General features: G+C 57.7%; 57 protein-coding genes, 2 tRNA genes and 4 pseudogenes (1 of these 63 cut by a window edge). 34 read left to right on the top strand and 29 right to left on the bottom strand.

Annotated elements, in window-relative coordinates; translation table 11 throughout:
- Both HY30_RS15200 and HY30_RS15195 read right to left on the bottom strand, forming a co-directional pair.
- Positions 1-460: pseudogene (locus tag HY30_RS15200) on the bottom strand (4-hydroxy-2-oxovalerate aldolase); the annotation flags it as partial.
- A pseudogene (locus HY30_RS15195) lies at positions 460-711 on the bottom strand (acetaldehyde dehydrogenase (acetylating)); the annotation flags it as partial. The pseudogenes HY30_RS15200 and HY30_RS15195, both read right to left, overlap by 1 nt.
- Before the next feature lie 137 nt (positions 712-848).
- On the opposite strand from HY30_RS15195, the gene HY30_RS15190 reads away from it, so the two are divergent.
- A complete protein-coding gene (locus HY30_RS15190; RefSeq protein ID WP_051615547.1) occupies positions 849-2,390 on the top strand; it encodes a carboxylesterase/lipase family protein in 1,542 nt (513 codons plus the stop codon).
- Between the two features lie 47 nt (positions 2,391-2,437).
- On the top strand, positions 2,438-3,733 hold the full coding sequence (locus tag HY30_RS15185; RefSeq protein WP_034742467.1) for a hypothetical protein: 1,296 nt from the start codon (positions 2,438-2,440) through the stop codon (positions 3,731-3,733).
- 62 nt (positions 3,734-3,795) lie between these two features.
- Here HY30_RS15185 and HY30_RS15180 read toward each other — a convergent pair whose 3' ends face one another.
- Both HY30_RS15180 and HY30_RS19460 read right to left on the bottom strand, forming a co-directional pair.
- On the bottom strand, positions 3,796-6,051 hold the full coding sequence (locus tag HY30_RS15180) for a TonB-dependent receptor (RefSeq protein WP_034742465.1): 2,256 nt from the start codon (positions 6,049-6,051) through the stop codon (positions 3,796-3,798).
- Between the two features lie 148 nt (positions 6,052-6,199).
- Positions 6,200-6,970, bottom strand: a complete 771-nt coding sequence (locus HY30_RS19460; protein WP_051615546.1) for a GntR family transcriptional regulator — start codon at positions 6,968-6,970, stop codon at positions 6,200-6,202.
- 88 nt (positions 6,971-7,058) lie between these two features.
- Here HY30_RS19460 and HY30_RS15170 point away from each other — a divergent pair, with 88 nt between their 5' ends.
- Positions 7,059-8,099: a serine hydrolase domain-containing protein gene (locus HY30_RS15170; protein ID WP_162176959.1), complete on the top strand. Its 1,041-nt coding sequence runs from the start codon at positions 7,059-7,061 to the stop codon at positions 8,097-8,099.
- Between the two features lie 757 nt (positions 8,100-8,856).
- On the opposite strand, the gene HY30_RS15165 is transcribed toward HY30_RS15170, so the two are convergent.
- The 4 genes from HY30_RS15165 to HY30_RS15150 all read right to left on the bottom strand — a co-directional run bounded on the left by HY30_RS15165 (position 8,857) and on the right by HY30_RS15150 (position 12,826).
- Complete coding sequence (locus tag HY30_RS15165; RefSeq protein WP_034742462.1) at positions 8,857-9,927, bottom strand: acyl-CoA dehydrogenase family protein; 1,071 nt, start codon at positions 9,925-9,927, stop codon at positions 8,857-8,859.
- A 17-nt stretch (positions 9,928-9,944) separates the two neighbouring features.
- On the bottom strand, positions 9,945-11,156 hold the full coding sequence (locus HY30_RS15160) for an acyl-CoA dehydrogenase family protein (RefSeq protein WP_034742459.1): 1,212 nt from the start codon (positions 11,154-11,156) through the stop codon (positions 9,945-9,947).
- Between the two features lie 67 nt (positions 11,157-11,223).
- A complete protein-coding gene (locus HY30_RS15155; protein ID WP_034742456.1) occupies positions 11,224-11,550 on the bottom strand; it encodes a 2Fe-2S iron-sulfur cluster-binding protein in 327 nt (108 codons plus the stop codon).
- Between the two features lie 28 nt (positions 11,551-11,578).
- Complete coding sequence (locus HY30_RS15150) at positions 11,579-12,826, bottom strand: cytochrome P450 (protein ID WP_241765744.1); 1,248 nt, start codon at positions 12,824-12,826, stop codon at positions 11,579-11,581.
- A 204-nt stretch (positions 12,827-13,030) separates the two neighbouring features.
- On the opposite strand from HY30_RS15150, the gene HY30_RS15145 reads away from it, so the two are divergent.
- The 10 genes from HY30_RS15145 to HY30_RS15100 are packed head-to-tail and all read left to right on the top strand — an operon-like array spanning position 13,031 to position 24,049.
- The gene (locus HY30_RS15145; RefSeq protein ID WP_034742452.1) at positions 13,031-13,771 is read left to right on the top strand and encodes a FadR/GntR family transcriptional regulator; all 741 of its coding nucleotides are present in this window, start codon (positions 13,031-13,033) and stop codon (positions 13,769-13,771) included.
- Positions 13,772-13,815: 44 nt separating this feature from the next.
- Positions 13,816-14,958, top strand: a complete 1,143-nt coding sequence (locus HY30_RS15140; RefSeq protein ID WP_034742450.1) for an NAD(P)H-dependent flavin oxidoreductase — start codon at positions 13,816-13,818, stop codon at positions 14,956-14,958.
- A gap of 23 nt (positions 14,959-14,981) precedes the next feature.
- Positions 14,982-15,761 (top strand): Coq4 family protein, encoded by a 780-nt coding sequence (locus tag HY30_RS15135; RefSeq protein ID WP_206741485.1) that lies wholly within the window; start codon positions 14,982-14,984, stop codon positions 15,759-15,761.
- Complete coding sequence (locus HY30_RS15130; protein ID WP_034742449.1) at positions 15,758-16,948, top strand: thiolase C-terminal domain-containing protein; 1,191 nt, start codon at positions 15,758-15,760, stop codon at positions 16,946-16,948. The genes HY30_RS15135 and HY30_RS15130 overlap by 4 nt, the downstream gene beginning before the upstream one ends.
- A complete protein-coding gene (locus tag HY30_RS15125; protein ID WP_081812282.1) occupies positions 16,945-17,406 on the top strand; it encodes a Zn-ribbon domain-containing OB-fold protein in 462 nt (153 codons plus the stop codon). The genes HY30_RS15130 and HY30_RS15125 overlap by 4 nt, the downstream gene beginning before the upstream one ends.
- Positions 17,407-17,413: 7 nt before the next feature.
- Positions 17,414-18,664, top strand: a complete 1,251-nt coding sequence (locus tag HY30_RS15120) for an acyl-CoA dehydrogenase family protein (protein ID WP_034742447.1) — start codon at positions 17,414-17,416, stop codon at positions 18,662-18,664.
- Positions 18,664-19,755 carry an acyl-CoA dehydrogenase family protein gene (locus HY30_RS15115; protein ID WP_034742445.1) on the top strand — a complete coding sequence of 364 codons (1,092 nt, stop codon included), beginning with the start codon at positions 18,664-18,666 and terminating at the stop codon, positions 19,753-19,755. The genes HY30_RS15120 and HY30_RS15115 overlap by 1 nt, the downstream gene beginning before the upstream one ends.
- A gap of 57 nt (positions 19,756-19,812) precedes the next feature.
- Positions 19,813-21,426: an acyl-CoA synthetase gene (locus HY30_RS15110; protein WP_034742442.1), complete on the top strand. Its 1,614-nt coding sequence runs from the start codon at positions 19,813-19,815 to the stop codon at positions 21,424-21,426.
- Positions 21,423-23,060: a flavin-containing monooxygenase gene (locus HY30_RS15105; protein ID WP_034742439.1), complete on the top strand. Its 1,638-nt coding sequence runs from the start codon at positions 21,423-21,425 to the stop codon at positions 23,058-23,060. The genes HY30_RS15110 and HY30_RS15105 overlap by 4 nt, the downstream gene beginning before the upstream one ends.
- Complete coding sequence (locus HY30_RS15100; protein WP_034742436.1) at positions 23,057-24,049, top strand: alpha/beta fold hydrolase; 993 nt, start codon at positions 23,057-23,059, stop codon at positions 24,047-24,049. Before HY30_RS15105 ends, HY30_RS15100 begins: the two co-directional genes overlap by 4 nt.
- On the opposite strand, the gene HY30_RS20310 is transcribed toward HY30_RS15100, so the two are convergent.
- Together HY30_RS20310 and HY30_RS20090 are read right to left on the bottom strand one after the other, a co-directional pair.
- Complete coding sequence (locus tag HY30_RS20310; RefSeq protein WP_199286285.1) at positions 23,971-24,411, bottom strand: hypothetical protein; 441 nt, start codon at positions 24,409-24,411, stop codon at positions 23,971-23,973. The two genes, HY30_RS15100 and HY30_RS20310, sit on opposite strands and share 79 nt — an antisense overlap.
- 57 nt (positions 24,412-24,468) lie before the next feature.
- Positions 24,469-24,585: pseudogene (locus tag HY30_RS20090) on the bottom strand (transposase); the annotation flags it as partial.
- A gap of 430 nt (positions 24,586-25,015) precedes the next feature.
- Here HY30_RS20090 and HY30_RS20725 point away from each other — a divergent pair.
- Positions 25,016-25,480, top strand: a complete 465-nt coding sequence (locus HY30_RS20725; protein WP_051615544.1) for a MarR family winged helix-turn-helix transcriptional regulator — start codon at positions 25,016-25,018, stop codon at positions 25,478-25,480.
- A gap of 50 nt (positions 25,481-25,530) precedes the next feature.
- Here the strand turns inward: HY30_RS20725 and HY30_RS20530 are convergent.
- Positions 25,531-26,108 (bottom strand): annotated as a pseudogene (locus HY30_RS20530) (integrase core domain-containing protein); the annotation flags it as partial.
- 615 nt (positions 26,109-26,723) lie between these two features.
- Between HY30_RS20530 and HY30_RS15080 the strand changes: the two are divergent.
- Positions 26,724-29,183, top strand: a complete 2,460-nt coding sequence (locus tag HY30_RS15080) for a TonB-dependent receptor (protein ID WP_034742432.1) — start codon at positions 26,724-26,726, stop codon at positions 29,181-29,183.
- A 548-nt stretch (positions 29,184-29,731) separates the two neighbouring features.
- Here the strand turns inward: HY30_RS15080 and HY30_RS19450 are convergent.
- Positions 29,732-30,229: a MarR family winged helix-turn-helix transcriptional regulator gene (locus tag HY30_RS19450; RefSeq protein ID WP_051615541.1), complete on the bottom strand. Its 498-nt coding sequence runs from the start codon at positions 30,227-30,229 to the stop codon at positions 29,732-29,734.
- A gap of 76 nt (positions 30,230-30,305) precedes the next feature.
- Between HY30_RS19450 and HY30_RS15070 the strand changes: the two genes are divergently transcribed.
- The 10 genes from HY30_RS15070 (at position 30,306) to HY30_RS15035 (ending at position 38,430) form a co-directional block, all read left to right on the top strand.
- Entirely contained in the window at positions 30,306-31,175 is an 870-nt protein-coding gene (locus HY30_RS15070; RefSeq protein ID WP_034742430.1) for an alpha/beta fold hydrolase, read from the top strand.
- Positions 31,172-31,591 carry a PaaI family thioesterase gene (locus tag HY30_RS15065; RefSeq protein ID WP_034742427.1) on the top strand — a complete coding sequence of 140 codons (420 nt, stop codon included), beginning with the start codon at positions 31,172-31,174 and terminating at the stop codon, positions 31,589-31,591. The genes HY30_RS15070 and HY30_RS15065 overlap by 4 nt, the downstream gene beginning before the upstream one ends.
- Entirely contained in the window at positions 31,588-32,706 is a 1,119-nt protein-coding gene (locus tag HY30_RS15060; RefSeq protein WP_034742424.1) for an efflux RND transporter periplasmic adaptor subunit, read from the top strand. Before HY30_RS15065 ends, HY30_RS15060 begins: the two co-directional genes overlap by 4 nt.
- On the top strand, positions 32,703-35,846 hold the full coding sequence (locus tag HY30_RS15055; RefSeq protein ID WP_081812280.1) for an efflux RND transporter permease subunit: 3,144 nt from the start codon (positions 32,703-32,705) through the stop codon (positions 35,844-35,846). The genes HY30_RS15060 and HY30_RS15055 overlap by 4 nt, the downstream gene beginning before the upstream one ends.
- Before the next feature lie 350 nt (positions 35,847-36,196).
- A protein-coding gene (locus tag HY30_RS19815) for an IS630 family transposase (protein WP_155839360.1) occupies positions 36,197-37,128 on the top strand; the annotation gives its coding sequence in 2 pieces (ribosomal slippage) (positions 36,197-36,536 and positions 36,536-37,128; 933 coding nt in all).
- A gap of 41 nt (positions 37,129-37,169) precedes the next feature.
- Positions 37,170-37,355 carry a HipA N-terminal domain-containing protein gene (locus tag HY30_RS20720; RefSeq protein WP_081812279.1) on the top strand — a complete coding sequence of 62 codons (186 nt, stop codon included), beginning with the start codon at positions 37,170-37,172 and terminating at the stop codon, positions 37,353-37,355.
- Complete coding sequence (locus tag HY30_RS20715) at positions 37,324-37,449, top strand: hypothetical protein (protein WP_418887178.1); 126 nt, start codon at positions 37,324-37,326, stop codon at positions 37,447-37,449. The genes HY30_RS20720 and HY30_RS20715 overlap by 32 nt, the downstream gene beginning before the upstream one ends.
- Positions 37,434-37,703, top strand: coding sequence for a type II toxin-antitoxin system HipA family toxin (locus HY30_RS20220; protein WP_162176954.1), 270 nt, complete (start codon positions 37,434-37,436; stop codon positions 37,701-37,703). Before HY30_RS20715 ends, HY30_RS20220 begins: the two co-directional genes overlap by 16 nt.
- Positions 37,624-37,815 carry a HipA domain-containing protein gene (locus HY30_RS20710; RefSeq protein ID WP_051615539.1) on the top strand — a complete coding sequence of 64 codons (192 nt, stop codon included), beginning with the start codon at positions 37,624-37,626 and terminating at the stop codon, positions 37,813-37,815. The genes HY30_RS20220 and HY30_RS20710 overlap by 80 nt, the downstream gene beginning before the upstream one ends.
- 54 nt (positions 37,816-37,869) lie before the next feature.
- Positions 37,870-38,430 (top strand): YbbN family protein, encoded by a 561-nt coding sequence (locus HY30_RS15035; RefSeq protein ID WP_045693612.1) that lies wholly within the window; start codon positions 37,870-37,872, stop codon positions 38,428-38,430.
- 26 nt (positions 38,431-38,456) lie between these two features.
- On the opposite strand, the gene nrtS is transcribed toward HY30_RS15035, so the two are convergent.
- The 9 genes from nrtS to HY30_RS14985 all read right to left on the bottom strand — a co-directional run bounded on the left by nrtS (position 38,457) and on the right by HY30_RS14985 (position 47,377).
- On the bottom strand, positions 38,457-38,645 hold the full coding sequence (nrtS, locus tag HY30_RS15030; RefSeq protein ID WP_034742410.1) for a nitrate/nitrite transporter NrtS: 189 nt from the start codon (positions 38,643-38,645) through the stop codon (positions 38,457-38,459).
- A gap of 50 nt (positions 38,646-38,695) precedes the next feature.
- Positions 38,696-40,705 (bottom strand): putative bifunctional diguanylate cyclase/phosphodiesterase, encoded by a 2,010-nt coding sequence (locus HY30_RS15025; protein WP_034742408.1) that lies wholly within the window; start codon positions 40,703-40,705, stop codon positions 38,696-38,698.
- Between the two features lie 53 nt (positions 40,706-40,758).
- Positions 40,759-42,093 carry an alpha/beta hydrolase gene (locus HY30_RS15020; protein ID WP_162176958.1) on the bottom strand — a complete coding sequence of 445 codons (1,335 nt, stop codon included), beginning with the start codon at positions 42,091-42,093 and terminating at the stop codon, positions 40,759-40,761.
- A 394-nt stretch (positions 42,094-42,487) separates the two neighbouring features.
- Positions 42,488-43,159, bottom strand: coding sequence for a DUF6796 family protein (locus tag HY30_RS15010; RefSeq protein WP_034742399.1), 672 nt, complete (start codon positions 43,157-43,159; stop codon positions 42,488-42,490).
- Positions 43,156-44,790 carry a CRTAC1 family protein gene (locus tag HY30_RS15005; protein ID WP_051615538.1) on the bottom strand — a complete coding sequence of 545 codons (1,635 nt, stop codon included), beginning with the start codon at positions 44,788-44,790 and terminating at the stop codon, positions 43,156-43,158. The genes HY30_RS15010 and HY30_RS15005 overlap by 4 nt, the downstream gene beginning before the upstream one ends.
- A 17-nt stretch (positions 44,791-44,807) precedes the next feature.
- Positions 44,808-45,341 carry a DoxX family protein gene (locus tag HY30_RS15000; protein WP_034742394.1) on the bottom strand — a complete coding sequence of 178 codons (534 nt, stop codon included), beginning with the start codon at positions 45,339-45,341 and terminating at the stop codon, positions 44,808-44,810.
- Positions 45,307-46,122, bottom strand: a complete 816-nt coding sequence (locus tag HY30_RS14995) for an HvfC/BufC family peptide modification chaperone (protein ID WP_034742391.1) — start codon at positions 46,120-46,122, stop codon at positions 45,307-45,309. The genes HY30_RS15000 and HY30_RS14995 overlap by 35 nt, the downstream gene beginning before the upstream one ends.
- Entirely contained in the window at positions 46,112-46,969 is an 858-nt protein-coding gene (gene bufB, locus HY30_RS14990; protein ID WP_034742387.1) for an MNIO family bufferin maturase, read from the bottom strand. Before bufB ends, HY30_RS14995 begins: the two co-directional genes overlap by 11 nt.
- A 36-nt stretch (positions 46,970-47,005) precedes the next feature.
- Positions 47,006-47,377 (bottom strand): BufA1 family periplasmic bufferin-type metallophore, encoded by a 372-nt coding sequence (locus HY30_RS14985; protein WP_045693610.1) that lies wholly within the window; start codon positions 47,375-47,377, stop codon positions 47,006-47,008.
- A 211-nt stretch (positions 47,378-47,588) separates the two neighbouring features.
- On the opposite strand from HY30_RS14985, the gene HY30_RS14980 reads away from it, so the two are divergent.
- The 3 genes from HY30_RS14980 to HY30_RS19435 all read left to right on the top strand — a co-directional run bounded on the left by HY30_RS14980 (position 47,589) and on the right by HY30_RS19435 (position 49,437).
- Positions 47,589-48,146, top strand: a complete 558-nt coding sequence (locus HY30_RS14980; protein ID WP_034742384.1) for a carboxymuconolactone decarboxylase family protein — start codon at positions 47,589-47,591, stop codon at positions 48,144-48,146.
- An 86-nt stretch (positions 48,147-48,232) separates the two neighbouring features.
- On the top strand, positions 48,233-48,793 hold the full coding sequence (locus HY30_RS14975) for a carboxymuconolactone decarboxylase family protein (protein WP_034742382.1): 561 nt from the start codon (positions 48,233-48,235) through the stop codon (positions 48,791-48,793).
- An 89-nt stretch (positions 48,794-48,882) separates the two neighbouring features.
- Positions 48,883-49,437, top strand: coding sequence for a TetR/AcrR family transcriptional regulator (locus HY30_RS19435; RefSeq protein ID WP_051615537.1), 555 nt, complete (start codon positions 48,883-48,885; stop codon positions 49,435-49,437).
- 15 nt (positions 49,438-49,452) lie between these two features.
- Here HY30_RS19435 and HY30_RS20525 read toward each other — a convergent pair whose 3' ends face one another.
- Positions 49,453-49,692: a hypothetical protein gene (locus HY30_RS20525; RefSeq protein WP_241765747.1), complete on the bottom strand. Its 240-nt coding sequence runs from the start codon at positions 49,690-49,692 to the stop codon at positions 49,453-49,455.
- A 145-nt stretch (positions 49,693-49,837) separates the two neighbouring features.
- On the opposite strand from HY30_RS20525, the gene HY30_RS20705 reads away from it, so the two are divergent.
- Positions 49,838-50,086 carry a DUF2840 domain-containing protein gene (locus HY30_RS20705; RefSeq protein ID WP_155839367.1) on the top strand — a complete coding sequence of 83 codons (249 nt, stop codon included), beginning with the start codon at positions 49,838-49,840 and terminating at the stop codon, positions 50,084-50,086.
- Here the strand turns inward: HY30_RS20705 and HY30_RS14965 are convergent.
- Complete coding sequence (locus HY30_RS14965) at positions 49,982-50,197, bottom strand: hypothetical protein (protein WP_034742379.1); 216 nt, start codon at positions 50,195-50,197, stop codon at positions 49,982-49,984. The genes HY30_RS20705 and HY30_RS14965 overlap by 105 nt on opposite strands.
- 115 nt (positions 50,198-50,312) lie before the next feature.
- Complete coding sequence (locus HY30_RS19800; protein WP_081812274.1) at positions 50,313-50,561, bottom strand: helix-turn-helix transcriptional regulator; 249 nt, start codon at positions 50,559-50,561, stop codon at positions 50,313-50,315.
- Between the two features lie 89 nt (positions 50,562-50,650).
- Between HY30_RS19800 and HY30_RS14960 the strand changes: the two genes are divergently transcribed.
- The 4 genes from HY30_RS14960 to HY30_RS19430 all read left to right on the top strand — a co-directional run bounded on the left by HY30_RS14960 (position 50,651) and on the right by HY30_RS19430 (position 52,480).
- Positions 50,651-51,139 carry a hypothetical protein gene (locus tag HY30_RS14960; protein ID WP_034742376.1) on the top strand — a complete coding sequence of 163 codons (489 nt, stop codon included), beginning with the start codon at positions 50,651-50,653 and terminating at the stop codon, positions 51,137-51,139.
- Between the two features lie 69 nt (positions 51,140-51,208).
- Complete coding sequence (locus HY30_RS20700; RefSeq protein WP_034742373.1) at positions 51,209-51,463, top strand: DUF3363 domain-containing protein; 255 nt, start codon at positions 51,209-51,211, stop codon at positions 51,461-51,463.
- A gap of 301 nt (positions 51,464-51,764) precedes the next feature.
- Entirely contained in the window at positions 51,765-52,340 is a 576-nt protein-coding gene (locus HY30_RS20695; RefSeq protein WP_081812272.1) for an RES domain-containing protein, read from the top strand.
- The gene (locus tag HY30_RS19430; protein ID WP_051615536.1) at positions 52,262-52,480 is read left to right on the top strand and encodes an RES family NAD+ phosphorylase; all 219 of its coding nucleotides are present in this window, start codon (positions 52,262-52,264) and stop codon (positions 52,478-52,480) included. Before HY30_RS20695 ends, HY30_RS19430 begins: the two co-directional genes overlap by 79 nt.
- Before the next feature lie 7 nt (positions 52,481-52,487).
- Here the strand turns inward: HY30_RS19430 and HY30_RS14945 are convergent, their stop codons facing one another.
- From HY30_RS14945 to HY30_RS14930, 5 genes are all read right to left on the bottom strand, one after another.
- Entirely contained in the window at positions 52,488-53,336 is an 849-nt protein-coding gene (locus HY30_RS14945; protein ID WP_034742371.1) for a universal stress protein, read from the bottom strand.
- A 12-nt stretch (positions 53,337-53,348) separates the two neighbouring features.
- A complete protein-coding gene (locus HY30_RS14940) occupies positions 53,349-54,839 on the bottom strand; it encodes a SulP family inorganic anion transporter (RefSeq protein ID WP_206741482.1) in 1,491 nt (496 codons plus the stop codon).
- Positions 54,781-55,011 (bottom strand): hypothetical protein, encoded by a 231-nt coding sequence (locus tag HY30_RS20370; RefSeq protein WP_155839356.1) that lies wholly within the window; start codon positions 55,009-55,011, stop codon positions 54,781-54,783. Before HY30_RS20370 ends, HY30_RS14940 begins: the two co-directional genes overlap by 59 nt.
- 511 nt (positions 55,012-55,522) lie before the next feature.
- Positions 55,523-55,598, bottom strand: a tRNA-Asn gene (locus HY30_RS14935).
- Positions 55,599-55,860: 262 nt separating this feature from the next.
- Positions 55,861-55,934: transfer RNA gene (locus HY30_RS14930), tRNA-Cys, on the bottom strand.
- Positions 55,935-56,079: 145 nt separating this feature from the next.
- Here HY30_RS14930 and HY30_RS14925 point away from each other — a divergent pair.
- A protein-coding gene (locus tag HY30_RS14925; protein WP_034742367.1) for a protein-L-isoaspartate O-methyltransferase family protein crosses the window boundary here: on the top strand, positions 56,080-56,366 show its 5' portion. The gene runs 367 nt beyond the window's last position; only the first 287 of its 654 coding nucleotides appear in the window; the start codon lies at positions 56,080-56,082; its stop codon lies beyond the right edge, outside the window.

Below are 56,366 nucleotides of genomic sequence, written 5' to 3'. Positions count from 1 at the left end.
CAGCCAATTTCTCAGGCTCGACCATGTGGGACATCATAAGAAAGCCAACCGTGTCCATACCCAGATCTCTGGCAACACCGATATGCTGTTTCGATACGTCGGCTTCCGTGCAGTGTGTAGCGATCCTGACAGACCTGACGCCAAGCTTGTAGGCATGCTTCAGCTCCTCGATCGTTCCGATCCCAGGAAGGAGGAGCGTCGTCAGTTTCGCCGTTTTCACTGAATCCGCGACGGCTTCAATCCATTCCCAGTCGGTGTGGGCGCCAAAGCCATAATTGAAGCTTGAGCCATTCAGGCCGTCTCCATGGGCAATCTCGATTGCGTCGACTCCGGCCTGGTCAAGGGCTGCGGCAATCTTGCTGACGTGCTCGATACCGTATTGGTGCCGGATCGCATGCATCCCGTCGCGCAAAGTGACGTCCTGAATGTAGAGATTGTCGGATTTGGGATCAAATGCCATCAGGCAGTCTCCTTGGCTCGCCGCCGTGCGGCGATCTTCTCAGCGGTCGCAATGCCAGCTGATGTCATTATGTCGAGATTTCCCGCGTATGCAGGCAAATAGTGGGCGGCACCCTCGACTTCCAGGAAAACGCTGGTCTTGATACCTTCGAATGTGCCCAGGCCGGGAATCTTGACTGGGTTGTTCGAAACGAGCCGTTCGAACTGAACCTTTTGCTTCATCCGATAGCCGGGCACATAGGCGTTGACCTTTAACTAGACCTCTCTATCAGCACGTGCAATATTATCGATAATTAGGATCACAGAGCAATCGGACCGGCACTATGGCTGCAGCAGCTAGTCGGCAATAAGTCATTTGCATCATAGCGCCAAGGATACTGGGAGCAACAATGAACAAGGGCAGACCGTTCGGCTTGATCATAATGCTTGCCTGTTTGCAGGCGTGCGCCTTGGGCATGGCCGCGGTTGCTCAGCCCCCACAGGTTCAGATTTCGCAGGGCGTGATTGCCGGAAAGACCATCGGCGAGGTCGATGCTTTCTTTAATATGCCCTTTGCCGCCGCACCGGTAGGCGAGCTGCGCTGGCGCCCTCCGGCAGTGGCCCCGGGCTGGGAAGGTGTCCGGGACGGCACGCAGATGGGCCCCGCCTGCTCACAGCCATTGCGGCCTGCTGTCGTTGCCGGCGGTGTGGCAAACGTCCAGTCTGAAGACTGTCTGCAGCTGAACGTCTGGCGGCCGGAGGGCGCGTCGGGCTTGGCTGTGATGGTTTGGATTCATGGTGGCGCGCATGTGATCGGTTCCGGAACGTTCCCGATTTTCGATGGAACAGAGCTCGCCCGGCAAGGCGTGATCGTCGTGACGATCAACTATCGCCTCGGCCCACTCGGTTACTTTGCGCATCCGGCTCTGACGGATGAAGCGACCACGGATACTCCGCTCGGTAATTTCGGATTGATGGACCAGCTGGCAGCACTTCGCTGGGTGCAGCAGAACATCGCTGCCTTTGGCGGTGACCCGGCGCAGGTCACCGTGTTCGGGGAATCCGCCGGCGCAGTGAGTACCATGGCGTTGCTCTCGATGCCGGAAGCATCCGGATTGTTTTCGGCTGCCATTGTGCAATCGGGCGTCAACCTGCTTACCCCTCGAACGCTCCCGGAGCAGGAGGCGCTCGGGATCGCAGCCGCCGGCGCGTTGGCTATCGCGCCTGACGCTAGCGCAGATATACTGCGTGCAGCCAGCGCAGATGATTGGGTGAAAGCGGCTGGTCCTCGCAGCAGCGGCGCAGTCAATCCGTTCATCGATGGCCGGCTGTTGCGAGAGGCGCCTTCGCGGGCGTTTGAAGACGGCGGGGCGCTTGATGTTCCGCTTCTGGTAGGCGCAAACAGCAATGAGGCGAGCGTTCTGCTGGCCATGGGCATCAGCCCGCAATTGGCCGTCGCTTACTTCGGAGATCAGTTGGCTGAAGCAGAGGCTGCCTACGGCCTTGAGGCATCCGATCCTGAATTCGCACGGCAGGTTCTGGGGGATGCCTGGTTCGTGGCACCGGCCCGCTGGCTTGCCGACGCTACACAGGACGGTGCACCGAGTTATCTCTATCACTTCGACTATGTTGCAGAAAAGCGACGGACGAACTCTGCTGGCGCGGCGCACGGATCCGAAATCACTTATGTCTTCGACACGGTAGACTACTTCGAAAGCGTCGTCGGTGAGATGACAGAGGCAGACCGTCGGTTTGCGGAAGGAATGTCGGCGTGTTGGGTTTCATTTGCCAAAACCCACAAACCGGATTGTGAGCTGGTGCCTGCTTGGGGGCCATATGACACAGAGCGCGATGAACTCGCTCTCTTTGGGCCAGAAACACGAGTGATACCGGGCTTTCGGAAAACCATGCTGGACCTGATCCTTGCCCGCTACGAACATCAGGCGCCCTAAAGACTGAGCCCGATGTCACTGTCGATACGCATAAGGAGTGTTTTTGCATGATCAACCGGCGACATGCCTTGCTGCTTCCAGCCGCGCTTGGCGCATGTGCAGGATTGCCGGCCGCGCGAACCGGACCGGAAGAGTCCCTCGAGCGTGATGCGAGCGCGCTTGAACGCGCGGTGGTGACTTATGCCAGTTTCGGCTCTCATTATTCTGGCAGCGCAGGCGATCTTGCGACGACGGATTGGATGGAGGGCGAGCTCTCGACCGCTGGATACGAGACGCGTCGGCAGACGTTCGAAGTACCTGCCTGTGACGGCGAAACAGGAACGGTGTTACTGCCTGACGGGACACAAATTTCAGGACCGGTCCAGATGCCGGCTCGGGCGGCAGAGGCCGAGGCGGAGCTCGTCTACTGGAATACGGATACTCCGCCGCCAGCCTTGACCGGAAAGCTGCTGGTTTATGACGCAGGGTTTCGGCGCCATTCCAGCCTGATATCGACGGAATGGCAGCGCGTACTGAAAACCTCACGGGAAGCGCAGGTGGCGGGTGTGGCGGCAATCACCAATGGGCCAACACGGCTCGCTATTCGGCTCAATACCCCGGCCGACGGCGATATTGCTCCCATGCTGACCCTAGCGCCCCGTGAGGCAGGCGCCCTGCGCGCGGCAGCAACCCGTGGCGACACGGCCAGACTTTCCATCGCCCCAGCCCGGCCGGGCCGGTTGGCTGACAATCTGATTGCCCGGCGGACTGGCCCCGGTGCACGGATCGTTATCAGCACGCCCAAGTCCGGCTGGGGCATCTGCGCCTCGGAGAGAGGTCCCGGCATTGCGATTTTCCTTGAACTGGGGCGACGGTTCGCCTCAACCTGGCCGACGGCGGACATTCATCTGGTGGCAACGTCAGGACACGAGTACGAGAACCTGGGCGCCCACAGATTCCTGGAAAGTGGCGCACCGGCGCCGATGGACACAGCGCTTTGGGTGCATCTCGGCGCCAACCTCTCGGGAGTTGATTTTCATGACCTGGGTCCCACCCTACTGCCACTGCCGTCACCTGACCCGCAACGTTATCTTGGCGTGACGGAAGGAATTGAAGGGCTGGCCAGAGAGATGTTCCGCGGCCGGCCAGGACTGGAGGCCGCCTATGTCATGACTGCAGAAAATGCGGCGGGAGAGCTCCGCGAGATTCTTGGCGCCGGCTATGCATCCGCTTTCGGCGTCTTCGGCGCAGGACGCTTTCATCACACCGATCAGGATACGCCGGACAAGGTAGACATGCGTGAATTGGCCACAACAAACGCATCCTTCCTGCGCCTGATCGAGCGCGTTCTCAGTAAGGCCTGAAAATGACGCCTGCCGGAATGCCGGCAGGCGTTTAGGTCTTCGGGAGGAAATCCGTAGCCAGACTAAAAGTCGTAGCGAAGCTCGATTCCTGTCAGCCGTGGCTGGCTGTAGCGATTGATCGTGGGAGCTCGCGCCACAAAGTGGACTTCATCGGTCAGGTTGCGCGCAAAAGCCGTCACACTGACCTTGCCGAAGCGCGCCCCGAGGCGAAGGTTGATCAGTCCGAAATCGTCGAGCGGCGCGGTTGTGGCAGACAGTTCCTGAACGCCGCCAGTCTGCGCTGTGTAGACGAAATTGGCGAACGCTTCAGAATCAGGGCCAATTGGCCGGCGATAATTCAGGGTGGCCGAACCGAGCCATTCAGGAACCTGGGCCAGATCCAGCCCTTCGAATCTGCCGCTGATCACTTCACCCTCCTGATAGGAGAGGCTGAAACCGGTGGAGAGTTTGCCGCCAGCAATGTCGAAGAGTGAGGAAATCTCGCCTTCTACACCACGGCTTTCGGCGTCACCCGCGTTCGTGAGAAAGGACGTCGCCGCCACGGGACATGTCGGGTTTGTCAGCGCACATCCATTGTCCGTCTGGGCAATAAGATTTTCCTGATCGTTCATATAAGCCGCAATGGCGAAATAGGAATGGCTGCCAAGCGTACCCTTGAGGCCGATTTCATAGCTCTGGGACGTTTCGTCGTCGAACGCTGCATCAATGGGTCTGGGCTGCCGCGGATCACCAAGATTGGTGTTGAAGCCCCCAGCCCGGTAGCTGGTGCCGGCCTTGGCGTAAGTCAGGATACTGGAGGTCAGCTTGAAGGCGGCGGTGGCGTTGTAGGATAGGTTGCTCGGTTCGATGCTGCCATCCACGACCCGCGCGGCTCCGCCCAGGGGCGCCCCGGTGCCCCGGTCAAACAGGCGGGAACTGAGGGAGCGGTCATCCTGCGTGTAGCGAAGCTCACCTGTGAGGTTTAGCCGCTCGGTCAGGTCATAGCCGAGCGATCCGTACGCGGCGTAAGAATTATATTCGAGGTCGACGGGGGAGATACTGCCGGTCGAAGGGTTAGCGAGTGTGGGGGTTCGGGCATTCTCCACCGAATAATCGCTCTCAAGAAGCAGGAGGTCGATGCCCGCGAGCCAATTGAGCCGGCCATCGATGGCTTCGCCGGTGAGATGGACATCCTGGTTGAAGGACGTGGTCGTATCCCGCACGAAAGCTGCCGAGTTCACATCCAGCGGAACGACGGCAAGAATACTGCCAGCTGCAATGGCATCGGCGCGCTCCTGCGCATTGATCGCATCTGCATCGAGATCATATGCGGAGACACGCTCGCGATAGAGCGTGGTGGAATTCAGTTGCGCCCAGTCCAGATCGTACTTCGCGACGATCTGGTAGGAGTCAACGTCCTGCTCGGCAGAGGGCGGGGTGTTCCAGGGATAGTTGAACCTGTCCTGTATATAGCCGCCCGGGAAGCCTGGCGTGCCTGCAGGAATTTCGATCTGGTAGTGGATCGAGGGTGTCTCGAGAACTTGGGTTTCTGCAAGGAAAAGCAGATCGAGCGGACCGGAACTGTAGCGTAGCTGCGCGCGCAAGCCGTGGCCCTCTTCCCGGTCGAAATAGACGTCATTGACGGGGTTGTAGAAGAAACCGGACTCTTGACCCACCGCGAAGCCACTGAAGCGAACTGCCAATGTGTCGCTGAGCGCCCTGTTGACGACACCCTCGCCGCGCAGGTTCTCGTTCTCAATTCCATATTGCGCCTTCAGGTATCCGGATGTTTCAAATTCCGGCTGCGCCGAGACGATGTTGACGGCGCCGCCGACAGCGTTGCGGCCGTAGAGCGCACCCTGGGTGCCGCGCAGCACCTCAACGCGCCCGATGTCGAGAAAATCGATCAAGGCAAAGTTGCGCCCGCCGATGCCGCCACCGCCGATGTAAGAGGCATTGCGGTAGAGCCCGACGCTGGGATCGCCGTTCGTTGCGCGCGCAGTCGACGAGGCGCGGATCGAAAGTTCCGAGGTGACGGACGAGTTGAGGTTGTTGAAGCGAACGCTTGGCTGGTCGGCCAGCAGTTCGCCGCTGGTGCTGGCGCCGCCGCGCTCGGTGAGCGCGTTCCCGCCGATGACGGAGGCCGCCGTCGGAACTTCGGAAAGCCGCTCCTCCCGGCGACGCGCAGTCACCACCACTTCCCCTAGCCGAACTTCCTCTTCCGCGCCTTCGGAAGGCGCTTGTGAAGCAGCATCTTCAACAGCCTGGGCCGAGGCCGGCGCGATTCCATTGACAGCCACCGTCATTGCGGTTGTCGCAAAAAGCATAAAGCGAAGCATGTATTCCTCCCTCAAAGGCCCATCTTGGGCTTATTATCGATAATTTCAGATTATCGATAATATTTGGGGCGAGGTGTCAAGTACTTCATGCTGGCGAGCGGCAACAAACGGTAGCCTCGCAACCGAACGGGCGGCCGCATAGGATTGGCTATTTTCGGCGAGGCGGTTTCCGGCGCGCCTGTTCGACGGCCTGCGCATCAAGGTAAGTCGCCAGCGCTTCTTGATAGTAGTCCTGAAGGTTTCCGATCAGGGCGCGCGCAAGTTCGTCGGCCTTGTCCGGTTGGCGGGCCTTGATGGCGGCGCAGAGCCGCTCGTAGATTTCGGCAGACTTCAGCGCCGGAGCGACCGGAAGGTCTTCGAGGAACTTCTGCGAGATGATCCTCTGCTGCCACTTGGCAACAATCGCCACGCGGTCCAGCAAAGTTTTGGACTGAGGTGCACGGGCGCAATGCGCAATATAGGCACCGATGCGGTTGGAAACGGCAAGATGGTCGAACGTATTGCGCGTCGCATGCGCAATGGCCGTAAATTCCTTGACACGCGCGACAAGCTGTTCGGCCTCGCTGTCAGTCATGCGCTGGCTCGCAAGGCGACACACGACGCCGAACAGGGATTTCCAGAGTTCGAGGATCTCGATAGTCGCCTGCTTGTCAATCACCGCGACGCGGGCACCTCGCCAGGGCACGACCTCAACGAGTCCTATATTGGCGATTTGACGGAATGCTTCGCGTACGGGCGCGTGAGAAACCTCAAACCGTTTGGCAATTTCCCTTTCCCGGATCCAGGAACCCGGCGGGATCCGCCATTCAACGATGTCCTCAATCAGCGCTGCCGCGATGACCCGGTCCTGCGTCAGAGCATCAGTTATAACTTCCTGCGGCAATTCTTCTGGCTGGTCTGGCACACTGATCACCTTCATTTTTCGAGATTCCATCTAGCCTTGATCGTCTTCAAAAGGCAGTATTATCGATAATTCAATAAGGGAGAGTTTAAAAGTGCCTCGATACTTGCTTTTTTGGCTGGCCTTAACTGCTGGCTCGTGTGCAGCACAGCCTTATCCGACCGGACATTCTGATCAGAGCAATGCCTGCCAGCAGGCCATTGCATATTCAAATGCAGACCGAGGTCTGGCGGTGCTTGTGCTCAAAGACGGCGAGCCGGTCTGTAACAGCCCTGACCACGACATCAACGAACCTCACGAACTTTGGTCCGGCACAAAAAGCTTTCTTGGCATAATGGCCGCCATCGCAGCAAAAGATGGTCTATTGTCTCTGGACGAGCCGGTCGCCGTAACGCTCACTGAGTGGCAAGGAGACCCCCAGCGCAGTAAGGTAACTCTCCGTCACCTTCTGTCGATGACGAGCGGGCACAAGAGCCGCATCGGACGTCCGCCGGGATACGAAGCTGCGGTTGCAAGCGATATAAACTCGCTAGCCGGGTTGAAATTCCAGTATGGCGCCGTTCCGTCTCAGATTTTCGGTGAAGTCATGCGCCGCAAACTTAAAGCGGCTGGCCAGTCGGGTGGACCAAGAGCGTATTTGGAGCAGCGCTTGTTTGCGCCCTTGGGACTTGCGGGATACCGGTGGAGAAACGGCCCGGACAAGCAACCCCTGATGCCTCAGGGAGTCATCATGTCTGCCAGCGAGTGGGCGAAATTCGGCGAGTTCGTGCGCCTTGGCGGCAGGGTTGACGGCATACAGATCGTTGACCAGGAAACTTTTGAAGCGCTGTTCGAGGGAAGTGCAGCGAATGCCGCATACGGGCTATCCTGGTGGTTGCCGAGGCCCTCATCGTCAAAGGACGTCGTTACAGCGACGACAGATATTGACGATCATGCCGATAGTCTGCCTGATGACATGGTGGTGGCTGCCGGAGCGGGCAATCAGCGGCTCTATGTAATCCCGTCGCTTGGTCTGACCATCGTGCGTCTTGCAGATCTTGATCTGGGCGCAGCCTTGCGAGGTGATAAGGAACGCTGGTCGGATTATGTATTCTTGGAACTAACCTTGAATGCGGCACATTCCAGAAGCGTACCACAGAATAATTGATGTCCGGCGCACGAAAAATTGAAAACTTGTGTGGAAGACTCCAATGCTGCAAGGGTTTTTTCGTTTCGGCAAGCCCGGGTCGGAAGCTGACTTGTGTCCGACCTGTTAGCGCGACGTAATTGTCGCAGGCCTGAGTTTCCGCGAACCGAACCCCATTCTGCAATGCGGGCAGTTGAAGTCCTTGTTACTATGAGGGTTGTCTCGATTTCCGAGTGCCAAGATTGTCATTACTATTCATCGTCCTAACAAGTCTTTTGTGGCTATGTGTTTTCTCAGAAGTTCAGGCTTTGGCCGTTGCCCTGAAGGGCTCATTGCGGGAAAGCATGGCTCAAAAGATCCGGGCTGTTTTGTTGGCAGTTACAACAGTTGCAAATCTTGCGGGTTTTTTCTGGAGTATGCTGACTACCCACGGACCCGCCATTTCAGGATGGGCCTTGTCGGCTGCCGAGTTCGAAATGGCAGGACAATGAAGCCGCAGGGCGTCTACATTCTTTGGGGTACATCAATTATTCTCTCGACGCTATCGCGAGAGACTTTATTGTAATTGGTGAACGCGTAGCAGGTGGGAGGACGCGGCCGCACATAGTCGGCGCTTCGCTTGCAGGCTTGCAGCCATCATTACTGCGGGCATGCTTGCACGTGATGCATTTGCATGGACAAGACCATACTCACCATCCCCGGGGACGCGAAATACGACCCCAATCACAAAATCATGTGCTAAGGCCCAGCATGCGACCCGGGAGGACTTCACTCGTGGTCAGTAACCGGACAAAGCGGCGTATCGATCCTTAAGCCAGGTCGTCGAGCCGAAGCTCGCCTCGAGCACGCGTGCGCGCTTCAGGTAAAAGCCGACGTCATATTCGTCGGTCATGCCGATACCGCCATGGAGCTGTATGCCCTGGTTGCTGATACCGTGCAGTACGCGGTTGGCCTCGGCCTTGGCGATGGTCGCAGCGCGCGCTGCGCCGAACCCACCATCGACCGCCTGTAGTCCCGCCTCGACTGCCGAGCGCATCTGTGTGAGGTCGGCGAAAAGGTCCGCCATGCGGTGCTGCAGTGCCTGGAAGGTGGCAAGCACCTGGTTGAACTGCACGCGCTGCTTGAGATAGTCGAGCGTGGTGTCGAACACGGCTTGGGCCATGCCGAGCATCTCGGCTGCCGTTAGCACGCGCGCGCGGTCGAGCACATCGCCGAGCAAGCTTTCGCCCCCGCCTTTGAGCTTGTTTGCCGCTGCACCAACGAAATTCACTTCGGCATGGCTTCGCTGGTCAGAGAGCTTACGGGTGATGAGTAAGACGCCGTCACTCTTTTCGACTAGGTAAAGCCCATCCTTGGCCGCAACCACGAAGAGGTCTGCGCCGTGTGCCTCGTGAACGAAGGCTTTCCTGCCGGTCAGTTTGCCGCCGGAAACACTTGTCTCGATCCTGGCCGGATCATGAGAGGGCCCTTCATCGACCGCTAGCGTCGCGATGGCTTCACCGCTCGCGAGCTTCGGAAGCCACAATGCTTTCTGCTCGTCGCTGCCGCCCAGGATGATCGCCGATGCCGCCGCGGTGTTGAGGACGAGCGGGCTTGCGGTCAGCGTCTTTCCGAGCTGCTCAATCACGAGACCCGCCGAGAGCCAGCCAAAGTCTGACCCACCATACTCTTCAGGAATGATGACCCCGGCCCAACCCATTTCCACCATCTTGGCGTAGGCAGCGCGATCAAACGCCTCCTCGGAGCCGCTGGCGCGGACCTTACGAAATTCTGTCAAAGGGCTTTCGTTGACGGCCCAGCTGCGAGCCATGTCGCGTAGCATTTCCTGTTGTTCGTCGAGAACTGCCATTGTCAGTACTCCCCTCCTTACGCGTGATCGAGCATGCCGAGCACGCGCTTGGCGATGATATTGTTCTGGATTTCGGTCGAACCACCATAGATCGTTGCTGCCTTGCCGAAGAGCCAGGTGCGCACGTCCTCGAGTTCCCCCTCGGAAAAACCGTCGCCTTCCCAGCCAAGGCCCTGCAACCCACGGATTTCGATCAGTAGTTCCGAGCGTTCCTGTGCCAGCTTGGTGCCCGTCTTTTTGAGAACTGAACTGATCTCAGAGACTCCGCCGGGCGCCTTGCTTTCCTCGATCGCGCGGCGCGCTGTAAACAAGAAGCTGCTCCAGCGGATTTCGAAATCGGCGATCTTGTCGCGCAGCACATTGTCGGTCAGCCGACCATCCGCGGCGGTTTCGCAATATTTCTTCGCGATGTCGCCGAGGCTCTGCGCCATCATCAGAGCCAGATTGCCGCCACCAGAGATGTTGGTTCGCTCGTGCTGGAGCAGGCGTTTGCCAATGGCCCAACCCTGACCCTCTTTTCCAACGAGATTTTTCTTCGGTACCCTTACATCGGTTAAGAAAGTCTCGCAGAAAGGGCTGGTGCCCGAAATCATGGTGATCGGGCGGACTTCGACGCCGGGCGCATTCATGTCAATCAGCATGAAGCTGATGCCCTTGTGCTTGTCGCGCCTGTCGGTGCGAACGATTGCGAAGCACTTGTCGGCCCATTGCCCGCCGCTGGTCCAGGTCTTCTGGCCGTTGATCAGGTAATGGTCGCCTTTGTCCTCGGCGAAGGTTTGCAGATTAGCGAGATCGGAGCCGGCATTGGGTTCGCTATAACCCTGGCACCAGCGGATTTCGCCACGGCAGATCGCCGGAATGTGCTCGCACTTTTGCTCCTCGCTCCCGAATTCAAGCAGGGTTGGGCCGAACATCATTACGCCCATCCCGCCGATGGGATTGTAGGCCCCCGACTTGGCGAATTCCTGAGTGACGATTTTGGCCTGGGCCTTGGTCAGCCCGCCACCGCCATATTCCGTGGGCCAGGTCGGTGTACCCCAACCGCACTCGGCCACGGCCTCTCGCCATTTCTTCTGCTCATCGGTCTCGTTGGTCGGCCCTTCGAGTCCGGCAAGCAGATTGCCCTTGCCCTTGAGTTCTTCGGGGAAATTTGCGGCGAGGAATTGTCGCACTTCGGTGCGAAATGGATCGTCGTTCGCATGGGCACCGGATTGAAGCTGAGTTGGCATGGAGACCTCCGTTCAAAAATCGAATTGGCGTCGCCCCGAGCGGACGACGATGCATCACTCCGACTCGTCAGTATTGCTGCGCGGGAACGTGCAAAACCAAACCCTCCAACGTGGTCACGATGGGGATCTGGCAAGCGAGGCGGCTATATTGGTTCGCTCCCTCTGCGAATTGCAGGAGCTCGGCCTCCGCAGCGCCTTCCATGAGGCGGCCCACAATGTCGATCCATGCCGGATCGATATGAACGTGGCAGGTCGCACAGGCGCAGACGCCGCCGCAATCGCCGTCAATGCCCGGCACGCCGTTGAAGAGCGCCGCTTCGCGCGCTGTTTCGCCTTCGGCTACCTCGACCTCCCTCCGCGTTCCATTACTGGAAACGAACGTCACTTTGACCATCATAAACTCCGTATTTTAGTCCAGCCCATCAGCGAGCGTGCAGCCGCACCGGCAGTTTCGTGATCCCTCGCACAAGGTTCGAAAACAGACGCTCGGGCTCGCCGGTCACTTCGACCTTCGCGAAACGCTTGTGGATCTCTTCCCAGATGATCCGCAGCTGCAGTTCTGCAAGCCTGTTGCCCATGCAGCGATGGATGCCATAGCCGAAGGACAGGTGATGACGCGGGTTCTTACGGTCGATGATGAACTGGTCAGCTCTGTCGATGACGGTATCATCCCGGTTGCCTGACAGGTACCACATCACAACCTTGTCACCTTTCCTGATCTGCTTGCCGCCGATCTCCCAGTCCTGGAGCGCAGTGCGGCGCATATGGGTAAGTGGCGTCTGCCAGCGGATGATCTCCGGCACCATGCTGGTGATTAACGAAGGATCGTCATTGAGTTTGCGATACTCGTCGGGGTTCTGATTGAGGGCGAGCACACCGCCGCTGATCGAGTTGCGCGTGGTGTCGTTGCCGCCCACAATAAGTAGCAGGAGGTTGCCAAGAAATTCCAGAAAGGGCATGTCCCGTGTCGCTGGAGAATGCGCCATCATGGAGATGAGGTCGTTCTTTGGCTCCTGATTGATGCGCTGCTCCCACAGCCCTTTGAAATACATCGCGCATTCGATGAGCTCTTCGCGCCTTGCCTCATAGGATTCGACGATGCCGGTTTCAGGCGCGGCCGTTGTGATATCGGACCAGCGCGTGAGCTTGCGCCGCTCCTCCCACGGGAAATCGAACAGGGTCGCAAGGGTCATTGTGGTCAATTCGATCGAGACCTTGTCAACCCAGTCGATATCCTCGCCTACCGGCAGATCATCGAGGATATGGCACGCACGTTCACGGATTGTCGGCTCAAGTAACTGCAAGTTTGACGGCGCGACTGCAGAGGTAACGGCCTTTCGTTGCTGATCGTGCTTGGGCGGGTCCATGGCGATGAACATTTCAAGTTCAAGTGCACCTTCCGCCGAATGCATGTCCTGAATGGCAATTCCGCCGAGCTTCGCCTCCGACGAAAAGACTTTGTGGTTGGTATCGACGGCCATGATGTCGTCGAACCTGGTAACCGACCAGTATGGCCCGACTTTACTTTCACGGCAGTAATGGACCGGCTCCTCCTTGCGTAACCGGTCGAAGAACAGGCCAATCGTGTCCTTCTGAAAAAGGCTCGGCCGCGAAACATCGATTTGCTCGATCGGAATGGCTGCGATTTTTTCGACCGTATCCATTTCCATCGTTTCGATACTCATGTCCTGCCCTTCGATCCCATCAATAAGCCGCTAGTTGCTGAAAAGGTAAATCTTCCGCGAGGTGCAGTCAAGAAAGCTTATAATGATTTCTTGACGAGGAGTTGCAATCATGGACGTATTGGGTAGGTTATAGGCAAATGAATAGATTAAATCTTATAAGATAAATATCACAGGAGCGAGTCCTACGAAATGCAGCCGACGGTCGATAACGTGAAGAAAGCCAAGCGTGCGCTCTCGCTCGCGCAGGACATCGTTCGCGATATCGAGGCGGGGGCACGCGTTGCGGGGGACAGGTTACCGCGCGAAGAAGAAATGCTTGCGCGATACGAAGTCGCCAGAGCAACCTTGCGTGAAGCGCTCCGCTTCCTTGAGCTTCAGGGCGTAATCCATCTTCAACTGGGCCGTAGTGGCGGCCCGGTGGTCGCACGCCCCCAGACCGGCGATTTTGCGAATAGTCTTTCTCTCATCTTGCATTTCATGGAAGCAGACCTCAGGGGCCTGCTCGAACTGCGCGAAGCCATAGCGCCGGATGTCGCAGCCTATGCTGCCCAGCGCGCGACCACGGGCGACCTCAGCGCACTCGCCGATTGCCTCAAAGAGCTTGAGCGCAATGAGGCAGGAAGCCAGTTCGAGGAACTGAACCGCCGTTTTCACGACCTACTCGGTTGGGCCAGCGGCAATCCGCTCTTCGGCCTTCTGACTTCCTCTATGCATTTGCTGACCCGCGAATTCTCGCGCTCGCTCGGGTATTCGGCGCAAGAGCGGGCGGTCCAGTTGCGATTCCTGCGCCGTGTTCTGGAGGCCGTGCGCACAGGGGATGCTCAAGCGGCGCGGCAGGCCATGGCCAAGCTTGTGTCGGGTTCCGCGTCTTATCTGGCTGGACGAAGTCCCGAGCTTGTTTCCCAGAAGGTCAAGTGGGGACAGATTTAGAAAACTTGCGTCCGTCAAGGTCGCGGAATGGAGGATGTAAGGCGATGGCGCTCAAAAGCCGCATTTGTGAAATTCTCGGGATCGAACACCCCATCCTACTGGCCGGAATGGGCGGGGCGAGCGTTCCCGCGCTTGCTGCTGCGGTGTCGAATGCCGGAGGGCTTGGCGTTCTGGGGGCTGCGGCATGCTCGCCAGACCAATTGCGCAGCTGGATCCGCCAGACACGCGAGATGACCGACAAACCATTTGGCGTCGATACCCTTCTTCCCGCATCCGTCAGACGCGGCTCGGCCCCGCAGGTCGGGGGTTCGTCCGAAAATCCCACGGCACTACTTGGCGAATACCAGGAATTCACCCGCGACTTCATACGGCGCGAACATCTGCCCGAAGTGGATGTCGAATCGGCCATGCGAGCGGCGGGCGTGCCGAAGATGGGCAAGGCAAGTCCGCAGCTTTTCACGAAGGAGTTCTTCGAAGCGCAGATGGAAGTCGTGATCGAGGAAAAGGTACCCGTCTATGCTGCCGGCCTCGGCAATCCCGGTCCTTGGATGGACCGCCTGCATGCCAACGGCACCAAAGTCATGGCTGTCATCGGCAAGGTCAAGCACGCCCGGCAGGTGGTCGAAACCGGCGTCGACATGATCGTGGCGCAGGGGCACGACGGGGGCGGCCACAACTCGCCAGTCGGCACGATTTCGCTGATTCCCCAAGTGGTTGACGCGGTGGGCGACCGCGTTCCAGTGATTGGTGCCGGCGGCATTTCCGACGGCCGGGGTGTTGCCGCCGCGCTGATGTTGGGTGCCGAGGGCGCGTGGATCGGGACGGCGTTCCTCGCGACCGAGGAGGCGGGCATCGAACGATTCCAGAAAGAAGCGATCATCGAAAGCGGCGACGCCGATACGGTCGTCAGCCGCTCGATCACCGGTAAACCTGCGCGAATGATCCGCAACAAATGGGCCGATGCATGGATCGAGGCAGGCAAGGATCCATTGCCTATGCCCTATCAGTCGATGATCTCGGGGCCCGTCATGGCGTCGGGCGTCAAGGCGGAGCGCAAGGACGTGATCCCGGGTTTCGCGGGCCAAGGGATCGGCCTTATCCATTCGATCCGGCCCGCAGCCGACGTGATGCGCGAAATTGTCGAAGATGCGGAATTCGCACTCGCCCGCGCGAAGTCTTACTGCTGAATTGTGGTAAAGGTGGACATGACATGAGCAACGCGCTGAACCAACCGAAGGGGCATGAACTACGCCTACCTATTCGCCCGGGCGAAGCTATTGCGGCCATGCGCCGACTTACCCGGGACAAGGAAGACACTGCGCAGGTCTTCCGTATCGTCAAGGCGCTGTCGGGCAATTCCTATTATCGCAATTTTCGACGGTTCGCTGCCTCTTCCGCCGGGAAGCGTATCCTCCTGGAACGCGCGGACTTACTCGGCACCTTGTGTGATCGTGATCGCTTGAAAAGATGCGAACCGGGAACGCTGGGCCGGGCCTATCTTGATTTCGTTTATGGAGAGGGGTTGACCGCCGAGGGGTTGGTGGATGCCAGCGAAGCGGGAGGGATAACCGACTTCAACGATCCGGAAGTCGCACGCTACCGGAAGCGCCTGCGCGATTCGCACGACCTGTTCCATGTCGTGACCGGATATGGACGAGATGCGCTGGACGAATTGTGCGTGCTCTCGTTCTGCAACGCACAATTCTTCAATCACGGAATCGCCTTCATCGTTGCGATCGGAATTCCGAAGATGCTGGCCGAATGCGCCCGTTTGCCGGTCTCGCGTGCCGCGTTCGAAGCGTGGCGACGGGGTAGGAATGCCGCCGACCTGACAACCTTCTATTGGGAGGCGCATATCGATACGCCACTTGAGGAGGTACGCTGGCGTTTGAACCTGAAACCACCCGTTTGCTATCTTGGGGTTCAGGACCTGTCCCGCTCGTTTGAGCGAGATTTCCAGGCCAGCCGGCGGAGCAAGCTTCACGCATGAGTGCCTCATCCACCTTCAATTTCAGTGACAGGTCCGCGATCACCGGCGTCGGCGAGACAGAGTTCGTCAAGGGGACCGAACGGACGGCGGTCGACATGATGCTCGATGCCTCGCGCCGGGCGATTGCAGATGCCGGGCTAAAACCGTCCGACATAGACGGCATGGTGCCTCCGCCGATCTACACGACGTCGGAGGAAATGGCCGCCAATCTTGGCATCGACGTGCTGCGTTTTGCGGCGACGGTGCACATGGGCGGTGCGAGCCCTATAACGGCTCTGCAGAACGCGGCCATGGCGATTGCCAGCGGGCTATGCGACCACGTTCTGGTAACGCTTGGCTGGAACGGATATTCTGCCCTGCGGGCGAAGCCGGGCGCGCCGACGACCCGACCCATGAACATGAATACGCTGACCAACACAATCCGGGGCTATTATATGCCCTATGGCGTGTTCCTGCCGGTGCAGATGTATGCTTGGCTCGCCATGCGTCATTCCAAGCTCCACGGTGTCGGACCGGACGCGATGGCCGCTGTCGCACTCGCCTGTAACCGTCACGCGCAGTTGAATCCGAGAGCCTTCAACTATGGACGTAAACTCGACGTCGAGACATATCACTCGGCGCGCTGGATATCCGAGCCTTTCCGGCTCTACGATTGCTGCCTGGAAACCGATGGCGCCTGTGCGGTCGTCGTCTCGCGCATGGAGCGAGCCAAGGACATGCCGCATGTGCCGGTGAGCATCGCCGGCGCTGCTGAAGGTCACCCCTATCCCGCCGACGACATCCCTTCGCGTCCCGACCCCTTCAAGATCGGCCTCAGCTATGCAGCCCCGCGCGCATTCGAGATGGCAGGTGTCACCCGCGAGGATATGGATTTTCTACAGATCTACGACTGCTTCACTTATATCGTGCTGCTGCAACTTGAGGCACTCGGCTACTGCGAGCCCGGCGGTCAGACCGAGTTCGTCGCCAGTGGCCAGATCGAGCTGGGTGGACGCTTTCCGATCAACACCCATGGCGGCTTGCTCAGCGAAGCGCACGTCTGGGGCCTCAACCATGTTGTGGAGGCCGTGCGCCAGCTGCGCCACGATTGCGGCGAGCGCCAGGTCGTGGGTGCCCAGACCGGCCTCGTAACCGGCTGGGGCGACCTAGGCGACGGGAGCATCGCTATCCTCAGGAGGTTTGCGTGAGCGACGAGAACGAACTGCCACCGAAAATGCGCCTCTCTGCGCAGAAGGCGCCGCCCAAGCCGAAACCGCGCCCGCAGGACCCGATCGAGCAGGAATTCTGGAATCGGTGTCAGGACGGCCATCTCTATTTCCAGTGTTGCGGCGATTGCGGCACCTTCCGCCACCTGCCGCGCTATATGTGCGCAAAGTGTGGCTCACCGGAATTTTCGTGGGAGCGCAGCAGCGGGAAGGGTACGCTTTTTTCCTGGACCGTCACCCACCAGGCCCTGCACCCGGCGTTTGCCGCCGACATCCCCTTCGTGGCTGCGGTGGTTGAACTGGAAGAGGGCGTACGCATGGCCACTCGCCTGATCGAATGTGACCGCGACAGCCTCAAGCTCGACCTTCCCCTGGAATTGAAATTCGAACCGATCGGGGACGACTTCCGCCTGCCAGTTTTCCGTCCCCGCAAAGAATAGAAGCGACATGGATCTCGATTACGGACCCGAATACGACGCGTTCCGCAAACAGGTGCGCGATTTCATCGAAGCGCATGGCCATCTTGCGCCACCGTATGCGGCTCGGGCGGCCCGCCCCTCATCCAAAGCTGTCCAATGGCAAAAACTGCTGATCGAGCAAGGGTACACAGCCCGCACGATCCCGGCGGAGTACGGCGGTTACGGAGCCGAACCGGACATCCTAAAATCGCGCATTATCTCCGAAGAGTTTTCACGGGCCGGGGTGCCGGGCGGGCTCGCGAACCAAGGTATCTCGATGCTCGTCCCGACTTTGCTCGAACTCGGCACTGAGGAGCAGAAGCATCGCTGGATCGAACCCACGCTGAAGGGCGAGGTCGTCTGGTGCCAAGGCTATTCTGAACCCGGTGCCGGATCGGACCTGGCCAGCGTCAAGACCAGCGCGCGGGTCGAAAATGGCGAGTTCGTTATCAATGGCCAGAAAATCTGGACCAGTACGGCGAAGCAGGCCGACATGATTTTTTGCCTCGTCAGAACCGAACCCGACGCATCAAAGCACGACGGTATTTCCTACCTGATCTTCTCGATGGACACACCGGGGATCGAGGTTCGCCCCCTTAAGACAATGACGGGCGACGCCGAATTCAACGAAACGTTCTTTACCGATGTCCGCGTTCCGCTGGACCAGATCGTAGGCCGGCGGGGCCAGGGCTGGCTCGTGGCGAATGCAACCCTCGGCCATGAGCGCGGAATGCTGGGTGATCCCGACGCGCTCGAAAACCGGCTGCAGGCGCTGATCGCACTGATGCAGGACGAGCCCATCGGACAGGATCGCGCAATCGACAATCCGGTTCTGCGAGACCGGCTGGTGGCGCTCCAAGCCGAGGTGTCAGCGATGAAATGCAATGGGATGCGTAACCTTTCGAACAACCTCAAGGGTGAGCCAGGCGGCATGGCGAAGCTGATCGTCAAGCTGCAAAGCTGTGAGATTGCCCACCAGATTTCCGCACTGGCGATCGACGCTATGGGCGAGATGGGCACTCTCTATCATCGCAGCCCGCGCGAGCGAGACGGAGGCGCGTGGCAATGGAACTACATGTTCCAGCTCGGTCTCATAATAGGCGGCGGCACCGCGCAGATCCAGAAGAACATCATCGCTGAACGTGGCCTCGAAATGCCGCGCGAACCGAAGCTGGCGAAGATTTCGGATGCGGCGAAAGCAACCGCAGACATGCCGCGTCACAAACAGGGATCAGCCTAATGGATTTCGGACTTTCTCAGGACCAGCAGATGTTGCGCGATGCGGTTGCGCGGTGTCTTGCGGATACCTGCCCGCTCGATCATGTCCGCGAATGTGCCGAGCGTGACAATCCGCTTAGCGACAAAGTGCTCCGCGCCGTGCAGGACCTGGGAATTCCCGGGATGCTGGTACCGGAAGAGCATGGCGGCCTCGGCATGACCCTTCTCGACGCTGCCATAGTTGCGGAACAGCTCGCCTATGCGGTCGCGCCGGTACCTTTTCTCGCCAGTCATGTTCTGGCGCCTATCGCGCTGAGCGAGGCAGGCAGCGAGGAGCAAAAGGCCCAATGGCTGCCGAAGATCGCGAGTGGCGAAGCGCGTATAGCTGTCGCGATTTCCGAGACGATCGAGGCGCGCGACGGTGCGGTCGTTTCCTCTGCCGATGGGAGGCTCAACGGCACCGCCCTGTTCTGCCTGGATTTCGAGGGTGCCGACGCTTACATTGTAGCAGACGCAGGTGGCAGGCTGCACCTCGCTGCAGCCGATGCATTCAGGCTGGAGACAATCCCGCTGACTACCATTGATCGTACCCGCAGCGTCGGAGAATTGCGTTTCGGAGGGACCGAGGCAGAACTGCTTGCCGACGACAACGGAACGACCACGGCCCGTTTGCGCGATGCGGGCCGTGTGATCTTGGCCGCTGACAGCCTTGGCGCAGGCCAGGCCATGATCGAAAAAGCTGTCGATTATTCTGGACAGCGCGAACAGTTCGGTCGTCTTATCGGCAGTTTCCAAGCAGTGAAGCACATGTGCGCAGAGATGGCCGCACGTCATGAACCATGCCGCTCGCTTGTCTGGTATGCAGCTCACGCCTTTGGCGCGATGCCGGAGGATGTATCGCTCGTCGCCTGCCACGCGAAATCACACACCGGCGAAGTCCATCGCTTTGTCGCCCGCACTTCCACCGAAGTGCATGGCGGGATGGGATTCACGGACCTGATCGGTCTGCATTACTGGTTCAAACGCATTGGATTCGACCGGCAGGTGCTTGGAGGACCCGAAACGGTGCGGGCCGAGGCGGCAGCACTGCAAGGCTGGATCAAGGCCGCGTAATACACTCATTGCGGGGGCCTGCGAGACTGGCTGTCCCGTCCGGAAGGGAGAAGGAACATGATCGACTGGAACCTCGGTGACATTCTCGACGCAGTCGAGCCCGCCATGCCTCAGGACGCTCCGGCGCTGATACACGGCGACCGGATCGTCACTTGGCCCGAAATGTCCGCGCGCTCGAATAATATCGCGCGCGCGTTGCGTCAACGCGGAGCGTGCGATGGTGCCAAGGTGGCCTTCTACATGCGCAACCGCCCCGAATATGGCGAGCTGATGGCGGCTTGTTTTAAGGGGCGCTTGACCCATGTGAACATCAATTACCGCTACCGCGCCGAAGAAGTTTTCTACATTTTCCAAGATTCTGACAGCGAAGTGATTGTTTACAGTTCGGAGTTTCGCGAATGTATCGTCGAACTCAAGGATAGGCTCGAGAAGGTTCACACTTTCGTCGAAATTGGCGACCCTTCCGAAATCGCGTCTTTTGCGAGTCCCTATGAGACGCTGGCGGGAAAAGGGGACGGATCGGCGCTCGGCATCGAACGCTCACCCGACGATTTGCTCTTCATCTATACCGGCGGCACGACCGGGATGCCGAAAGGCGTGATGTGGCGGCACGACGACATGCGCAAGGCCCAGTTGGACGCGCAGAAGTTACTTGGCCCGGTTCCGCAGACGCTGGAAGAAAATGTTGCGCTGATCGAGAAAGAGGGGCCCGGCAGGCGCACTCTCTCCTCCTGCCCGCTCATGCACGGGACGGGCTTCATCACCGCGATAGGTGCGCTCATGTCGGGCGGCGCGATCGTCACGCTGACGGCCCCTTCCTTCGAAGCTTCAGAATTGTGGGAAACGGTCGAAAAGCACCAGGTGGAAAGCATCGCAATTGTGGGCGACGCCTTTGCTAAGCCAATGCTTCGCGCGCTCGAAGAAAACGCGGGGCGCTGGGATACCAGGAGCCTCGTCTCCATCATCTCGTCCGGCGTGATGTGGAGCAAGGAGATTAAGGCCGGTCTATGCAAGCACATTCCCCAGGTCGTGCTGATGGATAGTTTCGGCGCCTCCGAAGGGCTCGGCTTCGGCCTCTCCGTCACGACTGCACAGGGCGGTACGAACACCGCGAAATTCGGGATTGGCGAATTCTGCGATGTCTTCGACGAAAACGACCAGAAAGTCGAACCAGGAAGCGGCGTGCCTGGCTTTATCGCCCGCAAGGGGGCCATCCCCATGGGATATTACAAAGATCCCGAAAAATCCGCCAAGACATTCCGCACAATCGATGGCGTGCGTTATTCGATTCCGGGTGACTGGTGCCGGGTAGAGGCCGATGGAAGCCTTACCCTGCTAGGCCGCGGCAGCGTATGCATCAACACTGCTGGCGAGAAGGTATACCCAGAAGAAGTCGAGGAAGTGCTCAAGACCCATCCCGCCATCGGTGAAGCGCTGGTCGTAGGTGTAACGGACGAAAAATGGGGCCAGGCCGTCACCGCCGTCGTCCACCTCAACCACGACGTCCCGTTCGACGAGCAAGCCGTCAAGGACCATGTGCGCGATCAGCTGGCAGGATACAAAACGCCCAAGGCCATACATCCGACGGAAAAACCCCTGCGTGCATCCAACGGCAAGGCCGACTATGCAACGGCGAAAGCAATCGCCGAACGTTTGACGGTCGCATCGTGAGCAATCGGGTTTCTCCCGATTACGACGCTGTAATCGTCGGTGCCGGCTTCAGCGGGATCTACCTGCTCCACAAGTTGCGTGACGCTGGGTTCAACGTGTTGCTGGTGGATGCTGCGGCCCAGCCCGGCGGCATCTGGTACTGGAATTGCTATCCAGGCGCACGAGTGGATTCACAGGTTCCGCTTTACGAGTTCTCGATACCTGAAGTGTGGAAATCATGGGCCTGGAGCGAGCGATTTCCCGGTTGGGAAGAGCTCAGGGCGTATTTCCGGCATGTTTGCGATACGCTCGACCTGTGGCCCATGATGCGCATGGGGTCAGGGGTCAGAGGCGCGCACTATGAGAAGGAGACGAAGCAATGGCGTCTGCAACTCGACAGCGACAAAACTGTTTCGACACGGTTCCTGTTGCCCGCTCTTGGTTTCGCATCAAAGCCGTATGTCCCCAATTTTCCCGGCCTTGAGGATTTCGAAGGCCAATGGTTTCACACGGCGCGCTGGCCGCAGCAGGGTGTCGATCTCAGCGGACGTAAGGTTGCCTTGATCGGCACCGGTGCAAGCGGTGTGCAAGTCGCGCAAGAAGCGGCCAAGTCCGCATCGAAGCTGACCCTCTATCAAAGAACACCAATCCTGGCGCTGCCTATGCAGCAGAAGAAGCTTTCGGAAGAAGACCAGGAACGGGACAAGAAGGGCTATGCTGCTATCTTCGAAACGCGCAAGCAGACGAGCGGAGGGTTCGAATGCCAATCGCTAGACGTATCGGCGCTCGAAGTTGACGAGAAAGCGCGCACCGCGCACTTTGAAGATCTGTGGCAACAGGGTGGCCTCAGGTTCTGGTATCACAATTTCGCCGACCTGCTTATCAATCGCGAAGCTAACCGCCACGCCTATGATTTCTGGCGCGACAAGGTTCGCGCAAGGATTGTCAACCCCAACCTTGTTGAGCTGCTCGCGCCTTCCGAACCGCCGCATCCATTCGGCACGAAGAGACCTTCGCTCGAGCAGGGATACTACGAGATTTTCGCGCAGGAGAATGTCGCGCTGGTCGATCTCAAGGCAACTCCGATCATCCGGGTCAAGCCGCACGCGATCGAGACCGATGACGGCGAGATGGAATGCGACCTCATCGTTTTCGCCACCGGCTTCGATGCTGGGCGCGGCGGGCTGATCGATATGAACATCACGGGGACGAACAGCCTATCACTTTCCCATGCGTGGGAAGACAGAGTACGCGCCTATCTGGGCATGGCAGTAGCGGGCTTTCCCAATATGCTGTTCGCATACGGGCCACTCAGCCCGTCGGGTTTCTCAAACGGCCCGACCAGCGCAGAGATACAGGGTGACTGGATCTGCGACTTTCTGGTCTGGATGCGGGAAAATGGTGTCGATCTTTTCGAAGCCGATCCGGCAGCTGAAACGGGCTGGACCGAAATGGTTGCCCAAGCAGGCGCGATGACACTCTTTCCCGAAGCGGATTCTTGGTACATGGGCGCAAACATCCCGGGCAAGAAGCGTCAACTGATCAATTTTCCAAGCGTGTCTGGCTATGTCGCACTCTGCGAAGATGTAGCGAACGAGGAGTATCGCGGCTTCGTGATCGACAAACCCACTAGCAAGGAACACTTAACGAAATGAACGTATTGTCCAAGATTGGAGATTTTCCCGACGACATCGACCCTGTCTGGGCCGGCGATGGTTCGCATCTGCCGGAATGGTTTGTGTCGGCCCTCAAGGTGCCGCGCGAAGAAGGTTATGTTGAGATCGACGGTGCCAGGACGCATTACTTTCGCTGGGGCGACCGGAAAAAGCCGAAAGTGCTTATGACACATGGCTTTCTCTCCCACGCCCGTTGCTTTGCCTTCATCGCTCCGTTTCTCGCGGAAGATTACGACGTGGTGGCGTTCGATCTCGCCGGCATGGGCGACACGGAGATGCGCGGGCAAGCCGATCCCGCGGCAAGGGGGCGCGAGTTTGATGAGATTGCCGAGGCACTCGATCTGTTTACAGATGGCCACAAACCCACCATCATCGCGCACAGTTTCGGCGCGGGCGCAGCGCTGACAGCCGTGACCCTGTCGCCCGATGCATTCTCCGGCGTCGTGATTTGCGATCTCATGGTCATGCGAGCCGAGCTCCTGGAGCAATACTGGAACCATCGCCGCTCCAGCCCGGGATCAGGTGATCCTGACAAGCCCAACCGGCCCTATGCGAGCTATGAAGAGGCGCGCAAAAGATACGTCCTTTCCCCGCCCCAGCCGGTCGGCGAGCCGTTCCTCCTAGATTACATGGCGTATCATTCAATGCGGCGCGACGGTGACGGTTGGACATGGAAGTTCTCACCTGAGGTATTCCGACGAAGCAATAAGTCCGACGAATGGCTCACAATCGGCCATCGACTCGTGAATGCGCCGGGCCGCAAGATCATCGTTCATGGCGGAAAGAGTCAGCTCTTTACCAGGGACTCGGCTGACTACATCCGCGAGCTGGGGGGCGGTGACATTCCGATAATCGCCGTACCTGAGGCGCGCCACCATTTGATGCTCGATCAGCCATTAGCTTTTTTAACTGCACTCAGAAGCATTCTCTCCCTTTGGGAGGAGCAGGCACACCCAAGGTGTGTGTGAAGGACAAGCGCGCCGAGATCCACGGGCGGATCACGGCGTACCAGGCTCAGATCGCGCAGGCGAAGCACGACCTGGCTCATATAAATGCGTCGATCCGGCTGTTCACCGACATCTGTGTGCGCCATCTTGAGGTCGATGGCGAACTCACAACCCGGGATCTCGCCGAGCGGGTGATGATCGAGCGCCGACTTGACGCGACGGATGCCACGCTGCGCAATTCGGTCGTCTTCAAGGTCGTCCAGGCCCTTCGCCATGCCGCCCGGCGCAAGCATGTCCGGATGGTGGAGAAGCGCAAGGGCATGTGCGTCTGGGCACCAGGCGATGCCGTCACGTTGCGGGTCGTTGCCAGTAGATGTTGGCATCCAATACCGGTTCGATCAGGACTCAAATCGCTTGCACCGGGAGAGCCGTCCATAGATATAGAAGTTGGCCGAGCTGACACCATGACGCCGGCACACGTCTGCGGTTGCCACGCCTCGTTCCTGTTCAGCCAGGATCGCGATGATCTGTTCCTTAGTGAATTTGCTTTTGCGCATTGTCTGTCTCCGTTGCGACAGACTCTCCATTCAAATGCGGGACCAAATGGATATCAGGTCACATTGTATGAATGCATACCATATGCAAGCAAATGGGCCGTCGGGAGGCCGATGAAGGGTCGGCAAAAGTCCGTTTGCTTACATACAGTATGGACCCGTGCGGAAATTTCGTGTATTAGGGTTGGCAACAGCCGGTAGCACGAGTGCCTGCGGCTTGTCTGAGCGGTGGAATGTCAAACCAGTCGCCCTGACGAAGTGAGGAAAGTATCACATCGTCAGGAAGGCCTCCTCCTACATTCCGCAGTTTCGGTAGACTTGCTGGCTAGATTAATCTAGCCAGCACTTTTTTCCTGCTTTGAATATAGCGGTTGAATTTCGAGCTGCACAAAGCCAGAGTGAACTTTTGACACCATGGCTAGGTTTGGTTGGAATGCCCCAAGAGAAAATTCTGAGATTCGCTGACAATGATTTCTGGAGCGATGAGCGAGTTGAGCTGGCTTTTCTGATAAGCCGTGTTACGCGCGTGCTTCGGCGTCGATTTGATATGGATATGGCATCCTTGGAACTCACGCGGGCTCAATGGAGAGCGATGCTGTATGTTTTTCGGCTTTCTAACCCTACGCAAACCGAGTTAGCCGAGATATTGGAGCTGGGGCGAGCTTCTGTCGGGTCTCTGATAGACCAGTTGGAGCGAAGTGGATATGTATCCCGGGTCGCGGACAGCGATGATCGTCGTGTGTGGAGGGTTGTGCCTTCTAGATTGGCAGTCTCCCGGCAGTCCAAAATTGATCGGGCCGGAAGACGTGCGGCCGCTGAGTTATTTGCGGATTTCGACGAGAAAGATCTTAGAGATTTCCGTCGATGTCTTGAAAAGCTAATCCCAAGCGCGGAATGAGCGTGGTGAACGGTAATCATCCTATTTTTAAGCTGCCAGGTTCCTGAACTTTACGCAGAAAGTTTCAGTTCCATGGCGGGGTAATCCCGCCGATGCCCATGTCCGGGCGCTGATTGTTGTAAATCCAGAGCCACCGCGTAGCGTGTTCCTTGACCTTCTTGATCGCATTGAAGATGAACCGTCCTGGCCATTCCTGCCGAACGGTCCGATTGTAGCGCTCGACATAGGCATACTGCTGCGGCTTGCCAGGCTGGATGCAGAAGATGCCAATGCCGCGCTTTGCTGCCCAGGTCTGCAGCTTGCCACTGATATTTTTCGGCCCCGTTGTCCACGCGCATGCCCATCGGCTTTCCGAGCCCTTCAATGATTTGCTCAAGCATGCGAACGACACGGGCTGCAGGCAGGGAGAAGTCTACTTCGATACCAAGGCCTTCGCGGTAAAAGTCCTCGAGGACATTTAGCGTCCGGAAGGACCAGCCATCGCCGAGTTGGTCGGCCATGAAGTCCATCGACCACATTTCGTTCGGCCGCTCCAGAACCGCCAGGGGCCCGGAACTTCCCGAACCAGGCGTTTCCTCGGCTTGATCTACAAATTCAGCTCCAGTTCGCAAGGATATGCGCGTCTGTGAATCGCGATTTCTTCATTCTCGTCTCCGTCGATAATCAACGCCGGAGAAGTCCAGTTTTCAAGTCGCTTATTTTCAGGGATGACTACCTTTCCAGGTGAAGTCCGGCCCCTGATCGACCCGGATAGCTCAAGTTTTGAGCAGACCCGTTCGAGTGTTTCAGCGATATCGGCACCGGCGTACGTCCCTCGAAAGTCAATGGCTGGAACAAGTCTGGTGAAGGCATCGATGATGTTCAGGGTTCTGATCTTGCAACCGTCGTAGAGTGGGACGTGGACGAAACCTGTGCTCCATGCCTCGTTCGGTCGCGACAGCTGGCAACGCGCTTCCTGATGAGACGTCAAATCGTCGCGCCTTGGCCGTTACGCTGGTAAACACGCACCCTTCCCGCGACAATGCAAAAAGACAAGATGCTTGCCGACGTCCGAGCCTTCACAAATATGGGTCAATGAGATTGCCTTGAATTGAGCCGACTGTCGCGCGTTCGGTCTAGCGCTTACATCTATTGCAAATTTGCATCACATTGCGACGATTTCTGGCAGTGGGCAAAATGAATATTCACATCGCAGAAAAGTAATATAGCATACAGTACGCTATAAACATAAGGAGGAAACCAGGTGCATTATTTTAACACGCTGTCTAAGACAACTGCTTCGGTATCTTTGGCGGCATTGCTGCTCGCCGCAGGTGCTCATGCACAAGTTGAAGTGGACGAGCAGGGTACTACATCGACAACCGAAAACGCAGAGACCACACGTCGTCTGGGCGCAATTACAGTTACGGCGCAAAAGCGCGAGCAAAGTCTGCAAGATGTGCCGATCGTTGTGACGGCTTTGTCCGGTGAACTTCTCAGTGATGCGGGCGTTAAGGATATTAAAGATCTGACGGTCGTTACGCCCGGCCTGCTTGTGACTTCGTCGTCAAAGCAAGCAAATACGACGGCGCGTATTCGCGGCATTGGCACGGTAGGAGACAATCCTGGCCTCGAAAGTTCCGTCGGCGTCGTTATCGATGGGGTTCCGCGCGCCAGGAATGGCGTTTCCTTTGGAGATCTCGGCGAAATCGAGCGAATCGAAGTGCTAAAAGGGCCGCAAGGCACCTTGTTTGGCAAGTCGACTTCTGCGGGCGTTATAAATATCATTACCAAGAAACCGTCTGACGAGCTTGAGTCTATCTTCGAGGTCGGGATCGGCAACGAAGGCTTCCTTCGCACCTCTGCAGAAGTTACCGGACCGCTTTCTGAAACAGTGAGCGGTCGCCTTTTTGGGGTCTATGAGGAGCGCGGCGGTCTTCTCGACGTAAAGACGGGCAATGGTCCGCGTACCGAAGACGAAACGAGTCAGTATGACTTCTACTCCTTTCGAGGCCAGCTTCTTTTTGAGCCTTCGGGCGACCTCGAAATCCTTCTCTCGGCTGACTATACTGACCGGGAAGAAGATTGTTGCATGGGTGACTATGTCTCGGTGGACCCGGCCAGAGGCCCGCTGGTTACGCTGTTGGCCGGCGGCGATGGTGCCTCTGCTTTCCCGATCGATCCGTTCGATCGCGTCGCCTTTGCGAACCGCGACGCCACGCAGACGACCGAAGACTGGGGCGTGTCAGCCAATATCAAGTGGCAGACCGGATTCGGTGAACTGACATCCATCACATCGTATCGCGACTGGGAAAATGGCTCGGGTCAAGATACCGATTTCAGCGCGGCTGATCTTTGGTATCGTGATGATGAAACTTCCGTGGATGCTTTTGCGACTTTCAGCCAGGAGTTGCGGTTCGCAGGTGCCACCGACAACATTGACTGGCAGGTGGGTGCCTTCTACGCAAATGAGACTCTCGACCGTTCAGATTTCATCCGTTACGGCAATGATTACTTTTTCTACTTTCAGCAATTGCTGCTCGGTGCGAGCGGTGGTGCGTTCAATCTCGCTGCGCTGCCCGGTAACATTTACACGGGTGAGGCCAATGCAACTGCGGACGTTTATGAACAATCTTCGGACACATACGCGATCTTTACGAACAATACGTTCAGCTTGACCGATCAGTTCGACCTGACCGTCGGCCTTCGTTATACGATCGATGAGAAGACGCTGGAATCCAATTTTGATGGCAATGCAGGTAGCTGTGCCACAGCCTTGACTGTATTTGGGGCTGCAGGTGGGTTGACCCCAACGCTTTGCTTGCCTTGGACGAACGACAACTTCGTCGGTGTGAGATCCACGCAGGATCGCTCTGACGACGATTTGTCAGGTACAGTGAAGGGGGCATATCGGGTCAATGAAAATCTGATGTCCTACGCGTCCTATTCGCGCGGTTACAAGGCCGGTGGTTTCAACCTTGACCGCAGCCAGTTTGGTCCCTCAGATCCCACGCCGTTTCAACCGAATCTGGACACCGGTTTCGATCCCGAAACTGTGGATGCGTATGAGGTCGGCTTCAAGACCAACAATGCGGCAAATAGCTTGTTCTTCAATGGTGCGATATTCTATCAGGAATATAGCGACTTTCAGCTCAACACGTTCACCGGTACGAGTTTCATCGTGACATCCGTTCCCGGTGTGATTTCCAAGGGCGCTGAGTTCGATATCCGATACCTGCCTGAACAGCTTGAAGGACTGACGCTTCAGGGCGGCCTCGTCTATGCGGAAACCCAGTATGACGATTTCGAAGCGGTAGACTTTTTTGCCCCCCCGCGTCTGCCGGGAAGCACGATTTCGTTCGCGCCCCGCTGGTCCGGAACGTTGGCCGCAACTTATGAGACCCCGTTTATCAGCGACTGGGATGCGAGATTCAATGTGTCGAGCCGATTCACTTCACGGTATAATACAGGGTCGAACCTCGATCCGCTCAAGGAAGTTGACGATTTGGTCGTGGTCAATGCGAGGATGGCATTCTATAGCGACAATTCACCGTTTGAGCTGGAGGTTTGGGCGCAGAACCTGTTTGACGAGGACTATTACGAGCTGGCTTTCGATACGCCCCTCCAGGGCAATGCTGCCACGCAAACAGCGCCTGGAACCGCTGTTGGAGCGTTCCTGTCGCCACCTCTGACCTTCGGAGCAACCGCCCGTCTTCGTTTCTGACGTTGATGTAAGCGTAACTGACCTTGAGGCGGCTAGGTAGGTTCGTTTAACATTTGAAAGTCAGCGAAATACCGTTAGGTGCTTCGCTGACTTTGCTTAAGACGATTCAGGTCGTCGTTCTGCCGCCGAATGCCGGAATTGTTCGCTGGTGTTCAGGGCCTTGTCTGCATTCATGGCGAATACCACTATGAATGCAGACAGTTCCGGGCTTATTGGTGCTGGGATAATTCCGTGAATAATATCCGTAATCGCAGATTGAGACAATGCGCCAGGTCAACTTGTGGGGTGGCGTCTAAAGGCGAACCAACATTCTCTTTGTGAGTGATTGTGTTGAAAAAGTCCCCAAAATCGAAAATCACTAATTTTGAACATTTCTCGAAGAATTTTGTTGAGCCGATACAGTGACTTATAGCTATCCGTATACGGTGTGAACTGCGATTTTTGACTTTTCAGCACAATCTGAGTGGAAAAAGAAGTTTTCGCAGCCCGTTTTGGGGTTACTTGAAAAGCGCGGATACCCAGACTTGATACTTGGCTCACGATCCGCGCTAGCAATTCCCGTCTTTTTCCAGTCGGTCGGGAGTTGGAGAGATCAGGTTCTCGCGGAGGGTTGAGAGCAAAGCCATGGCCGCCGATAGATCTCGGTCTTCTATGGAAGCAAAGACTTGCGTCGCAACGCGTTCGGCAGACTGCGCAAAGGCTTCCGCGCGCTGGCTGGCCAACTGGGTTGGCATGATCCGCCAGACGCGCCGGTCATGGGCATCACGCTCACGCGAGACATAGCCCGAGTTCTCGAGCTGGTCTATGAGTGCTCCAACTGATGGGCGCGCAATATCGAGCGCTTCTGCAAGTGCAGTCTGCGTCGGACCATCCATTTTCAGAACATAAACAAGTACATGCCATTGCGATCGTGTCAGACCAATGGCTTCCATTTCATGATCGAACGCTCCGCGCAAAAGGCGGGTGACCTCGCCAAGAAGGAAACTGAAATCAATCCTTGGATCCTCTTTGATATCTGTCCCGTGCGATCGTGTGGAAACCGCCATCGAATTCTCCGTTTACAAAAACAGTAAGGTAACTTAACAATAGGAAACTTACAAATATCTAAAGTGGAGACACATATTGAGCAACAGTGATGGGTATCTTCACGCAAATAGACTGAAACTGGCGCAGAGTTCGTTCGGTGATCCTGCCGCACCCCCGATAATTTTTGCGCATGGTGGAGGGCAAACCCGCCACGCCTGGAGGGGCGCAGCCAAAGCGCTCGCATTTGAAGGGTATCGCTCAATTGCGTTGGATCTTCGCGGACATGGTGAAAGCGATTGGGCCGCTGACGGAGATTATTCGCTCGAAGCCATAGCGAGAGACCTTATTGAAGTTGGTGAACGCGTGGCAGGTGGGGGCGGGCGGCCGCACATCGTCGGTGCTTCGCTTGGAGGACTTGCCGCCATCGTTGCTGCGGGCGTGCTGTCAAGAAATGCATTTGCGTCTGTTACACTCGTCGACATTGCGCCGAATATGGACGCCGCCGGTGTGGCCAAGGTTGTCGAGTTTATGGGCGCTCACATTGAAGAAGGCTTTGACTCGCTGGAGCAGGCCGCCGATGTGATTGCCACCTATTTACCGCATCGTCCCCGGCCGAAAGATATGGAAGGGCTGCGCAAGAATTTGCGGCAAGATAATGACGGTCGCTGGCGATGGCACTGGGACCCCGCCTTCATCACCGGCGTAATGCGGCGCTCTGCTATTGCCCGCACAGGTGATTTGGAGCAAGCGGTACGAGACATTCGCGTACCGCTTCATCTCATTCGTGGCCGCATGAGCGAGTTGGTTTCGGAAGACTCGGTCACGGCATTTCGATCACTGGCTCCGCAAGCTCACTTCACCGACGTTGCCGGAGCGCGACACATGGTGGCGGGAGACCGGAATGATGTGTTTACCGAAGCTGTTGCGTCCTTCCTGCGTCAGATACGAGAGGAAACCCCTGCATGAATGCCTCATCGCTTACTCTCGACCAGGTGCAGACTGCGCTTGATGCGGCTCCGTTTCACCGTTGGCTTGGACTCAACGCCGTAAGTCTGGACACCGGAACGATCATGCTGGAAATGCCTTGGCGGGACGAAGTTGTCTCCAATCCACGCACACAATCTGCGCACGGCGGTGTTCTCGCTGCGCTCATCGATCTGACGGGCTTTTATGCCTTGCTGGCCGCAGGAAATATGCCAATCGCGACCGCAGACTTGAGGGTTGATTTTCACAAGCCTGCAACACCTGGAACACTTATTGCGACGGGAAAGATTGTCCGTCTGGGCTCGACACTCTCAGTCGCCGAAGCCTCGGTTATGAACGCAGACGGAGCCCTGCTTTCGAGCGGACGCGGTGCTTATCAGATGCCAAGGCGTTCATGATGATCCGTCCGGTGATTGCGCTCTGCTTTATGCCTGTTCTGCTCCTGGGTTGCCGAGAGACGGAGCCTGAAGTCCAGGTTGCCGCGCCGGCAGACGATTTGATGTCTGAAGCCGAGACGGCGCTCGTTTTGGTTGAAACTGTATCCGCAGAAACGACCATGTTGGTCGAACCTCTGATAGCTTCTGGGACGATTGCTGCCAAACAGACCAGCGATATTGGCGCGTTGGCAGAAGGGGTCGTCGACCGAATCTTCGTGCGTGTCGGAGACCGCGTCAGTAAGGGCGATCTGCTTTTTCGCACGCGTCAAGTTGATTTTGAACGGAGGCTTGTCGAGGCTGAAGCTATGCAAGATGTTGCTGCGGCTGAAGTTGACCGCGCCCAAACGCTCGTGAACCGGTACGCGCCGCTCGCTCCCGAAGGTGTGGTTGCCGAGGTGGTCTTTGATGACGCCAAAACCGGACTATTAGTGGCGAAAGCCAATTTGCGTCTCAGGCAGACGGAAGTGGAAACCGCAAACCAAATGCTCACAGATACGATCGTGCGGGCGCCGTTTGATGGCTCCATAACAGCGCGGTATATTGATGAAGGCGTCTTCATGGCGAACAGATTTTCCGGAATGGGAAATTCTGCCGTGGTTCAAGTGCAAGAATGCAGGATCGCGGCAGGGATATTGTTTGCGCCTGAGGCTGAACTCACGCGTTTGCGGCTCGGCTTGACGGGTCGTCTTTTTGTCGATGGCCGGAGTGATCCGATAGAGTCAGAGATTGTTATTCTGAACGACCGCGTGGACCCAACGTCGCGCATGATTGAATTTCGCATGGCGTTCGTGAACCCTGATTGCGGTGTCAAGGCCGGGCAATCGGTGCGCGCAGAAGTGGATGTCGATCCGCGATCAGCCACAGTCCTGCCACGGTCAGCAGTCCATGGCACAGGCGATGCGCGCTACGTATACATCGCCGCAGACACTCAGGTGCACCGACGCCCTGTCAAAGTATCCGATATCGACGCGGATCGTGTTGAAATTATGGGTGGACTGACGGACGAAGACAAGGTGATCGTGACCGCGTCCGGGCCACTTTACGATGGTGCGAAGATTGAGCCTTCATCCTCATGATGTGGCTGGTTGATCTATCGATCCGTCGCGCCGTATTCGCCGTAATGATCATCGCATCATTAGTTGGTCTTGGCTATATGTCGATAGGGCGCCTGGGCGTTGACTTGTTCCCCGATGTAGAATTTCCTTATGTGAATGTGACGGCCGTGTTGGACGGCGCATCTCCGGAAACCATGGAGTCGGAAGTCACCGACATTCTGGAAGAGTATATCAATACAATCGATGGAATAGAGACGCTGCAATCCTTTTCGAGTGAAGGGCGCACGCAAATTCTAATCGAGTTCGATTTAAGTTCGGACGCCCGCGAAAAAGTTCAGGATGTGCGAGACAAGGTGCAGCTTGCCCTGGCAGAGTTGCCACCGGATATGGACCCGCCAATCGTGGACAAGGTCGACCCGGATGCGGCACCGATCATTTCCGTTATGATTGCAGGCGATATACCGATTGCTGAGCTGACGGCCTTTGCAGACGATGTCGCCAAGGAACGTCTTCAACGCCTCGATGGTGTGGGCGCTGTGAATTTGGTGGGAGGTCGTGAACGCGCCGTGCGCATCTGGCTCGACAATGAACGCCTGCGCGCCTTTGGTGTCACTGCCGACGATGTGAGTCAAGCAATACAAAGCGAGCACGCTGAGCTTCCCGGTGGGCGGCTGGAAACCGCTGCTGGCACGCGAGAATTTGGTGTCAAAACCGTCGCCGAAGTTACCCATGCAACCGGCTTCATGGATTTGCCTGTCGCGTACCGCGAAAACGGCGTCACAATCCGAATTTCCGACGTGGCACGCGTTGAGGATGGGCTTGAGGATGAGCGCTCTGCAGCGATGCTCAATGGCAGACGAGGTATCTCACTTGATATCAGGAAGCAGTCAGGTCGAAATACTGTGGAGGTCGCGCACAATGTGAAGGCCGCCACAGAAGAATTGCGTGAGCTTGCGCCCGCCGGTGTGACCATTATCGCGACACGAGACGTGTCGAAGTTCATTGAGAGTTCAATCGAGGATGTGGCCCATGACGTGGTGATCGCGATTGGGCTCGTTGTTGCAGTGACTTTTATTTTCCTCCTTAAAGTCAGAGCGACCATCATTGTTGCCATGGCGATCCCGACATCCCTCGTGGCGACCTTTTTTGGTTTTTACCTCCTCGGCTTCACAATCAATGTCCTGACCCTTCTGGCGCTCACGGTTGCGATTGGGTTGCTCGTTGATGACGCCATCGTTGTTGTCGAAGCGATCATGAAAGAACTTGAAAAGGGAAAGTCGCCTCATCAAGCTGCGCTGGACGGCACACGCAAAGTGGGACTTGCTGTATTTGCAGGCACTGCCGCCACGCTTGCTGTTTTTGTTCCGATTGCTTTCATGGATGGCATCGTCGGACGTTTCTTCTACCAATATGGACTGGCAATCGTACTTTCGGTGTCGGTCTCTTTGCTTGTTGCGTTGACACTTACGCCGATGCTTGCATCGCGCATCCTCGCATCGGGTCGCGTTTCGCCATTATTTCGACCTCTGGAAGCCTTTTGGGACAGCGTTGACCGGGCGTATGCGGGGCTCGTCAAGCTCGCGGTCCGATTGCGCATTATTGTCATTTTTATCGCGGTCGCCTCAGTTGTTGCCGGTGCCTGGTACGCCGCTCGCGTACCTTCAGGCTTCACGTCGCGCGCAGACAGAAGTGAGTTTCAGGGTTCAATTGAGCTGCCACTTGGCACTGGAATGGTTGCCGCGCTCGACGCAGCACAAAAGAGCGATGCTGAACTCCGCAAGATCGAAGATATTGAAGATGTGTTCATATCTGTCGGATCCGGCGCGCAAGCCGACATTCATGTCCTTGAGTTATACGCATCTTTGACCCCGAAACAGGCCCGCCAAACCGGTCAGTTCGAAATCATGGATAAAGCCCGCAAGGCCATCCGAATAGCATCGCCCGAGGCGGTCAAAATATCCGTTCTTGAAGTCCCGTGGGTCGGCGGGACGACGTCCGGCAGTTCGGATATCGACTTGTTGTTGAGAGGATCCGATCTCAACTCCCTTGCGCAATATGCCGATAGTCTTGTGCGCGAGATGCGCGCCAACCCCAATTTTGCCGATGTAAGAACAAGCTTTGAGAGCGGTCGGCCGGAAGCACAAATCCTGTTTGATCGACGGAGAGCCGGGGATCAGGGTATCTCCGCTCGTGCGCTGGCAGAGACAGCCCGAATTGCCCTTGGCGGACTTGATGCAGGCACTTTTGAAGCGGACGGAAAGCGTTATGACGTGCGGTTGCGGCTGGAGGAGGATCAGCGGGAAAGCGTGCAGGACTTTAGCCGAATACAAGTGCGCGGCGCTGATGGGCGCCTTGTTGATATCGGTGCCGTATCACGCGTTCAGTTCGCTTCCGGTCCTTCGCAAATCGATCGATCAGACCGAGCCCGGAAGATTTCAGTGCTGGCGAGTTCTGCAACAGGTGTTTCACTGGGGGAGGCGACAGACACGCTGCTGGAGCTACTTGAAGCCAACCCGCCGCCCGTAGAGGTTGCCTACTCGATGGGCGGCATGGCGGAACGTATGCAAGAAACTGCTGGCGCGATCGGGTTCGCATTGTTGCTCGCCTTGATTGCGCTCTACATGGTACTAGCCAGCCAGTTCAATTCCTTCGTTCAGCCGCTTGTGATCATGGTGACGGCACCCCTCAGTTTTTCGGGGGCATTCGCAGGGCTCTATTACTTTGGACTGGAGTCCTCCCTGTTCGCACAAATTGGTCTCATTGGATTGATGGGGATCGTCATGAAGAATGGCATTCTGCTCGTCGACCGGGCAAACCAGTTGATAGCGGAAGGCATGACAGAAAGAGACGCGATCCTTCAGGCGTGCCCTGAACGTCTGCGCCCCGTCCTCATGACAGCCTTGTCGGCAATTTTTGGCATGGTGCCCGTCGCATTGGCGACGTCTGATGGAGCGGAATGGCGGAACGCCCTCGGCGCACTCCTTATTGGTGGGTTGACCTCTTCAACGATCCTGACGCTAGTCGTAGTGCCTGCGGTTTTTATGATCCCCGGTGATGTTGTAAACTTTTACCGAGTGCTTAAGCGTCTAATCCTTTGGCCATTCAGGCGATCGAAACGTGGCGACGACGCTGCGCAGAATGTAGCTATTGCTCATTCCTGATAATCAAAATTGCTTTGTCGATGTCAGTTTGCTCGGTTTAGGCCGTTGCGCACGGATCCAGGCAATAGCGTCCGCATTGGTGGCGCAATGGTAAGCGTCTTGGATGGGTTTAAGGTCGGTCGGATCGGTACTGTCATGTGTAGACGGCCCGGGTTCTGCGAGCGCAAAGCTTGAGGGACGTTGATCTGACGGGATGCGGTCATGTGTCCGACCTTTTGGCGCGGCGTATGCGACCGCTGGCCCTGATGAAGTCCGCTAGGGCGTTTTCCGAGCGACCTGAATCATTAGGGATTCCCAAGGCAGGCGGATTCTGATTCACCATGGGGGCTGGTGAAGGAGGTCAGCCTGTCATGGGGAAGCCGCTTTCGATTGATCTGAGAGTTCGGGCGTTGGCTGCGGTCGATGCCGGATTGAGCCGCCGGGCTGCGGCAGAACGCTTTGGCGTGAGCGCATCGAGCGTCATCCGCTGGGACCAAGCCCGGCGCGAGCGCGGCGATCCAGGCCCCAAATCCCAGGGCGGCGACCGCACGTCACACAGGATCGAAAAGCATGCCGATTTCATCTTCGCGCTGTTGGAGGAGCGTGGCGACATCACACTTGAAGAGATACGCACCGCCCTGTCGGCGCGCGGCTTTCATACGGCGATCTCGACAATCTGGCGGTTCTTCGATCGCCACGCCGTCACGCGTAAAAAAAGACCGGCCATGCGAGCGAACAGGACCGTCCGGACGTCCTGATCCGGCGCGAGGCGTGGTTCGAAGCCCAGCCCGTTCTTGATCCGGACCGCCAGGTGTTCGTCGATGAAACCTGGGCCTCAACGAACATGGCACGCACCCATGGCCGCTGCCGGCGTGGCGAGCGGCTGCGCATGAGCGTGCCATTCGGGCACTGGAAGACCTCGACGCTGGTGGCAGGCCTTCGCACCAGCGGGATGGTCGCGCCCTGCGTTTTCGACGGGCCCATCAATGGCGAGGCCTTCACCGCGTGGGTCGAGCAGTTCCTCGCGCCGGCCCTCAAGCTCGGCGACACAGTGATTCTGGACAATCTCTCAAGCCATAAGGGGACGAAAGCACGTGAACTGATCAAGGCTGTAGGGGCCGAACTCGTGTTTCGGCCGCCCTACAGCCCCGACTTCAACCCGATCGAAAAGGCCTTCGCCAAGCTGAAGGCCCTCTTGAGAAAGGCCGCCGAACGCACCGTAGATGCCTTGTGGAACACCATCGGAAGCCTCGTCGGTCTGTTCAGCCCGAACGAATGCGCAAACTACTTCGCAGCCTGCTAGGCAAGTAGGGTTGGCGTCCTGGTACAGGCGTCGTCCGGGCGATCAGCTTTACATATGATGCAGACTGGCTCGGTTGGGATCAAGCCATGCAAGTGTCAATTTCGCCGCCGATACGAGATGAAACCTATCGCGGCGCGCCTGTCATAAACGTTTTCAAGAACCGATTGCCAGGATGCCCCGCGTGTACGGGCCAGTTTGGCCGCGCGGCTCAGAGCCAAAGGGACTGATGCAGTCTCTTTGCTGGCAGTCGCGGGCAGGGATTGCGTAGGCACTCTGCAATTTCACTCAGAAGACGAAGCCCCGGTGTGGCCGGTTATGTAGCGGGTGGACCGCTGACAGAAGCGGAGATTGCCGAGATAATCCACAAGCTCAAGGTCAACCCGCTCGGGCTGGATCCGGACGACAATGACTTCCGCATCTCCATCGCTGGTGCTCAGGACAAGACGGCGCTCTTGAATATGGATGAGGGCGGAAGGCCCGATTGCCACAACACATATGCTGAAGCCGCCCATTGGTATTCTCCAGAACGAGATCGACATGACCGATGGCGTTGCGAACGAATACGTATGCCTTGAGCTCTGCCAGGCCTTTGGATTGGACGTGGCCGGGGCAGAGATAGAATCATTTGAAGATCAGACTGTGTTGAGTGTTCGTCGCGTCGACCGACTATGGGACCGGGACCGATAGCTGCGCCTGCCGCAGGAAGAATTTGTCGCTGCCCATGTGCGACGACTGGAGGCTTTGCGCCGCGCCGGCCAGCAGGTGCTCACGCAATCGTCAGGACATGTGACGTCTGACTGGCTATTTCTCTGCTATGGATCCCGTGATGTTCAAGCAAGATTGGCGGAGTCCCGCGTGAAACTGACATATCTTTTTGCCGCTGTTGGTTTATCCCTGTTTGGTCTTTGCGCCTGTACGCAGAAATATGAGAGTCAGCTGACCGCCCGGCACGACGTGCTGGAGGGCGATCGCGTCGCGGCAGTCCTGATCTTCGCGGAATGGTGCCCGAGCTGCAAGGTGCTCGATCCCAAGGTTGAATCGGTGCGAGCCTCCGAAGACTGGACTGGCGTCAGCTTTGTCTTGCTCGACTTCACAGACAAGAATGAAGGCGCCCTGCTCAAAGCAGCTGATGAGGCGGGGATTGGTCCTGCAATCCGAAGGGCCACATTGGACGGCATCCGGACAGGCCAGCTGATCCTGATGGATATTGCGGCACAGGAGGAGATGTCCCGGATAGGGAAGGGCACATCGGTAAAGGACATGGCAGAACGGATACGTTTGGCCCGGGACGAAGTCTCTTGAGCCTGTGGAACCGGTTCTCGCGTGGGTCAGTCTGACTTGGGGCCGACAGCCATGGCGCTGAAGACCGACACGCAGAAAGGTACAATATAGCTGAGGCCCATTTTCCACCAGTTCAGGGGTTCAACCGCCACGACCCGTTCGAACTGGTTGATCAGGGTCAGGAGCGAACCGACCAGTATCGCGACAATGAGACCTCTGGTCAGGATGGGGCGCATGATGTCGTCAAACTCTCTTCAAGCGGTGGCAGGCGGTCAATTCGCCCATGTCAGACTGCTGCCTTGCGGAAGGTAGTAAAAGGCGCGCCGTTGATCCATGCCGCTGCTGGCGTTGCTGCGCCCCAGAAATAACCCTGACCATACCGCGCTCCGAGTTCAAGCAGCCTTTTCCGGTCTGCATCTGTTTCAATGCCCTCGGCAATCGTGACGAGCCCAAGTGAGCCGGCAAGGAGCAGGATTCCCTTGATAAAGGCGTCCTCGTCACTCTGGACAAAGGCCCGGTCGATCTTGAGATAGTCGAACTCGAATTGCTGAAGGTGGGCCAGCGACGACATGCCGGTGCCGAAATCGTCCAGTGACAATTCAACCCCGGCGTCTCGCAACTGTGACAGGACCGACCGGGCGCGGACAGGATCCTCGGCCACACCACTCTCGGTGAGCTCCAGTTTCAGCCGGGCAAAGCGCGTACGCGCCTTGTGGACGGCTCCCACAAGTGTAGAGGGCTCGTTGAGCTGAAACGGGGACACGTTGACGCTCATGAAGAGGTCTTTCCGGCCGAGCGCGAGCGACATGCGGCGCGCGTCTTCAGCCGCAACGATCAGGATGCGGCGGCCGACCTGGTTGATCAGGCCAGATTCTTCAAGCAGCGGAATGAAATCGACCGGCGGCACCGGACCCAGCAAAGGGTGCGTCCAGCGCAGCAGCGCCTCCCAACCTGCGAGCAGATTGGTCGACAAGCAAACGATCGGCTGGTAGGCGACCCACAACTGGCGGCTCCGGATGGCTGTGTGCAAGTGGGATTCCAACTGAGCAAGGCGCTCGGCGCGCTGGCGTTGCCCCTTGTCAAAGTCAACCGACCTCTGGCGCCCGAGGCGCTTGGCCTCGTTCAGGGCGAGGCTGGCATTGTGCATCAGCATCGGGATATCCCGAGACTCCCTCGCCCATGCGGCACCGGAATTGGCCCCCCCTGAGAACGTGAAGCTGCCAGCGTCAATCGACCGGCCGAAACTCCCAAGGCTCGGAATATCCTCGCCTTCCAATTCATCCGGGTGCACGGACGCAAGAATCGCGAATTCGTCTGCGGCGATCCGCGCGATGAATGTCGAAGGCCGGGACGCGCCACGCAGGTCCTGAGCCGCGCGCACAAGCAGCGCATCCCCGGCAACCCGGCCCATTGTGTCGTTGAAACGCCTGAAGCTGCAGAGATCAACGAGAACAAGCCGGAGCGGGCGAAAGGGGCGCTGCCTTGCCCGCTGATCGAGTTCATCATTCAGTGCCTGCCGGCTGGGCAGCCCTGTCAGGGCATCTGTGTACAAGGCATCATGCAGCTGACGCGCTGTCTGCTGTCGTTCTTCAGATTCCTGCCTGAGCTTTGCGAGAAGGCGCTTTTCCTTTTTCAGCAGGCGCACGAGCTGGCTGGCATAATCAGTCACACGCCCCATGAAGCGCTGTCCTCGCCGCATCGCAATCGCGAGGCTGAACGAGAACAGGAGAATGGCGAGGACTTTCTCGACTTCGGCGCCGACAAGAATGGACGGTCCGGACATATAGGCCACAAAGTCGTGCGTTATTGCACTCGGCGGACTTTGCCAGACAGCCCACAGGGTCAGGCCGGTCCATCCGGTGGCAGCCATTGCGCCGGCTGCGAGAACCTCCAGGGGATCTAATCTCAGGGCTCGCAGGCCAATCAGAACGAAGAGCCAGATGACCGTCGGTGATTTCAGCACAAAAGCAGGAGGCTGATCATACTTGGCTTCAAAACAGACGATCAGAGTGAACAGGACGGCAAATTCGCCAGCCATTGTTATGTATGAAAGCCAGGACGGAAGCGGTCGCCGACGTGACATGTAGATGCGGAAAAGCGATAGGATTGCGAGCGCAGACATGGCCGGCCAGACAGGATCCAAGCTTTTCGAACTTGCATCACCGGGCGCCGGGGTCATCACGTATACCAGCGCCATCAGGATCAGGAGTATGGCTGTTACAAGCGCGATCGAGCGATCGCCTATCCGGATTTCATTCTCGAGTTGTGTGTCAGGTGCGGCTGGTCTGGTTTGCATATGCACGTTCCCTTCGAGAGCGCGATGAGTGAGGACGCCAGGCACGTCGCGGCTCAATGGCTTGACCCTCCTGAGGCGCGACTTTCAGATGGATGGCTGCTGTAAGTCCGGGCAGGCAGAGCGGATCTGGATCGTCCCGACTCAGCCTGGCCTGGCCTGTAGGTCTGGTCGATCTGCCAGAAATTCAGGTCAATATGTACAAGCCCACGCTCGCGGTCGCCAGGACGGGCGCCGGTACGGAGTGTGACGGCGATGTCTGCGAGGACGCCTGGATGTAGCCGAAAATAATTGTGCCTATCAAACTGATTGGCGTCCTGGACCATGATGAAGTGAACGGATTTGACGCCCTGAAAAACAGCCCGCGATTCAGGCGACAATTGATCGGGCCGGGCTGCGCCAAATCGCGGCGACCCAAATATCCAGCCAGCAAGACCAAGCGCGTTGTCGCCTGGGTTGAGATAGACATCGATCTGGCCAAATCCGATGCCGAAGGCTTCGGCGACAAGACGTTGCTCCATCACGCCAAGATCGATGTCTGGCGCAGCCATGATCAAAGTGTCGATCCGATAAGTGTCGCGCATCGATACTCCAGCACCTCGGGATTCGATCAACAGTTCCCGCAGGGCTGACGTCACAATTGATGCGCCGTGACTGTGCGTAACAACAACTAACTCATCGACCGCTCCTGTTGCAGAGATGAGTCGCAGCGTTTCTTTCAGATGGTAGACTGAAAAGTCACCGCTTTGCGTGTCACTGAAGTAGCCCAATGCCTTGTGCCCGCCCGTCGGCCAGCTGAACAGTATCGGGACGCCGGCCCTGCCGGCAGCTGACCAGAGTTCGAACAGGTTGAACGCACCATCATCGAACGTATTGTTGAAGCCGTGAACATAGAGAATGACTTTGCCGGTGTCGTTGTCTTCCAGCTCCTGCGTGAGTGCGGCTTGAAATTGTGCGCCTGCGCCCTTGTAGGCGGCCATTGCGCTTCTATCACGGATGAGCACGCCCTTCTCGATCGCAAAAGGCAGGGGCGTTCCCGGAAACCGAACGATTTCATCAGTCAGCGTCGCGGCATAACGCGGTCGCTTGTCGCTGATCGCGTGTCCCGACATGTAGGCGTCGAAGTCTCGCTGCCCCATATTGGTGGTGTCAATCCTGACATGGCCAAAAGCCATCGCGGTCGACCGGTCGGTACCAAAGCCTTGTTCGGTCTCGAGCATGTTGCGATCCGTGACATAAAGCATCTGCGAGGTGTTTTGTGGCACGCCGTCTCCCGGCCGCGACGCCGCTGCACCTGAAGTCTCCCAGGGCGTCGGCGAAACGGCTGCAGGGTAGACGCTGACGCAACCGCCCAGCAGAGCACACAGGGCTAGCAAGCAAAGGCGTTTCATCTTCTTGACCTTTCGAAGTATCGGGCTTTGCGGTGACGCAGAATTCCGGTCACCCAGACGGCTCCGATGAGCACAGATAGCAGCAGGGAGAGGAAACACTGTGGCAGAAAGCCAAATGCACGTGGACAGAAGGGCCCGTTGGCGATCTCGAGAACCGTCGCGAGAAACGCAAGAAAAGCGACAGGCAACCATCCGGCCAGGAACGCCAAATGTCTCTTCCATCCCCATGCCATCGCGGAATAGAAAATGAGACCATATCCAGCGAAGACAAGAAGGCAGGCAGGTAGCGGTCCGATCAGAGGACAAGCGGTACCCGTCGAGAAATGTTCTCCCGTCAACAAAGCTGCCGGAATCAGTCCAAACATGGCGACAATGGCCAGAAACAACCGCGATGTCATTGTCCTTCAATCCGGCTCGTCGTGAGGAGGGACAATGTGAAAAGTATGGCGTGTGACGTGTTCATGGCCGTCGGCAATACCAGCCATCCGATCACGGGCGCCGCGGCATATAGGCCAAAAATCAGAGCGAGCAAAAGTGCCGGACTGAACAATGCCATCCAGCGCGGGTAGCGTGTCTTTCCCGAAAGGATGCGCCGTATCCAGATAATCGAAAAGGCCGCCATGACGAAGCGAAGTGCATTCACCAAGGGCTCGTGAAGCAACCTCTGGTGAACCAGAAGATCCAGGCTGGCTCCGTCCGAACTGAGATCTTGCACGGTTTCAGCAATCAACGCGCGTTGACCGATCCAGACCGTTGCGAGAATGAACGCCCAGGCGCAACATACGAAAATTCCAAAACGCCATTTGGGCGCTTGCGGCAGGAGATGACCTGTGAGGTGCCAATAACCGGCAAGATAGAGAGGGGCAGCCGAGACGCTGAGGAAGTGCCCAAACGTCAATCTTGCCCGACTGACATCCAGAAAAAATCCATAGTCCGGGTCTGTGTAATTGCCCCCCGGGACAAGTTGCAAGACCCCTTCGCCGATCCCGGTCAGCAGGGCGCCGACAAGGCCGGCAATTCCGAACCAGACAAGGTTTTGACGAGGATTGGTGTCGACACAAGTCATGGCGCATCGACCCGCCAGTCCAGGACGGTGTTGGCCGCGACTTGCTCTGCTGAGCGTACCTCGCCATCCGGAAACCGGAGGGTAATTCTCCCGGCGGTCGCGGCATCGCCCAGTCCGATGAAAATATCCGCCGTGCTATCGGAACACAGTCCCTGAGCCGGTACCGCCTGGCGGACAAGTGTTCGACCATCGACAAGAACCTCAATACGGGCCGAATAGGCTGAAACCGAGTCGTCGAGCCGAATGCGTATACCATGCCGGTCGGGCGTTGCATTGAGGAAAGCCCTGGCCGGCCCCTTGAGATTGGCCCAGATTAGATCGGGCAGGCCGTCGCCGTTAAAGTCACCGACCAGTGGGGAAATAGCAAATAGCCGATTGGCCACGCCTGCGCGCTTCTCTACCGGGTTGAATTTGCGCCCCCGGGTATTTTGCAGAATCTTTCCGGCATAGCGGTGGATCAGTGCCGGTTGTCCGAACTTGGCGTAATTCTGGGCGACGGCGATGTCTTCCCAGCCATCGAGATTGAAATCAGCCGCAACCACACCCCAGCCGAAACCCAACCGTGCGGCGTTCATTTCAGCGGCATGGTCGCTGAAGCCTCCCTGGTCGTTGCCGACAAACAGCATGTAGTTGGAATTGAATGGCGCTGATTTCGGCAAGTCACCGCGCAGAAGCGAGGACGGCAGAGTGTTCCCGACATTCGAGAAATAGAAATCGAGGGCGCCGTCACCGGTAAAATCGCCTGCTGCGATCCCCATTGGATAGGAATTCACGGATGGGCTTTCGAGCCGCTCGAAAGGCGGCGCGTCGTTGTTTCTCCAGATTTCGACATGTCCTGTGTCCTGGGCAACGACCAGGTCTGGGTCACCATCATCATCGATATCGGCCAGGACGGCCGTGAACGTGTTGTGCTGGCGGCGTAGGCCCCACAATTCCGTTGCGTCGGTGAAGTCGCCTGCCGCATCCCCCAGCAACAGATAACTGTAGCCTCCGTAAGGGCGCGTGAAGATGGTCTGACCCTCGACGCGATCATTGCTGATATAGCCGGAAACGTAGAGATCGACATGCCCATCGGCATTGACGTCTCCAGGTGTCACCGAAAGAGCGGTGGTGCCGGCTTCCGGCTTGAAAATGGTTCTTCCATCACCGAGTCTGCCACTGGAGTTGAGATACAACCAGACGCCGCTCTCGCGGGCAAGAATCAAATCGGTCCATCCATCCCGGTCGACGTCGACGGAGACGCCGCCCATTGTTGCATCGCTTGAAGGTTTTGAGAGATCATGATCTGCGCTCTGATTTACAAACCTCCCGAGCAAGGCGCTGTAGCTGAAAAGTGCATCCGGTTGATCACGGCCTCCTCCCAGGAACACCTCGTCGTAGATATCACGATCAGTATCGATGACCACGCCCGCCATGAAGGGCAGGGATCCCGACTTTGCCTGGATGTCTGACTGGTTCTCGAACGCCAGATCAACGGATACAAATCTGAGGTCTGTGCTGCCTTGCGTTTTCCACTCAAGTTGCACGAGGCGAAAACCGAGCCAGCCTGAGCTGAGGAGGACGACCAGGACTGTACCGATCCCCAGTGCGCCACAGCCAAGCCAGAACCATTTTGGGGTGGATCGAAACATGCTGGCCCCCAAGGCTCTCACGTTCTCGAGGATTCGAGCTTGAATAGTCGGTCAAGAGAGAATCGGCCGGGACCACGGGCGACGATCACAAACAGGATGGCCGCCCACCAGACGTGACTACCCCACCAGCTATCGGCATCCGGGAAGACAAGGCGTTCGATCACCAGGGTCATCGTGAGCAGTCCGGCGGCCGCCAGTCTTGACGTCAGTCCGAGGACAAGAAGGATCGGCAGAAGGATTTCCATGATACCGGCCATGTTGGCGAAGCGCTCGACAATCCATTGTGTTGTCGGTGCGTATGTGCCCGCCGCCTGGTCTGTGCACAGCACGAGGGCGCCAGCGCGCTTATCTTCCGGGCAGAAGAATTCGAACAGGAAGAGGTCGTATTTGTCAGGGTTGAATGACAGGAAGCCATTCCATTTTGTAAGCCCTGACATGAAAAATACCCGGGCCACGGCCAGGCGCGCGATAAGTAGCGCAAACGGTTCCAGCATGTTGGCCTTGCTGGTAAGCCAGCTATAACCAGCCTGCAGCCTCTGAATGAGTATCATGATTAGCTCCCCCTTGTTGAGCGATGGTGATGAACAATCCCGACGAGACGGCGCCGGCAATGAGATGCGAAAGATCAATAGACGGCTCGGCAGCCAGGGCGGCTTCACATGCATCCCCAAGTGGCGATTGGGACATGGCCGAACTGAGAAACGCGTGTTCTCCGGGATGAAGAACGCGCATCCTGACCTCTCCTTCGGGACGCCAGAAAAGAACGTGTTCAGATCGGCACGCCAGGTGCATCTGGCGGTTCGGAAGCTCGCCTGATTTCAGGTCTGTCCAAAGGGATGCCACCGCCCATTCGATGTCGATAATATTAAGGCTCGGATGCATGGTCAGGGTGGATACCATCAGGGTCGAGCCATCGATCTCGGCAAGCGCGCCCGGTGCCAGCGGGTCTGCATCTGGTGCGAGGTGGGCATTGAGCCAACCCCGGTCCAGCCGGGCGATATCTGCGAGCCAGGGCAGTCCATGTTCAGATTCAGCTGCGGCGATAAAATGAGCGAGCGACACACCGTATCCGACCAGACTCCGGGTCGAGGGCGGTTCCGCATCGGCATAGGCCCGTGCCAGGGCACTGAAAAACGCGTCGCCCATGACGGCTGCCAGTCGTAGATTGTTGGACCTGAGGGCCTCAACGCAGGCGAGGATGCCAGAATTGCGATAGACTTGCGCGCGCTGGCCCGGGTGCGCTCTGGAGTCCATCAAAGGGGTAAGCGCAGCGGCGCCGGCGCGGCCAGCAGCGAAGGACGACATGGCTTCGATATGCTGCTCAAGCCGCATCGTGTGCCGCCTCTTGTGAAGCTGTCAGTATCCGCGTGGCGTGGTGAAATTCGGCAAGCAAGTCGTCAAACGGTGGGATATTGCCATCACGTTCAACGAGGACCGGCCTGGCCCCCCATGCGTGAAGCGCAACGGCCAAAAGGTGCCACACGCCCTCACTGACGGGCGCGTCATGACTGTCGATCAGAAATTTGGCGCCAAGCCCAGGGTCTTGCGAGTGCCCTGCAACGTGAATCTCGCCGACGAGCTCGCCAGGGATTGCGCGAACATAAGCATAAGGGTCCACGCCGACATTATTTGCACTCACCCAGATATTATTGATGTCCATCAGGAGACCGCATCCGGATCGGCGGGCGACTTCCACAAGAAATTCAGGTTCGTCGAGCTCGCAGGCGAACGGCAGGTAGTTGGTGGGGTTTTCGATCAGAATTCGCCGACCGATCAAGGCCTGGAAAGCATCGACCCGGTCTGCAAGATGTATCAGCGCTTCCTGTGTACGGGGAAGCGGCAGCAGATCTGCATGGTAGCGCGTCTTGTGCGCGGAGAACGTTGCGTGCTCGGACACCTGAAACGGATCGAACCGCTCGATCAATAAACGTAGATCATGGGTGTGCTGCCTGTCGAATGGATCCAGTCCGCCGAGAGACGCGCCGACGCCGTGAAAGCTGAGCTGGCGCTTTTCGCGGATAGCAGTCAGCCAGGCCAGGCGTGGGCCGCCTTGGACCATATAGTTTTCAGGGTGAACCTCGAACCACAATCCTTCAACTTCGGTCTCGAGCGCCGGAGCAAAGTGCTCCGGTTTTAGCCCGAGACCCGCAGTGGACGGGGGGGACGGTGGAAGTTGCATGACTGTGATCCGAGGAACTCTGTTGCCGGGCTGGGATCAGGCCGGTGTATTACGATCCAGTTCGTTCAACGCAGCAGGACCTTCGGGCGAGACGATGAAGTCGCAGGAGCCTTTGGGCGCGAACGTCCAGGCATTTCCCTGGAAGTCGACGGTGGATGTGCCTTCGCAGCTTGTTCCTTTGCCGGCCTTGCAATCGTTCTCGCCAGCAAGGGCAATACCGTAACATTTGTCCTTGCGGCCTTCGATTCGCTCACCAGCCTGCCATGCCGTGAAGGCGGACTGAACGTCCGCGGGCGCATTGTCGGCCAGGGTAAGTTGAGCGTTTGGCTTCGCGTTTGCGGCGCCAGCGGCTGCGGCGAGTGCAAGGCCAGCGATCAGGGATTTTGCAATGAACGTTGTGTGCGACATATGTCTAGTCTCCAGGTTGAAATCAGCTCCGCAAGTTTGGCGGCGCAGGGTCTGAATACGTGAAGCCCTATTGAACTGAAACTCACGAAAGCGTGCGGAAGGATCAACGATCCGGCATTCCGGACTGTTCAGTCCACTATTTCTTATGCGGGGACTGACAATCCTCGCTTATATGCAATGCTGTACCACTCGCCGTGAAAGGAAATCCGACATGAGCTATTATCCGAGCCTTCCGGACCGCGCGCATCTGAGCGACCTGTTCAAACGATTCCCAAGGGGCGTCGAGCCACTGCTCGCGTTCCACGACGCTGTCCTGCGAAGCGATAGCGAGCTGTCAATTGGCGAACGGGAGCTGATAGCAGCCTGGGTCTCAGGCCTTAATCAGTGCAAGTTCTGCTATGGCGCACACAAGCTCATGGCGCACGCGTTCGATGTTGATCCGGCACTGGTCGACATGTTGTTTGAGCGATTTGACGAGGCCCCGCTTCCAGCCCGATTCCTGAAATTGCTCCGGTTCCTCGAAAAGCTCGCCCTGACTCCGTCACTTGTGCGCCGTAGCGATGTCGCGGGACTGCTGAAGGCCGGCTGGTCAGAAGAGGCGATACACGATGCCGCGCTCGTTTGCGGGCTGTATGCGTTCATGAACCGGGTGGTCGATGCCGCGGGTATTCTTCCGGGAGAAGAATATGCCGACCCGTCGCCTGAAGCCATCGAACGACGCAGGAGCGGGTCGTACCTGTCCTGGGGACGGGATGCAGGTATCACCTGAGCGCCAGTTCGGAATAATTCAGTTATCCTGTTCTTGATCGGTCAGTACAGAATACCCAGCTAGAAGGGCCTCAAGGAGAAAGACCCATGGCATTATTTGATTTGCATACCATCGACACGGCGCCTGAAGCCGCAAGGCCACTTCTGAAAGAATCCGCCAAGGCCTTCGGGAGAATCCCCAACCTGCATGCCGTCATGGCCGAAAGCCCTGAGCACCTTGAAGCCTACAAGAACCTGCATGAATTGTTCGAGCGGTCAGACCTGAGCAAGGTTGAGCGGAATGTGGTCTGGCTTACGATTAATGTTGAAAACGCCTGCCACTATTGTGTGCCAGCCCATACCGCAATCGCCATGATGCAAGGGGTCGACGAAGCGACGATCAATGCTTTGCGTGCCGGTGATGCGCTGGATGACCCCAAACTGGAGGCCTTGCGTCAATTCACGCTGGCGATTGTTCGCCAGCGGGGCGTGTTGGATACGCAGCAGGTGAGCACGTTCCTTGAGGCAGGTTATGCGAGGCGGCATGTGCTGGATGTGCTACTCGGGGTCGCCCAGAAGACCCTGTCAAATTATGTGAATCACATAGCCGATACGCCTGTTGACCCGGCTTTTGCCCGTTTTTCCTGGGTCGACCCTGTCGCGGACTAGGGGCGCAGAGGCCGCCAGAATCCGGAAATTGTGAGAAACGTCTGCAGCGGTCCCTTGCCGAAGGCTGCTGCAGACGACATTTAGGGCGCATGGCAGGAAGACCTCGCAGCTTTGACAGAGATCTGGCGCTGGACGCGCTCGTCGACGTGTTCTGGACCCACGGCTATAATGGCGCCGACGTCGACAAATTGCAGCAATCTGCCGGCATCCAGCGTGGCAGCTTCTATGCCGCCTTCAGGGACAAGCCGACCGCCTTCCTCGACGCCCTCCGCCGCTATATGGAATTCACGCTCCTTCCCCGGCTGGACATGCTTGAGGGCGAGGCTGGCCAGCGACGCGAGCTTGTGGAATTTCTCGAAGCTGTTGGCGCATTTGTCGCAAAGCAGGGAAATCGGGGGTGTATGCTGTCCGAGGCGCTCGTCCAGTCGCCCCAGTTCGACCCGGCCTTGCGCCGGCAGGTCCGGCGCATCCGTTCTGATTTGTTGCGCAAACTGAAAAGGTTGAGTGGTGGTGACGAGGCGCTGGCGTCTTTCGCTCTGGCATCCGCGCTCGGATTTCACGCACTCGCCAGATCTGGCGCGTCAAAAAAGCAGATCCTTGCTGCCTCGACCTTGGCCGCTAAGGCGATTGGGCAGCGTCGCTGAGATTTTGTCACGTCCTCATTGACGATGATATTTTAACATCGCTACCAGGTCACAGACATTGTCTTGAAACAGTCCATTTTCAGACGAATGTTTAGACCCATAGAGTGATGGATTCGCTTTATGCCGTGAAGTGTCAAGGTCGCTGTCGGGGAACAATCGCTGCAGGATGCTGGACGTGAGGGTGATCTTCACTTCGTTTACTCGCCTATCGCGCACGCGCGGCACTTTCACCGGCACTGGATCAGTGCCGGTCATTACTTCGCTTTTCGGTAAGTGACCATGACGGACCAGACGTGCCCGCCCATTCACGCAGGGTGGCCTGTCGGGGCGCAATACATCTCTTCGAACCGGGCCAGGTCTTCGGTTTTGTACGCTGGCGCTGTGATAGCTTTGGCGCCCAATCCGGCGCATTCTGGTTGCCGAGGCAGGTCAACCCGTAGAGCAACTGACCCGGACTCCTGGTATCATAACCGGCGCACATTTACTGCTCCACGCCTTTGGCATGATCCGCTCCAGGCGTGCCCTGCGTGCGATTGACGTTCTCTCAGACGCTCACATTCTGCACGAGACACATCCTGCTTATTGGCGTCATGCTCATGCGCAGTTCACCGGGCTGGGTCAGCCAGAGCGTCGTCAATTCCTCGTTTGACAGGAACTGGTTGCCCGGTTTGCCCTTGGACCTCGTGGGAAGCTGTTCGGCGATATCGTAGGTATTGCTGTAGTCCCGCGCGCTACCACGATAGTCATAACGATTCTTCACCGCCCATTTCCAAGCCGTGACGATGCTGGAGCGAATCTGACTTCCTTGACGCTGACACGGCCGCTTTACAGTGGCTTTGCGACGTTCCGTCACGAATGTCGGGCGCTCACCTAGTCTACAGCTTTAGCCTGACACCTGGACCGCCATCTTTATTTTCTTCCGGGGCTAGGAAAACAACTCCACCCGCTTCCAGCGCCCGGCACACTGCGTCCACATTGGCCGGAGTACTCGCTGAAGGCCCGCGAGCACTCTCCATCCGGCGGACGGTCGGCACAGACAGTTTCGCCATCTCAGCCAGTTTCGGCTGCGTCCAATCCAGCAGGGCGCGCGCTGCGCGAATCTGAGCGGAGGTGAGATCAGTCATTTTCTTTTTACGATCATATTTACTTAAAACGATCACGCTGTTATGGTGCGTGACACTAAACGACTCACATGTACCATAAAGGTAAACCAATGTCGCGACGCCCTCTTGGTGCGGCGGATGCTGATTCACGCGCTATTCTTGAACTCTCGCGCCGGCAAATTATCGCGGGATCAGTTGCCGTCGCAGCCGTACGAGATATCCCCGCACGGACGGATCCATCTGTCGACGCTTGCAGGGCCTGGCTTGCGCTTGAGGAAACACACCAGGATCTGGTCAGGCGTTGGCAGGCGCTCGACACCTACCTCATTCGGGAGCGCTATTGGAGCGACCTTTCCCGGCAACGATGCGCCGCCATGCCTGAAGCTGTGGAACTAGATGCAATGGACCACCGTCTGGAGGCTCTATATGAGACGCGGCAAGAACTTCTCACTGCCCTGCCAGAAGTACCGGCAAGTACCCCTCAAGGTCTCGCTCTGAAGCTTGCCATCCTCGCGATCATCGTGATGCCGGACGAGAACGAACAAGCCTACAACCTGATCACGAGCGCGCTGAAGGATCTGCACACTTTAGCATTGTGATATGCACGCCTCAGCGCGCAAGGCCTTACCTGGCTTGATCGTCATCTGGCTGGCGAGACCAGCCAACAGGTGGGCTATTCCGGGTTTGGCGGCGAGGCGCGCGAGCTTATCCGACAGCGCCGGGCCGTGCTCGTCGCGCGCGGTATCGCGCAAGCGGGCCATAGCGGGGCACTGGAACCGCAGGCGATGGAGATGCTCCATATCCGGTCGATGCATGACTATGGCCGCGCCTATGCCGGAGAAAGTGGTATGGCCTACGTTCCGTACCAGCCCGGCAGGGAGGTCTCCGGCAGGGTGATGCCCGTCAACGATGGGCAAGCTTGAGCGGCTCGAGACATAGGTGACAGATTGTACCGGACACATGGGTAACACTTTCCGCTTTGGCGGGAGGTTGCGATGCCATGGAAGGACCCATCGAAAATGGACGAGAGACTGCGTTTTGTTGCCCGGCGGCTTGAGGGCGAATCGATGACGGATCTTTGCCGGGAGAAATCGGGATCGTCTCCCTGGAACGTCGGTGGGAACCTCGCCTCGACAAGGATATTCATGAGATAAAGCGCGGCGATGAGCACATCATGGGGGTGCTTTTCCAGTGGTCGAAATTGCGCCGGGCAGGTAGGACAAGATGGAGGAGAGTCCGGAAGATCGACAAGTATCGCCTTGTATAAGTTTTCGTGAATTTAGGGACGAAGTCCTCTATCGTCAGAGATATATCCGGTCACAGACCTGCGACGCTTTCCTGAGCTGGATCAGACGAAGTCTGCGTGACCGGATAGAGGTACTCCCGGTAGGGGAGGCATTTTGGCGCGCGCAGATTGGCCGCGACTGGGAATCCGGTGATGAAGAGGCACAGCGTCGGCGCGTGCCGCTTCAGAATGAACGGACGAAGCCTTGGATCGACAAGGCATTTGAGGGCCGGGTAAATCCCAAGGGTATTTCCTGTCTTTATCTTGCGACCTCAGAATATGTGGCCATGTCCGAGTTACGGCCCTGGATCGGCGCGACGCTGTCTCTGGCCCGCTTTCGGACTGTCCGGGCGCTTAGGATCGTCGACTGTTCCCTTTTCCACACGCTCACCGAGACCGCTCCGGACAGTCGTTCAGCCAATTCGGACGAACAGGTATGGCGGGACATCGACCGGGCATTCGCGCACCTGTCCTGCGCAGTGACAACACAGCCTTCTACGCGCCAACCCAGCTGATCGCCGAGTTCTTCCGGCTGGAGGGCTTCGACGGGATTATCTATGGCAGCGCGTTTGCCGAAACAGGCCGGAATACGGCCCTGTTCGATCTCAACGGCGCCGAGCAGGTCGACGCGCACTCGTTTGAAGTGATTGGCTGACAGAGTATTACCGGAAAAGCAGCAGCGGGATCGCGCACGACCGGATGAGCGCGGTCGTTGTTGAGCCAATAATCAGGCTGCGAATGCGCGAATGGCCATAAGCGCCCATTATCAGCAGGTCTGCATCGTCGCGTTCGGTTTCCTCGGCAATGATCTTTTCTGCATGGCCGGGCCGTTCTTTTGCAACGGCCTCATAACCCGCCTTGATGAGGCGGGCTGCTGCCGCGATCCCGCCGCGGGCGATATCTGAGCCCGCTTCGGCAACGCTGAAGACGGTGATACGCGGGCGATCGGCCAAGGGAGACTGGACCAGGCTGTCGAGTGCCTTACGCGCGCTGACTCCGTCATCGAACGCGAACACGGCATGCTGGATCGGCTTGAACGTCCGGCTGGCGATCAGAACCGGCCGGTGGACGGCTCGCACGACGCGCTCAAGATTTGAGCCAAGATGGAGCTTCTCAAAGTCTGCGCCTTCGCCGCGCTTGCCCATGACGATGAGGTCGCCGGCCCGCTTGACGAGGGAGTCGGCAATCTCCCCGGTGCGCAAGGCGAGGCTGACGTTCCCGATGCCCTGGCTTTCGAGGCGCTGCTGGGCAGCGTCGAGAATGGCACGGCCCCGCTCCTTGTCGAGCTGCGCGGTGCGGGCATCATGCTCAACAAGATCATCCAGGAGCGATGAACGGGCGCCGAGGCCGATGGCGCCTGACAGGTCCGTTGGCAAGGCGCCGGATTTTTGGGTGCTCAGAACATGGAGAAGCTCAATGTCCCCGCCATACTGGCGGGCTGCCCAAGCGGCATGGTCGCAGACGCTGTGGGTATAAACCGAGCCATCGATGAGTGCGAGAATATGGGTCATTGTCGTTCCTCCCTAGTGCGACATCAGCTTGTCGATCGCACCAGGCTTGTCGTGGATGGCGAGCTTGTCGACGATGGTTTCGCTGGCTTCGTTGAGGCCGATGATTTCAACTTTAGCACCTTCGCGCCTGAATTTCAGCACGATCATATCGAGCGCGGCCACGCTGGAAATGTCCCAGATATGGGCCTGGCTTACATCAATGATCACCTCATCGAGCGCTTCCTTCAGATCGAAGGCGGCATTGAAGGCCTCCACCGACGCGAAGAACACCTGGCCTTCCACCCTGTAGCGGCGCGTGCGGCCGCCTGCGGACAGTTCCGATGAGACCCGGAAAATCTGAGAAATCTTTCCGGCGAAAAACACGCCGGACAGTAGCACGCCGATCAGTACCCCGATGGCGAGGTTATGGCTGAAGATAACGCCGGCAACAGTCGCTAGCATGACGATCGACGAGCTGCGCGGATGGACCCGCAGGTTTTTGAGCGACGACCAGCTGAACGTGCCGATGGAGACCATGATCATGATGGCGACAAGGGCAGCCATCGGGATACGGCTCACCCAGTCTCCGATCAGGAGGATCATGGCCAGCAGGAAAATGCCCGCAGATAGCGTCGAAAGTCGTCCGCGGCCGCCTGATTTTATGTTGATGATTGACTGGCCGATCATGGCGCAGCCCGCCATGCCGCCGAAGAAACCGGTGATCGTATTGGCAACGCCCTGGCCAACACATTCGCGGTTCCGGTCGCTCGGCGTGTCGGTGAGTTCATCGACTATCGTGGCCGTCATCAGGGACTCAAGCAGGCCGACGACGGCGACGGCGAGCGCATAAGGGAAGATGATTTGCAGGGTTTCCAAGGTCAGCGGGATGTCCGGGATCAGGAACATTGGCAGGGTGGCGGGCAACTCGCCCATATCGCCGACGGTGCGGACATCCAGGCCGAAAGCAATGGCGATGGCCGAGAGCGCAATGATGCAGATAAGGGGCGAGGGCACCGCACGCGTGAGCAGGGGGAAGAGATAGATGATGGCCAGGCCAAGAGCGACCATTGGATAGGTCAGCATCGGGACACCCACGAGTTCGGGAATCTGGGCGAGGAAGATCAGGATGGCCAGGGCATTGACGAAGCCTGTAATGACCGAACGTGAGACGAACCGCATCAGCTGGCCAAGTCTGAGGAGGCCAGCTAGAATTTGAAGAAGACCTGCCAGGACGGTCGCCGCGAGCAGATATTCAAGACCATGATCCTTCACCAAGGTGACCATGAGCACGGCAGTTGCGGCGGTCGCCGCTGAGATCATACCGGGGCGCCCACCCGCGATGGCGGTGACGACCGCGATACAGAATGAGGCGTAAAGTCCAACCTTTGGATCGACGCCCGCGATAATTGAGAAAGCAATAGCTTCGGGAATGAGGGCGAGAGCCACGACAAGGCCGGCGAGCAGGTCACCGCGAATATTGAAAAACCAAATGTCCTTTAAAGAGGTGAGGGCTGGCAGCGGCATTGGGGTTATTTCCCTCTTGCAGATCGGGTGCGCTTGCACCTCTCAAGGCGGCAAACGCGAGCGTGTGACTTCGATTTCGGATAATTAGACTGAACGCATCCAGCAGCATGCAGCGGCGCAGCACATGCACCGGATAGAGCGTGCGGACACGTTTTGCAAGATCCTGCGCCATGAGCGGCTAGCAAAAGCTGCATTGGCCTGTCAGCAGGTAGGTTGGCGAGGGGCAGGCCTTGTTGTGCCAAGGCTAGATTGATGGCGCTAATTTGGTACAGCCGCAGATCCCAAGCTTAAGCCACGCCATTTTGTAATCACAGGGGCGGGAGTTCGAGTCTCCCAACCGGCACCACTGGAAACAAGGGCTTGGCGCCTTTTGAAATTGGTGGCCGCGATGCGAGGAAGCACACAGGGAGGCCCCGCATCACCCCTTAACGTGTGAAAGCGGCCAGAAGATGGGAATGATGACAACGGCGACGATGAGCATAAGATTGGAGGGGGGGGTGAAGAGAATTGAACCCTCGTATTTAGATTGGAACGGTTAAAACTCGGTCCCGAATCCTGCGGCAACGATCAATCTCGTTCATTACGGTTGCACCATACCCGGCTTTTTTGTGGGGCGGGTTGTGGGGCGAAATTGTTTAAAAATAGAAATAACACAATAAAAACAATTAGTTGCGTGAGGTTGTTGGCTCCGCGAGTAGGACTCGAACCTACGACCGGGCGATTAACAGTCGCCTGCTCTACCAACTGAGCTATCGCGGATCAGCCGAGAGCGGGTGAATAGCAGACCGATGATCCGGTTCAAGCCCCAACATGCTGCTCCTGTCCAAAAACTTGTGTTCGGACAAAAAAATGGCGGAAGCTGAAAGCTCCCGCCGAGGCGTTGGGTGATGGTGGGTGTCTCCAAGAGAAGACATGCCCAAGATCGCCCGAATTGGTTAACGCGCCGTAAATGATTAACCAGCAAACGCGCAAAATTAGCGCAAGAATGCGTTAAGAATGATCCAAATCTGTGGATTGGGTCTGGAGGCTCCACCCGGAATCGAACCGGGGTGCGCGGATTTGCAATCCGCTGCGTCACCACTCCGCCATAGAGCCTGACCAGAGGCGCGTCACTAGCAAGCAAAAGGCAGGCTTTCAATCAGCGTTTTCAGCCCCCGTGCGTTTATCGCGCATTGCGCGGGGCGCGGCCCATGCTAAAGGGCGGTTCTGATCCGTTTTTACCAGAGGGAAGCATGCGCCCATGAGCTATGACGCAGCCCGTGAAATCATGGTGGATAGCCAGATCCGCCCCAATGATGTCTCCGATGCGCCGATCGTCTCGGCCTTCCTTCGCACGCCGCGTGAGGCTTTCGTGCCGAACTCCCGCAAGTCAGTGGCCTATTCCGAACTGGAAATCGCGACATCGCCGGGCCGTTCGCTCTGGATTCCGCGCGACACAGGCAAGCTGATCAAGCTGGCCGGGATTCGTCCGAGCGATATCGTTCTCGTGATCGGGGCAGGGGCCGGCTATGAGGCCGCCCTCATCAG

This window comes from Hyphomonas chukchiensis (genome assembly GCF_000682695.1).
GTDB lineage: Bacteria > Pseudomonadota > Alphaproteobacteria > Caulobacterales > Hyphomonadaceae > Hyphomonas > Hyphomonas chukchiensis.
The sequence above is the reverse complement of the archived record's forward strand: the minus strand, read 5'-3'. Positions and strand labels throughout refer to the sequence as shown.

Coding starts and splice junctions, on each gene's coding strand:
- HY30_RS15190 (WP_051615547.1), top strand. CDS start 849: ATGAACAAGGGCAGACCGTTCGGCTTGATCATAATGCTTGCCTGTTTG.
- HY30_RS15185 (WP_034742467.1), top strand. CDS start 2,438: ATGATCAACCGGCGACATGCCTTGCTGCTTCCAGCCGCGCTTGGCGCA.
- HY30_RS15180 (WP_034742465.1), bottom strand. CDS start 6,051: ATGCTTCGCTTTATGCTTTTTGCGACAACCGCAATGACGGTGGCTGTC.
- HY30_RS19460 (WP_051615546.1), bottom strand. CDS start 6,970: ATGAAGGTGATCAGTGTGCCAGACCAGCCAGAAGAATTGCCGCAGGAA.
- HY30_RS15165 (WP_034742462.1), bottom strand. CDS start 9,927: ATGGCAGTTCTCGACGAACAACAGGAAATGCTACGCGACATGGCTCGC.
- HY30_RS15160 (WP_034742459.1), bottom strand. CDS start 11,156: ATGCCAACTCAGCTTCAATCCGGTGCCCATGCGAACGACGATCCATTT.
- HY30_RS15155 (WP_034742456.1), bottom strand. CDS start 11,550: ATGGTCAAAGTGACGTTCGTTTCCAGTAATGGAACGCGGAGGGAGGTC.
- HY30_RS15150 (WP_241765744.1), bottom strand. CDS start 12,826: ATGGAAATGGATACGGTCGAAAAAATCGCAGCCATTCCGATCGAGCAA.
- HY30_RS15145 (WP_034742452.1), top strand. CDS start 13,031: ATGCAGCCGACGGTCGATAACGTGAAGAAAGCCAAGCGTGCGCTCTCG.
- HY30_RS15140 (WP_034742450.1), top strand. CDS start 13,816: ATGGCGCTCAAAAGCCGCATTTGTGAAATTCTCGGGATCGAACACCCC.
- HY30_RS15135 (WP_206741485.1), top strand. CDS start 14,982: ATGAGCAACGCGCTGAACCAACCGAAGGGGCATGAACTACGCCTACCT.
- HY30_RS15130 (WP_034742449.1), top strand. CDS start 15,758: ATGAGTGCCTCATCCACCTTCAATTTCAGTGACAGGTCCGCGATCACC.
- HY30_RS15120 (WP_034742447.1), top strand. CDS start 17,414: ATGGATCTCGATTACGGACCCGAATACGACGCGTTCCGCAAACAGGTG.
- HY30_RS15115 (WP_034742445.1), top strand. CDS start 18,664: ATGGATTTCGGACTTTCTCAGGACCAGCAGATGTTGCGCGATGCGGTT.
- HY30_RS15110 (WP_034742442.1), top strand. CDS start 19,813: ATGATCGACTGGAACCTCGGTGACATTCTCGACGCAGTCGAGCCCGCC.
- HY30_RS15100 (WP_034742436.1), top strand. CDS start 23,057: ATGAACGTATTGTCCAAGATTGGAGATTTTCCCGACGACATCGACCCT.
- HY30_RS20310 (WP_199286285.1), bottom strand. CDS start 24,411: ATGCCAACATCTACTGGCAACGACCCGCAACGTGACGGCATCGCCTGG.
- HY30_RS20725 (WP_051615544.1), top strand. CDS start 25,016: ATGCCCCAAGAGAAAATTCTGAGATTCGCTGACAATGATTTCTGGAGC.
- HY30_RS19450 (WP_051615541.1), bottom strand. CDS start 30,229: ATGGCGGTTTCCACACGATCGCACGGGACAGATATCAAAGAGGATCCA.
- HY30_RS15065 (WP_034742427.1), top strand. CDS start 31,172: ATGAATGCCTCATCGCTTACTCTCGACCAGGTGCAGACTGCGCTTGAT.
- HY30_RS15060 (WP_034742424.1), top strand. CDS start 31,588: ATGATGATCCGTCCGGTGATTGCGCTCTGCTTTATGCCTGTTCTGCTC.
- HY30_RS15055 (WP_081812280.1), top strand. CDS start 32,703: ATGATGTGGCTGGTTGATCTATCGATCCGTCGCGCCGTATTCGCCGTA.
- HY30_RS20710 (WP_051615539.1), top strand. CDS start 37,624: ATGCTGAAGCCGCCCATTGGTATTCTCCAGAACGAGATCGACATGACC.
- nrtS (WP_034742410.1), bottom strand. CDS start 38,645: ATGCGCCCCATCCTGACCAGAGGTCTCATTGTCGCGATACTGGTCGGT.
- HY30_RS15025 (WP_034742408.1), bottom strand. CDS start 40,705: ATGCAAACCAGACCAGCCGCACCTGACACACAACTCGAGAATGAAATC.
- HY30_RS15020 (WP_162176958.1), bottom strand. CDS start 42,093: ATGAAACGCCTTTGCTTGCTAGCCCTGTGTGCTCTGCTGGGCGGTTGC.
- HY30_RS15010 (WP_034742399.1), bottom strand. CDS start 43,159: ATGACTTGTGTCGACACCAATCCTCGTCAAAACCTTGTCTGGTTCGGA.
- HY30_RS15005 (WP_051615538.1), bottom strand. CDS start 44,790: ATGTTTCGATCCACCCCAAAATGGTTCTGGCTTGGCTGTGGCGCACTG.
- HY30_RS15000 (WP_034742394.1), bottom strand. CDS start 45,341: ATGATACTCATTCAGAGGCTGCAGGCTGGTTATAGCTGGCTTACCAGC.
- HY30_RS14995 (WP_034742391.1), bottom strand. CDS start 46,122: ATGCGGCTTGAGCAGCATATCGAAGCCATGTCGTCCTTCGCTGCTGGC.
- bufB (WP_034742387.1), bottom strand. CDS start 46,969: ATGCAACTTCCACCGTCCCCCCCGTCCACTGCGGGTCTCGGGCTAAAA.
- HY30_RS14985 (WP_045693610.1), bottom strand. CDS start 47,377: ATGTCGCACACAACGTTCATTGCAAAATCCCTGATCGCTGGCCTTGCA.
- HY30_RS14980 (WP_034742384.1), top strand. CDS start 47,589: ATGAGCTATTATCCGAGCCTTCCGGACCGCGCGCATCTGAGCGACCTG.
- HY30_RS14975 (WP_034742382.1), top strand. CDS start 48,233: ATGGCATTATTTGATTTGCATACCATCGACACGGCGCCTGAAGCCGCA.
- HY30_RS19435 (WP_051615537.1), top strand. CDS start 48,883: ATGGCAGGAAGACCTCGCAGCTTTGACAGAGATCTGGCGCTGGACGCG.
- HY30_RS20525 (WP_241765747.1), bottom strand. CDS start 49,692: ATGACCGGCACTGATCCAGTGCCGGTGAAAGTGCCGCGCGTGCGCGAT.
- HY30_RS19800 (WP_081812274.1), bottom strand. CDS start 50,561: ATGACTGATCTCACCTCCGCTCAGATTCGCGCAGCGCGCGCCCTGCTG.
- HY30_RS14960 (WP_034742376.1), top strand. CDS start 50,651: ATGTCGCGACGCCCTCTTGGTGCGGCGGATGCTGATTCACGCGCTATT.
- HY30_RS20695 (WP_081812272.1), top strand. CDS start 51,765: ATGGAGGAGAGTCCGGAAGATCGACAAGTATCGCCTTGTATAAGTTTT.
- HY30_RS19430 (WP_051615536.1), top strand. CDS start 52,262: ATGGCGGGACATCGACCGGGCATTCGCGCACCTGTCCTGCGCAGTGAC.
- HY30_RS14945 (WP_034742371.1), bottom strand. CDS start 53,336: ATGACCCATATTCTCGCACTCATCGATGGCTCGGTTTATACCCACAGC.
- HY30_RS14940 (WP_206741482.1), bottom strand. CDS start 54,839: ATGCCGCTGCCAGCCCTCACCTCTTTAAAGGACATTTGGTTTTTCAAT.
- HY30_RS20370 (WP_155839356.1), bottom strand. CDS start 55,011: ATGGCGCAGGATCTTGCAAAACGTGTCCGCACGCTCTATCCGGTGCAT.